The 51,405-nt window shown below is 71.3% G+C and carries 48 protein-coding genes and 2 riboswitches; of the genes, 16 read left to right on the top strand and 32 right to left on the bottom strand.

Annotation, left to right across the window (positions count from 1 at the left end):
- Positions 1-84: 84 nt before the first annotated feature.
- Positions 85-1,311 carry an NAD(P)/FAD-dependent oxidoreductase gene (locus ACZ45T_RS32355; protein WP_468447625.1) on the bottom strand — a complete coding sequence of 409 codons (1,227 nt, stop codon included), beginning with the start codon at positions 1,309-1,311 and terminating at the stop codon, positions 85-87.
- Positions 1,312-1,392: 81 nt separating this feature from the next.
- A riboswitch (TPP riboswitch) is annotated at positions 1,393-1,504 on the top strand.
- On the opposite strand from ACZ45T_RS32355, the gene thiO reads away from it, so the two are divergent.
- From thiO to ACZ45T_RS32325, 6 genes are all read left to right on the top strand, one after another.
- Positions 1,502-2,683: a glycine oxidase ThiO gene (thiO, locus tag ACZ45T_RS32350; protein ID WP_468447623.1), complete on the top strand. Its 1,182-nt coding sequence runs from the start codon at positions 1,502-1,504 to the stop codon at positions 2,681-2,683. (Overlaps the previous riboswitch by 3 nt.)
- A complete protein-coding gene (gene thiS, locus ACZ45T_RS32345; protein WP_360901073.1) occupies positions 2,680-2,880 on the top strand; it encodes a sulfur carrier protein ThiS in 201 nt (66 codons plus the stop codon). The genes thiO and thiS overlap by 4 nt, the downstream gene beginning before the upstream one ends.
- 5 nt (positions 2,881-2,885) lie before the next feature.
- Positions 2,886-3,680 carry a thiazole synthase gene (locus tag ACZ45T_RS32340; RefSeq protein ID WP_468447621.1) on the top strand — a complete coding sequence of 265 codons (795 nt, stop codon included), beginning with the start codon at positions 2,886-2,888 and terminating at the stop codon, positions 3,678-3,680.
- 309 nt (positions 3,681-3,989) lie between these two features.
- The gene (gene pknB, locus ACZ45T_RS32335; RefSeq protein ID WP_468447619.1) at positions 3,990-5,903 is read left to right on the top strand and encodes a Stk1 family PASTA domain-containing Ser/Thr kinase; all 1,914 of its coding nucleotides are present in this window, start codon (positions 3,990-3,992) and stop codon (positions 5,901-5,903) included.
- A gap of 6 nt (positions 5,904-5,909) precedes the next feature.
- Positions 5,910-6,764, top strand: coding sequence for a deoxyribonuclease IV (locus ACZ45T_RS32330; RefSeq protein ID WP_468447617.1), 855 nt, complete (start codon positions 5,910-5,912; stop codon positions 6,762-6,764).
- Between the two features lie 71 nt (positions 6,765-6,835).
- Positions 6,836-7,357: a DUF4396 domain-containing protein gene (locus ACZ45T_RS32325; protein ID WP_468447615.1), complete on the top strand. Its 522-nt coding sequence runs from the start codon at positions 6,836-6,838 to the stop codon at positions 7,355-7,357.
- 16 nt (positions 7,358-7,373) lie between these two features.
- Here the strand turns inward: ACZ45T_RS32325 and ACZ45T_RS32320 are convergent, their stop codons facing one another.
- Complete coding sequence (locus ACZ45T_RS32320) at positions 7,374-8,006, bottom strand: sulfite oxidase-like oxidoreductase (RefSeq protein ID WP_468447613.1); 633 nt, start codon at positions 8,004-8,006, stop codon at positions 7,374-7,376.
- A 198-nt stretch (positions 8,007-8,204) separates the two neighbouring features.
- Here ACZ45T_RS32320 and bfr point away from each other — a divergent pair, with 198 nt between their 5' ends.
- Positions 8,205-8,681, top strand: coding sequence for a bacterioferritin (bfr, locus tag ACZ45T_RS32315; RefSeq protein WP_030707395.1), 477 nt, complete (start codon positions 8,205-8,207; stop codon positions 8,679-8,681).
- A 6-nt stretch (positions 8,682-8,687) separates the two neighbouring features.
- Here bfr and ACZ45T_RS32310 read toward each other — a convergent pair whose 3' ends face one another.
- On the bottom strand, positions 8,688-8,951 hold the full coding sequence (locus tag ACZ45T_RS32310; protein ID WP_468447610.1) for a (2Fe-2S)-binding protein: 264 nt from the start codon (positions 8,949-8,951) through the stop codon (positions 8,688-8,690).
- Positions 8,952-9,116: 165 nt separating this feature from the next.
- The gene (locus ACZ45T_RS32305) at positions 9,117-10,472 is read right to left on the bottom strand and encodes a class II 3-deoxy-7-phosphoheptulonate synthase (protein WP_468447608.1); all 1,356 of its coding nucleotides are present in this window, start codon (positions 10,470-10,472) and stop codon (positions 9,117-9,119) included.
- A gap of 165 nt (positions 10,473-10,637) precedes the next feature.
- Between ACZ45T_RS32305 and ACZ45T_RS32300 the strand changes: the two genes are divergently transcribed.
- Together ACZ45T_RS32300 and ACZ45T_RS32295 are read left to right on the top strand one after the other, a co-directional pair.
- Positions 10,638-10,706 carry a trp operon leader peptide gene (locus ACZ45T_RS32300; RefSeq protein WP_202203957.1) on the top strand — a complete coding sequence of 23 codons (69 nt, stop codon included), beginning with the start codon at positions 10,638-10,640 and terminating at the stop codon, positions 10,704-10,706.
- A gap of 107 nt (positions 10,707-10,813) precedes the next feature.
- Entirely contained in the window at positions 10,814-12,718 is a 1,905-nt protein-coding gene (locus ACZ45T_RS32295) for an anthranilate synthase family protein (RefSeq protein WP_468447606.1), read from the top strand.
- A 156-nt stretch (positions 12,719-12,874) separates the two neighbouring features.
- On the opposite strand, the gene ACZ45T_RS32290 is transcribed toward ACZ45T_RS32295, so the two are convergent.
- From ACZ45T_RS32290 to ACZ45T_RS32270, 5 genes are all read right to left on the bottom strand, one after another.
- A complete protein-coding gene (locus ACZ45T_RS32290; protein WP_468447604.1) occupies positions 12,875-13,885 on the bottom strand; it encodes a 2-hydroxyacid dehydrogenase in 1,011 nt (336 codons plus the stop codon).
- A 102-nt stretch (positions 13,886-13,987) separates the two neighbouring features.
- Positions 13,988-15,016, bottom strand: a complete 1,029-nt coding sequence (locus ACZ45T_RS32285; RefSeq protein WP_468447646.1) for a 6-phosphofructokinase — start codon at positions 15,014-15,016, stop codon at positions 13,988-13,990.
- A 189-nt stretch (positions 15,017-15,205) separates the two neighbouring features.
- Positions 15,206-15,895, bottom strand: a complete 690-nt coding sequence (locus ACZ45T_RS32280; protein ID WP_468447602.1) for a response regulator — start codon at positions 15,893-15,895, stop codon at positions 15,206-15,208.
- Complete coding sequence (gene macS, locus ACZ45T_RS32275; protein ID WP_468447600.1) at positions 15,892-17,109, bottom strand: MacS family sensor histidine kinase; 1,218 nt, start codon at positions 17,107-17,109, stop codon at positions 15,892-15,894. The genes ACZ45T_RS32280 and macS overlap by 4 nt, the downstream gene beginning before the upstream one ends.
- Before the next feature lie 34 nt (positions 17,110-17,143).
- Positions 17,144-17,875, bottom strand: a complete 732-nt coding sequence (locus tag ACZ45T_RS32270; RefSeq protein WP_468447644.1) for a lysophospholipid acyltransferase family protein — start codon at positions 17,873-17,875, stop codon at positions 17,144-17,146.
- 170 nt (positions 17,876-18,045) lie between these two features.
- Here ACZ45T_RS32270 and ACZ45T_RS32265 point away from each other — a divergent pair, with 170 nt between their 5' ends.
- Both ACZ45T_RS32265 and ACZ45T_RS32260 read left to right on the top strand, forming a co-directional pair.
- Positions 18,046-18,825 carry an alpha/beta hydrolase gene (locus ACZ45T_RS32265; protein WP_468447598.1) on the top strand — a complete coding sequence of 260 codons (780 nt, stop codon included), beginning with the start codon at positions 18,046-18,048 and terminating at the stop codon, positions 18,823-18,825.
- The gene (locus tag ACZ45T_RS32260; protein WP_468447596.1) at positions 18,818-19,426 is read left to right on the top strand and encodes a hypothetical protein; all 609 of its coding nucleotides are present in this window, start codon (positions 18,818-18,820) and stop codon (positions 19,424-19,426) included. The genes ACZ45T_RS32265 and ACZ45T_RS32260 overlap by 8 nt, the downstream gene beginning before the upstream one ends.
- 298 nt (positions 19,427-19,724) lie before the next feature.
- On the opposite strand, the gene ACZ45T_RS32255 is transcribed toward ACZ45T_RS32260, so the two are convergent.
- The 6 genes from ACZ45T_RS32255 to ACZ45T_RS32230 all read right to left on the bottom strand — a co-directional run bounded on the left by ACZ45T_RS32255 (position 19,725) and on the right by ACZ45T_RS32230 (position 24,986).
- Positions 19,725-20,486: an endonuclease/exonuclease/phosphatase family protein gene (locus ACZ45T_RS32255; RefSeq protein WP_468447594.1), complete on the bottom strand. Its 762-nt coding sequence runs from the start codon at positions 20,484-20,486 to the stop codon at positions 19,725-19,727.
- A gap of 67 nt (positions 20,487-20,553) precedes the next feature.
- Positions 20,554-21,495, bottom strand: a complete 942-nt coding sequence (locus tag ACZ45T_RS32250) for an ROK family glucokinase (protein ID WP_468447592.1) — start codon at positions 21,493-21,495, stop codon at positions 20,554-20,556.
- A gap of 224 nt (positions 21,496-21,719) precedes the next feature.
- Positions 21,720-22,184: a DUF5304 domain-containing protein gene (locus ACZ45T_RS32245; RefSeq protein ID WP_468447590.1), complete on the bottom strand. Its 465-nt coding sequence runs from the start codon at positions 22,182-22,184 to the stop codon at positions 21,720-21,722.
- 96 nt (positions 22,185-22,280) lie between these two features.
- Complete coding sequence (locus ACZ45T_RS32240; RefSeq protein ID WP_468447588.1) at positions 22,281-23,414, bottom strand: ArsA family ATPase; 1,134 nt, start codon at positions 23,412-23,414, stop codon at positions 22,281-22,283.
- Between the two features lie 239 nt (positions 23,415-23,653).
- Entirely contained in the window at positions 23,654-24,094 is a 441-nt protein-coding gene (locus ACZ45T_RS32235; protein ID WP_468447586.1) for an SRPBCC family protein, read from the bottom strand.
- 106 nt (positions 24,095-24,200) lie between these two features.
- The gene (locus ACZ45T_RS32230; RefSeq protein ID WP_468447584.1) at positions 24,201-24,986 is read right to left on the bottom strand and encodes a metallophosphoesterase family protein; all 786 of its coding nucleotides are present in this window, start codon (positions 24,984-24,986) and stop codon (positions 24,201-24,203) included.
- Between the two features lie 242 nt (positions 24,987-25,228).
- Between ACZ45T_RS32230 and ACZ45T_RS32225 the strand changes: the two genes are divergently transcribed.
- Entirely contained in the window at positions 25,229-27,025 is a 1,797-nt protein-coding gene (locus tag ACZ45T_RS32225) for an AMP-dependent synthetase/ligase (RefSeq protein ID WP_468447582.1), read from the top strand.
- Between the two features lie 57 nt (positions 27,026-27,082).
- On the opposite strand, the gene ACZ45T_RS32220 is transcribed toward ACZ45T_RS32225, so the two are convergent.
- From ACZ45T_RS32220 to ACZ45T_RS32190, 7 genes are all read right to left on the bottom strand, one after another.
- A complete protein-coding gene (locus tag ACZ45T_RS32220; protein ID WP_468447580.1) occupies positions 27,083-28,696 on the bottom strand; it encodes a GMC oxidoreductase in 1,614 nt (537 codons plus the stop codon).
- A 151-nt stretch (positions 28,697-28,847) separates the two neighbouring features.
- Positions 28,848-29,990 carry a glycosyltransferase family 4 protein gene (locus tag ACZ45T_RS32215; protein WP_468447578.1) on the bottom strand — a complete coding sequence of 381 codons (1,143 nt, stop codon included), beginning with the start codon at positions 29,988-29,990 and terminating at the stop codon, positions 28,848-28,850.
- Positions 29,991-30,187: 197 nt separating this feature from the next.
- Entirely contained in the window at positions 30,188-31,324 is a 1,137-nt protein-coding gene (locus ACZ45T_RS32210) for a hypothetical protein (protein WP_468447576.1), read from the bottom strand.
- Between the two features lie 46 nt (positions 31,325-31,370).
- On the bottom strand, positions 31,371-32,414 hold the full coding sequence (locus ACZ45T_RS32205) for a C40 family peptidase (RefSeq protein ID WP_468447574.1): 1,044 nt from the start codon (positions 32,412-32,414) through the stop codon (positions 31,371-31,373).
- Positions 32,415-32,635: 221 nt separating this feature from the next.
- A complete protein-coding gene (locus tag ACZ45T_RS32200) occupies positions 32,636-33,664 on the bottom strand; it encodes a C40 family peptidase (protein WP_468447572.1) in 1,029 nt (342 codons plus the stop codon).
- Between the two features lie 254 nt (positions 33,665-33,918).
- Entirely contained in the window at positions 33,919-35,283 is a 1,365-nt protein-coding gene (locus ACZ45T_RS32195; RefSeq protein WP_468447640.1) for an NYN domain-containing protein, read from the bottom strand.
- A 40-nt stretch (positions 35,284-35,323) separates the two neighbouring features.
- Entirely contained in the window at positions 35,324-35,563 is a 240-nt protein-coding gene (locus ACZ45T_RS32190; RefSeq protein ID WP_030291802.1) for a hypothetical protein, read from the bottom strand.
- A gap of 168 nt (positions 35,564-35,731) precedes the next feature.
- On the opposite strand from ACZ45T_RS32190, the gene ACZ45T_RS32185 reads away from it, so the two are divergent.
- On the top strand, positions 35,732-36,454 hold the full coding sequence (locus ACZ45T_RS32185) for a rhomboid family intramembrane serine protease (RefSeq protein ID WP_468447570.1): 723 nt from the start codon (positions 35,732-35,734) through the stop codon (positions 36,452-36,454).
- A complete protein-coding gene (locus tag ACZ45T_RS32180) occupies positions 36,451-36,732 on the top strand; it encodes an Lrp/AsnC family transcriptional regulator (RefSeq protein WP_008738815.1) in 282 nt (93 codons plus the stop codon). Before ACZ45T_RS32185 ends, ACZ45T_RS32180 begins: the two co-directional genes overlap by 4 nt.
- 436 nt (positions 36,733-37,168) lie before the next feature.
- Here ACZ45T_RS32180 and ACZ45T_RS32175 read toward each other — a convergent pair whose 3' ends face one another.
- The 6 genes from ACZ45T_RS32175 to ctaE form a co-directional block, all read right to left on the bottom strand.
- On the bottom strand, positions 37,169-38,593 hold the full coding sequence (locus ACZ45T_RS32175; protein ID WP_468447567.1) for an aminotransferase class V-fold PLP-dependent enzyme: 1,425 nt from the start codon (positions 38,591-38,593) through the stop codon (positions 37,169-37,171).
- Between the two features lie 220 nt (positions 38,594-38,813).
- A riboswitch (SAM riboswitch) is annotated at positions 38,814-38,930 on the bottom strand.
- Between the two features lie 100 nt (positions 38,931-39,030).
- Complete coding sequence (trpD, locus tag ACZ45T_RS32170) at positions 39,031-40,095, bottom strand: anthranilate phosphoribosyltransferase (RefSeq protein WP_468447565.1); 1,065 nt, start codon at positions 40,093-40,095, stop codon at positions 39,031-39,033.
- Between the two features lie 162 nt (positions 40,096-40,257).
- Complete coding sequence (gene qcrB, locus ACZ45T_RS32165) at positions 40,258-41,889, bottom strand: cytochrome bc1 complex cytochrome b subunit (RefSeq protein WP_468447563.1); 1,632 nt, start codon at positions 41,887-41,889, stop codon at positions 40,258-40,260.
- Entirely contained in the window at positions 41,886-42,944 is a 1,059-nt protein-coding gene (qcrA, locus tag ACZ45T_RS32160) for a cytochrome bc1 complex Rieske iron-sulfur subunit (protein WP_468447561.1), read from the bottom strand. Before qcrA ends, qcrB begins: the two co-directional genes overlap by 4 nt.
- Positions 42,941-43,750, bottom strand: a complete 810-nt coding sequence (gene qcrC, locus ACZ45T_RS32155) for a cytochrome bc1 complex diheme cytochrome c subunit (RefSeq protein WP_468447559.1) — start codon at positions 43,748-43,750, stop codon at positions 42,941-42,943. Before qcrC ends, qcrA begins: the two co-directional genes overlap by 4 nt.
- A 76-nt stretch (positions 43,751-43,826) precedes the next feature.
- A complete protein-coding gene (gene ctaE, locus ACZ45T_RS32150) occupies positions 43,827-44,447 on the bottom strand; it encodes an aa3-type cytochrome oxidase subunit III (RefSeq protein WP_468447557.1) in 621 nt (206 codons plus the stop codon).
- A 200-nt stretch (positions 44,448-44,647) separates the two neighbouring features.
- On the opposite strand from ctaE, the gene ACZ45T_RS32145 reads away from it, so the two are divergent.
- Positions 44,648-45,052, top strand: a complete 405-nt coding sequence (locus ACZ45T_RS32145; RefSeq protein ID WP_468447555.1) for a hypothetical protein — start codon at positions 44,648-44,650, stop codon at positions 45,050-45,052.
- A 69-nt stretch (positions 45,053-45,121) separates the two neighbouring features.
- Here the strand turns inward: ACZ45T_RS32145 and ACZ45T_RS32140 are convergent, their stop codons facing one another.
- The 4 genes from ACZ45T_RS32140 to ctaC all read right to left on the bottom strand — a co-directional run bounded on the left by ACZ45T_RS32140 (position 45,122) and on the right by ctaC (position 49,587).
- Entirely contained in the window at positions 45,122-46,366 is a 1,245-nt protein-coding gene (locus ACZ45T_RS32140; RefSeq protein ID WP_468447553.1) for a L,D-transpeptidase, read from the bottom strand.
- A gap of 124 nt (positions 46,367-46,490) precedes the next feature.
- On the bottom strand, positions 46,491-46,889 hold the full coding sequence (locus tag ACZ45T_RS32135; protein ID WP_468447551.1) for a cytochrome c oxidase subunit 4: 399 nt from the start codon (positions 46,887-46,889) through the stop codon (positions 46,491-46,493).
- Positions 46,886-48,616, bottom strand: coding sequence for an aa3-type cytochrome oxidase subunit I (gene ctaD, locus ACZ45T_RS32130; RefSeq protein WP_468447549.1), 1,731 nt, complete (start codon positions 48,614-48,616; stop codon positions 46,886-46,888). Before ctaD ends, ACZ45T_RS32135 begins: the two co-directional genes overlap by 4 nt.
- A complete protein-coding gene (gene ctaC / locus ACZ45T_RS32125) occupies positions 48,613-49,587 on the bottom strand; it encodes an aa3-type cytochrome oxidase subunit II (RefSeq protein ID WP_468447547.1) in 975 nt (324 codons plus the stop codon). The genes ctaD and ctaC overlap by 4 nt, the downstream gene beginning before the upstream one ends.
- A 283-nt stretch (positions 49,588-49,870) precedes the next feature.
- On the opposite strand from ctaC, the gene ACZ45T_RS32120 reads away from it, so the two are divergent.
- Positions 49,871-51,250, top strand: a complete 1,380-nt coding sequence (locus tag ACZ45T_RS32120) for an aminotransferase class V-fold PLP-dependent enzyme (RefSeq protein WP_468447545.1) — start codon at positions 49,871-49,873, stop codon at positions 51,248-51,250.
- Positions 51,251-51,405 lie beyond the last annotated feature (155 nt).

Raw genomic sequence — 51,405 nt, 5'->3', positions numbered from 1 at the left:
CGCCCCAAACGCCGGCGAGGCTACATCTCAGCCTCGCCGGCGTTTGAGGCGCGGGGGTCCGGGGGCGGAGCCCCCGGCGGCGGGTCAGGCCGAGGCCGACTTCAGGGGGGTCCCGGGGTCGCAGACCTTGGCGGGGTCCAGCGGAACCGCCGCCTCGATCAGGCGGCGGCCCTGCGCCAGGTCGCGCGGCCGCCCCACGGCCAGCACCGCGACCAGCGCGCCGTCCCGCAGCCAGCACACCGACCAGGTCGGCTCGGCCGGATCGCCGCGCCAGAGCAGGGTGTCGGCCCCGCCGTGGTGTCCGGCGTACTGCACGAAGCGCCCGAACTGCTCCGACCAGAAGTACGGGACCGGGTCGTAGACCTGGGAAGGCTCCCCCGCTCCGGCCAGGATGTTCGCCGCGACCGCCCTCGGCCCCTGGAGCGCGTTGTCCCAGTGGTGGACGAGCAGCCGCTTCCCGTACCGCCCGGACGGGAAGGAGGCGCAGTCGCCGACCGCGTACACCCCGGGCAGGGAGGTCCGCAGGTACGCGTCCGCCGTGATCGAGCCGTCGGGGCCCAGTTCCACGCCGCTCCCGGCGAGCCATCCGGTGGCGGGTCGCGCGCCGATGCCCACGACGACCGCGCCGGCGGGCACGGCGCGCCCGTCCGCCAGCAGGACCCGGCCCTCCTCGATCCCCGCGACCTTCGCGCCGGTGATCAGCTCGGCGCCCGCTTCCTCGTACCAGCGCCCCATCGGCGCGGCGACCTCCGCGGGCAGCGCCCCCGCCAGCACCCGGTCGGCCGCCTCGACCACGGTCACCGCGCAGCCCGCCTCCCGGGCCGCGGTGGCGAACTCCGCGCCGATCCAGCCCGCTCCGACGACCACGGTCGAGCCGGCCTGCGCCAGGACCGGACGCAGCCGCTCCGCGTCGTCCAGGGTGCGCAACAGGTGCACGCCCTGGACGCCCTCGGTCCCGGGCAGGGTCAGGGGCTGCGCGCCGGTCGCCAGTACGAGGGTCTCGTACGGGACCGGTCCGGCCTCGGTGTCCAGCTCGTGGTCGGCGGCGCGCAGTCCGGTGACCTCCGTCCCGAGCCTGAGCTCGATGCCGAGCCCGTCGAAGTCCACGTCGAAGGCGGAGTCCTCGGCCTTGCCGAGGAGCACCGCCTTGGACAGCGGGGGCCGGTCGTAGGGCTGGTGGGGTTCGGCTCCCAGCAGGGTCACGGGGCCGGTGAAGCCCTGCTCCCGCAGGGCGACCGCGGTCTGCACCCCGGCCATTCCGGCGCCGACGATCACGACGCCGCGCTGATTCTGTTCCGTCTGCTCGCTCACGCGGCCACCCTAATCATCTGACGCTCCGTCAGGAATAGGTGCCGCCTTACCGGCCATCGGCAGCCGGGTTAGTCTGGCCACCGTACCTATCGCGGGAGTCCGGCGCACCGGGCTGAGAGGGAGGCTGGCCGGCCTCCGACCGTACGAACCTGATCCGGGTCATGCCGGCGAAGGGAGGGGCTGGACGCCCATGCACTCATCTCGAAGGGGATCCGAAAAGGGATCCGACGTCCTCGTCATCGGTGGCGGGATCATCGGCCTGGTCACCGCCTGGCGGGCCGCCGCGCGCGGACTGCGCACCGTACTGGCCGACCCGGCACCCGGCGGCGGCGCCGCCCAGGTCGCCGCCGGCATGCTCGCCCCCGTCACCGAACTGCACTACGGCGAGGAGGCACTGCTGGGCCTGGGCCTCGCCTCCGCCGCCCGCTATCCGGACTTCGCCGCGGAACTCGCCGAAGCCAGCGGCGGCATCGACATCGGCTACCGCGCCTGCGGCACCCTCGCCGTCGCCCTCGACGCCGACGACCGCCTCCACCTGCGCGAACTGCACGCCCTGCAGCGCCGCTGCGGCCTGGAGTCCGAGTGGCTCACCGGCCGCGAGTGCCGCCGCCTGGAGCCCATGCTCGCCCCGGGCGTACGCGGCGGCCTGCGCGTGGACGGCGACCACCAGGTCGACCCGCGCCGGCTCGCGGCCGCGCTGCTGGCCGCCTGCGAGCGGACCGGCGTGATCATCCACCGGGCGGGCGCGGAGCGGCTGCTGGTCACCGCCGACCGTGCCGCGGGCGCCCTGCTCGACGACGGTACGGAGCTGCGCGCACGCCAGGTGGTCCTGGCCGCGGGCTCGCTCAGCTGCAAGCTGCCCGGCGTACCGCCGGAGGCGGCCGTACCGGTGCGGCCGGTGAAGGGCCAGGTGCTGCGGCTGACGGTGCCGCCGGCGTACGCGCCCTTCCTGTCGCGGACCGTGCGGGCGGTCGTGCGCGGCAGCCACGTCTACCTGGTGCCGCGCGAGAACGGCGAACTCGTCGTCGGCGCCACCAGCGAGGAACTCGGCTGGGACACCACGGTCACCGCGGGCGGGGTCTACGAACTCCTGCGCGACGCCCACGAGCTGGTGCCCGGCATCACCGAACTCCCCCTCACCGAGACCCGCGCGGGGCTGCGTCCCGGCTCGCCCGACAACGCCCCGCTGCTGGGCCCGACCGAACTGCCGGGTCTGCACCTGGCCACCGGGCACTACCGCAACGGGGTGCTGCTCACCCCGCTCACCGGCGACGCGCTGGCGGACGTGCTGACCACCGGCGAACTGCCGCCGATCGCCCGCCCCTTCAGCCCCCGCCGGTTCTCCGCCGCACGTCAGGAGTCGTACGCATGACCATCTCCGTCAACGGCGAGCCGCGCGAGGTCGCGGCCGGCACCACGCTCGACACGGTGGTCGCCACCCTGACCGCGGCCCCCTCGGGCGTCGCCGCCGCGCTCAACGAGACCGTGGTCCCGCGCGGACAGTGGCCGGCCACGCCCGTCGGCGAGGGCGACCGGATCGAAATCCTCACCGCGGTCCAGGGGGGCTGAGCATCATGGCGGACGACCTCTTCACCCTCGGCGGCCGGACCTTCTCCTCCCGCCTGATCATGGGCACGGGCGGCGCCCCGAGCCTGGACGTCCTGGAACGCGCCCTGGTCGCGTCCGGCACCGAACTCACGACGGTCGCGATGCGCCGCCTGGACCCGACGGTCCAGGGATCCGTCCTCTCCGTCCTCTCCAAACTCGGCATCGCGGTCCTCCCCAACACGGCGGGCTGCTTCACGGCGGGCGAGGCCGTCCTGACGGCGCGCCTCGCGCGGGAAGCCCTCGGCACGGACTGGATCAAACTGGAGGTGGTCGCGGACGAGCGGACCCTCCTGCCGGACGGAGTGGAACTGCTGGACGCGGCCGAGACCCTCGTGGACGAGGGCTTCACCGTCCTCCCCTACACGAACGACGACCCGGTGCTGGCCCGCAAGCTGGAGGACGTGGGCTGCGCGGCGATCATGCCGCTCGGGTCCCCCATCGGGTCGGGCATGGGCATCCGCAACCCGCACAACTTCGAGCTGATCACGGAGCGGGCGGGGGTCCCGGTCATCCTCGACGCGGGGGCCGGCACGGCCTCGGACGTAGCCCTGGCGATGGAACTCGGCTGCGCGGCGGTGATGCTCGCCTCGGCGGTGACGCGGGCGCAGGAGCCGACGCTGATGGCGGCGGCCATGCGCGACGCCGTGTCGGCGGGCCGCCTCGCCTTCCGCGCGGGGCGCATCCCGCAGCGCCGCTTCGCCCGGGCCTCGTCCCCGACCTCGGGCCTCCCGGCCCTGGACCCGGAACGCCCGGCGTTCTGACCCGCCTGCGGGTCCGCTGCCGGGGGCTCCGCCCCAGACCCTCCCCCAGACTCCGTCCGGGGGTACCCCCACGCCTCAAACGCCGGCGGGGCTACATTTCAGCCCCTGCCGGCGTCTATTTCAGCCCCTCCGGCGTTTGAGGAGCGGGGTTCGGGGCGGAGCCCCGGTCTTTCAGCCCCGCCGGCGTGTGAGGCGCGGGGGCTCGGGCGCCGGCCCCCGGCAACGGTCCGCAGACGGGTGCGTCACAGCTGGGCTGCAAGGCCGACCCGCCCCGGCCGGGGCACGCCGTCGCGCCAATAGAATCGCCGGGTGGATACGACCCTGGATGACCCCCTCGTCGGGCGCGTGCTCGACGGCCGCTACCGCATCGACGCCCGCATCGCGGCCGGCGGCATGGCCACGGTCTACCGCGCCGTCGACACCCGCCTCGACCGCGTCCTCGCGCTGAAGGTCATGCACCCGGCCCTCGCCGCCGACGCGGCCTTCGTCGACCGGTTCATCCGGGAGGCGAAGTCCGTGGCCCGGCTCGCCCACCCCAACGTCGTCGCCGTCTTCGACCAGGGCACGGACGGGCCGTACGTCTACCTCGCCATGGAGTACGTCTCCGGCTGCACCCTGCGCGACGTGCTCCGCGAGCGCGGCGCGCTCCAGCCCCGGGCCGCCCTCGACATCCTCGAACCGGTCCTCGCCGCCCTCGGCGCCGCGCACCGGGCCGGCTTCGTCCACCGCGACATGAAGCCCGAGAACGTCCTGATCGGCGACGACGGCCGGGTCAAGGTCGCCGACTTCGGGCTGGTCCGGTCCGTGGACTCGGTCACCAACACCACCGGCTCGGTCCTCGGCACGGTCTCCTACCTGGCCCCCGAGCAGATCGAGAACGGCGTCACCGACACCCGCGTCGACGTCTACGCCTGCGGTGTCGTCCTCTACGAGATGCTCACCGGCTCCAAGCCCCACCTCGGCGGCACCCCCGCCCAGGTGCTCTACCAGCACCTCCAAGAGGACGTGCCGCCTCCCTCCGCCGCCGTCCCCGGGCTGCCCGTCGCGCTCGACGAGCTCGTCGCGCACGCCACCGCCCGCAACCCGGAGCTGCGCCCCTACGACGCCGCCGCCCTGCTCGGTCTCGCCCGCGAGGGCCGCGCCCTGCTCAGCGACGCCGAGCTGGACGCCGTACCGCCGCAGGCGCGCGCCGAGGAGCGGTCGTCCGCCGAGGACCGCACCGGCGTGATCCCGCGCCCGGTGGAGGCGCGGCAGCCCGTGCACCACACCTCCCGTCTGGAGACCCTGCCCCCGCCGCCCGCGCCTCCGGCGCACCGGCCGGCTCCCGCCGGGCGGCCCCGCCGCGGCGTGCTCCTCGTCATCGCCGGGGTCCTGCTCGCGCTCGGTCTCGGGACCGGTGTCTGGTACGTCAGCTCCGGACAGTTCACCAAGGTCCCCAATCTGCTCGGCAAGACCGAGGCGCAGGCCCGCTCCCAGCTGTCCGAGGCCGGGCTCGGCGTGAAGGGGGTCGACCGGAAGTTCAGCGACGCCTTCGACCGCGGGACGGTGATGAACACCGATCCCCCGGGCGGCAAGCGGATCCGCGGCAACGGCGCGGTGACCATCACCATCTCCCGCGGCCCCCAGGTGGTCTCGGTGCCCGATCTCAAGGGCCGGCCGCTGGAGGCGGCCAAGGCCGAGCTGACGAAGGCCGGGCTGGCGCCCGGAATCGTCACGCAGGCGTTCAGCCAGGACATCGCCCAGGGCTCGGTGATCGGCACCGACCCGGCCGGCGGCCAGAAGCGGGCGCCCGACACGGCCGTCGCGCTGGTCGTCAGCAAGGGCCGCCCGGTGCCGGTGCCGAGCGTGGCCGGGCTCCCCGCCGAACAGGCGAAGGCCGCGCTGGAGGGCCTGGGCCTGAAGGTCGTGACGGCCCCCGAGCAGGTCAACGCCCCCTCCGCGGCCGGTACGGTCGCCAACCAGTCGATCGCCGCCGGCACCCAGGCCGCGGCCGGGGACACGATCACGCTGACCGTGTCCAAGGGCCCCCGCCAGCTCCCGGTCCCGAACGTGACCGGCCAGGACGTGGACGCGGCCCGCAAGGCCCTGGAGGCCGCGGGCTTCAAGGTGAAGGTGGACCGGCCCTTCCTCTCCTTCAGCAACACGGTGGACTCCCAGTCGGTGCCGGCCGGACAGAACGCCCCCGAGGGCAGCACGATCACCATCAAGACCAAGGGGCTTTAGGACGCAGTGACACGCAATCCAGTGGGCGGGCACGTTCCCGTCGCCGGGGGTCTCGCCTCCGTGGGCCTGACCTACGCCCGGGAGCTGGGCGCCGAGGCCGTCCAGGTCTTCGTCGCCAACCCGCGCGGCTGGGCCACCCCGACCGGGAACCCGGCCCAGGACGAACGGTTCCGGGCGCAGTGCGCGGCCGAGTCCGTCCCCGCCTACGTGCACGCGCCGTACCTGATCAACTTCGGCTCGCACACCGAGGCGACCGTGGAGAAGTCGGTGGAGTCCCTGCGCCACTCACTGCGCCGGGGCCGGGAGATCGGCGCCCTCGGGGTGGTCGTGCACACCGGCTCGGCCACCGGAGGCCGCCCGCGCGAGGCGGCGTACGCGCAGGTCAGGGAGCGCATGCTGCCGCTGCTGGACGAGCTGACGCACGAGGACGACCCCTTCCTGCTGCTGGAGTCCACGGCCGGTCAGGGTTCCTCGCTGTGCTCGCGGGCCGAGGACTTCGGGCCGTACTTCGAAGCGCTCGACCACCACCCGATGCTGGGGATCTGCCTGGACACCTGCCACATCTTCGCGGCCGGTCACGACCTGGCGGAGCCGGGCGGGACGAAGCTGACGCTGGACCTGCTGGTGGACACGGTGGGCGAGGGCCGGCTGAAGCTGGTCCACGCGAACGACTCCAAGGAGGGCGTCGGCGCCCACAAGGACCGGCACGCCAACATCGGCCAGGGCCACATCGGCCGGGACGCCTTCGCCGAGCTGATCACGCACCCCGCGATGGACGGCGTACCGCTGATCATCGAGACCCCCGGCGGCAAGGAAGGGCATGCGGCGGACGTGGCGCTGCTGAAGAGCCTGCGTCCTTGAGGAATACCCCATGGGGGTATACGGTTCTGCTCATCGCAGGACCGTTATCCGGCGTTCCCGAGGGGGTCTCGATGGACCACGCACAGCACCATCAGCACCACCAGCAGGACCCGCACGAAGACGGAAACGGCCCCGGCCAGCACCGCCGCCACGGCGGAGCCAGCTGGTCCGCGGCGGCCCGGGCCACCCTCCACTGCCTCACCGGATGCGCCATCGGCGAGGTGCTCGGCATGGTCATCGGGACGGCGCTGGGCTGGGGGAACGTTCCCACGATGATCCTGGCGATCGTCCTGGCGTTCTTCTTCGGCTACGCGTTCACCCTGCGCGGGATCCTCGCGGCGGGCGTTGACTTCCGTACGGCCGTCCGGGTGGCTCTGGCCGCCGACACCCTCTCGATCGCCGTCATGGAGCTGATCGACAACGGCGTGATCGCGCTCTGGCCGGGCGCCATGGACGCGCACCTGTCCGCACCGCTGTTCTGGATCGTGCTGGCGCTCTCACTGGCGCTGGCCTTCGTGGTGACGGTGCCCGTCAACAAGTGGATGATCGGCCGCGGCAAGGGTCACGCGGTGGTCCACCAGTACCACCGTTGAAAAGGCCGAAAAGCGCCTACAGCTCGGGGCCGTCCCCCGGCTCCTCCTGGTACGAGAAGCGCTGCTCTCGCCAGGGGTCGCCGATGTTGTGGTAGCCGCGCTCCTCCCAGAAGCCCCGGCGGTCGGCGGTCATGTACTCGACGCCGCGGACCCACTTGGGGCCCTTCCAGGCGTACAGGTGCGGAACCACCAGCCGCACCGGGAAACCGTGCTCGGCGGTGAGCAGTTCACCGCCCTGGTGGGTGGCGAAAACGGTTCGCTCGGAGGCGAAGTCGGCCAGCCGCAGATTGGAGCTGAAGCCGTACTCGGCCCACACCATCACGTGCGTGACCTGCGGCGCCGGCGGCGCCAGGGCCAGGACGTCCCGGGCGAGTACGCCACCCCATTCGGCGCCCTGCATGCTGAATTTCGTCACGCAGTGCAGGTCCGCCACCACGGAGTTGAAGGGCAGGGCCGTGAACTGCTCGTGGTTCCAGCAGTGCTTGTCACCGTCGGCCGTCGCGCCGAAGACGCGGAACTCCCAGCGGTCCGGCTTGAACTTGGGCACGGGCCCGTAATGGGTGACCGGCCAGCCCCTCTGCAGCCGCTGCCCCGGTGGAAGCTCCAGCTGCTCTGCTCCCGGAGATTCCCGGCTTTCCGGCTGACCCATGACTCCATGGTGACAGACTTGGCGGGGTGGTCATGACCAGGTCTGTGCCGATTCGGGCAAGTCGCTGCAACTCGCACTAAGGAGGCACTTACTGGACGGTCTCCAGCGGCGGTGCAAGGATTCGCGCAATCCCCCAGCCGACGCTGGGAGGTACCCCAGCCCCGTCATTAATGACATTGCCTGGAAGGAGCCTCTGCGATGCAGGGCGACCCCGAGGTCCTTGAATTTCTGAACGAGCAGCTGACCGGTGAGCTGACGGCCATCAACCAGTACTGGCTGCACTACCGCATCCAGGACAACAAGGGCTGGACCAAGCTCGCCAAGTACACGCGTGAAGAATCCATCGACGAGATGAAGCACGCGGACAAGATCACCGAGCGCATCCTGATGCTCGACGGTCTGCCGAACTACCAGCGCCTCTTCCACGTACGCGTCGGGCAGACGATCACCGAGATGTTCCAGGCCGACCGCCAGGTGGAGGTCGAGGCCATCGACCGCCTCAAGCGCGGCATCGAGGTCATGCGCGGCAAGGGCGACATCACCTCCGCCCGGCTCTTCGAGGAGATCCTGGAGGACGAGGAGCACCACATCGACTACCTCGACACCCAGCTGGAGCTCATCGAGTCCCTGGGTGAGCCGCTCTACATCGCGCAGCTCATCGAGCAGCCGAGCTAGCTCCCGCTAGGCCGCTTCCGCCAGCTGGGGCACGGGCGCGAGGGCCGGCTCCGGGGAGGCGGCGAGCACGGCCGCCGTGTCACCCTTCTCCAGCAGCTCACGGCGCGGGCACGCGCCGCGGCCGAGGATGCCCTGGATGGTGCGCACGCACGAGCCGCAGTCGGTTCCGGCCTTGGTGGCCGAGGCGATCTGGCGGGGGGTGCAGGCCCCGGCAGCCGCGTGATCCTTGACCTGCTTGTCGGTGATTCCGAAGCAAGAGCAGACGTACACGCGGTTCACCTCCGGGGCGGAACGGTTCGGCGAGCCATCCCCTATTCGGTGAGGCTTACCTAACCGTACCCAAAGTTAGGGTCGCCTAAAAGACCCGGACACGACGATGGGGCGCGGATCACATCGATCCGCGCCCCATCGTCGTATGAAGGTACTGACTGATCCCTACTGGTCGCGGTACATCTCGGCGACCAGGAACGCCAGGTCCAGGGACTGGCTGCGGTTGAGCCGCGGGTCGCAGGCCGTCTCGTAGCGCTGGTGCAGGTCGTCGACGAAGATCTCGTCGCCGCCGCCCACGCACTCGGTGACGTCGTCACCGGTGAGCTCGACGTGGATGCCGCCCGGGTGGGTGCCCAGCTCCTTGTGGACCTCGAAGAAGCCCTTGACCTCGTCGAGCACGTCGTCGAAACGGCGCGTCTTGTGGCCGGAGGCCGCCTCGAAGGTGTTGCCGTGCATCGGGTCGGTGACCCAGGCGACGGTCGCGCCGGAGGCGGTGACCTTCTCGACGAGCTCGGGGAGCTTGTCGCGGACCTTGTCGGCGCCCATGCGGACGACGAAGGTCAGCCGGCCCGGCTCACGGTCGGGGTCCAGCCGGTCGATGTACGTCAGCGCCTCGTCCACCGTGGTGGTGGGGCCGAGCTTGATGCCGACCGGGTTGGCGATCTGCGAGCAGAACTCGATGTGCGCGTGGTCCAGCTGGCGGGTGCGCTCACCGATCCAGACCATGTGGCCGGAGGTGTCGTACAGCTTGCCGGTGCGCGAGTCGGTGCGGGTCAGCGCGCCCTCGTAGTCGAGCAGCAGCGCCTCGTGGGAGGCGTAGAACTCGACGGCCTTGAACTCGGCCGGGTCGGTGCCGCACGCCTTCATGAAGTTCAGCGCGTTGTCGATCTCCCGCGCGAGCTGCTCGTAGCGCTGACCGGACGGCGAGGACTTCACGAAGTCCTGGTTCCAGGCGTGCACCTGGCGCAGGTCGGCGTAACCACCCGTGGTGAAGGCGCGCACCAGGTTGAGCGTGGAGGCGGACGCGTTGTACATGCGCTTCAGCCGCTCGGGGTCCGGGATCCGGGCCTCTTCGGTGAAGGCGAAGCCGTTGACCGAGTCACCGCGGTAGGTCGGCAGGGTGATGCCGTCGCGGGTCTCGGTGTCCTTGGAGCGCGGCTTGGAGTACTGGCCCGCGATGCGGCCGACCTTGACGACGGGCACGGAGGCCGCGTACGTCAGGACGGCGCTCATCTGGAGCAGCGTCTTCAGCTTGGCGCGGATGTGGTCGGCGGACACGCCGTCGAAGGCCTCGGCGCAGTCGCCGCCCTGAAGGAGGAACGCCTCGCCCTTGGCGACGGCTCCCAGACGGGCACGCAGCTGGTCGCATTCGCCCGCGAAAACGAGCGGAGGATACGACTCGAGGTCCGCGACGACAGCGCGCAGAGCCTCAGCATCGGGGTACGAGGGCTGCTGCGCCGCGGGAAGGTCCCGCCAGGTCGCCTTGGCGGCGGGGGCTTGGGTTTCAGCGTTCACGGTCACCTCGTACACATTACGTCGTCACACGCGGCGTCCAGCCATGCGACCACAACGTGAGACGGGCCGCCTCGAAGGCGCAGGGGGCCACTCGGAACGGAATCCATGGTTCAGCCCACGCCGTGAGACGGATACAGCGCCACGGGGGCGTTCTGGGCTAGGGTGCCCCGCATGTACGCGCACTCGAACCAGAACTGGTGGTGGACCGCTCCCGGCGGCCCACTTCTCGCGCGTACCTGACGACACGCACGACGCGAAGGCCGCCCCGAGGGGCGGCCTTCCGTTTTCGGTGGACAGACACCGTCGGACGCGGGCCGCTCCTCCCACCGGAAGGACGCTCCCGCCCCATGCACTCCAGCCAGCCGAACCGACTGAGCCGACTGCTCGACGACTCCTGCCCGCCCTTCGCCCTGCTGCGGCGGCGGACCCCCGGCCGCGACCACGACACCGTCGAGGTGCTGATCGGCGCGGTCCACGAGGCCGAGCACCTCGCCGACCTGCCCGTCGGGGAGCTGCCCACGCTCGCCCTGGTCCCCTTCCGGCAGATCCGGGAGCGCGGATTCGACGTACGCGACGACGGCACGCCGCTGAGCGTGCTGGTCGCCGAGGAGGCGTACGAGATCCCGCTCGCCGAGGCGCTGGCCGCGCTGCCCGCGCACGAGGTGCGGGTCGAGGGCGGCGGCTTCGACGTCCCCGACGAGCAGTACGCGGCCACCGTGGAGCGGGTCATCGAGGACGAGATCGGCCGCGGCGAGGGTGCGAACTTCGTCATCCGGCGGACCTACGAGGGCCGGATCGAGGGCTTCGGCCGGGCCGACGCCCTCGCCCTGTTCCGGCGGCTGCTGCTGGGCGAGCGCGGCGCGTACTGGACGTACGTCGTCCATACAGGCGGGCCGTCCGGGCGGACCCTGGTCGGGGCCAGCCCCGAGGTCCACGTGCGGATGTCCGGGGGCACGGTCGTGATGAACCCGATCAGCGGGACCTACCGCTACCCGGCCGGGGGCCCCACCGTGGACTCCCTCCTCTCTTTCCTCGGCGACCGCAAGGAGACCGAGGAGCTGTCGATGGTCGTCGACGAGGAACTGAAGATGATGTGCACGGTCGGGGACAGGGGCGGGGTCGTCGTCGGCCCGCGGCTGAAGGAGATGTCCCACCTCGCGCACACCGAGTACGAGCTGCGCGGGCGCTCCTCCCTGGACGTGCGGGAGGTGCTGCGCGAGACGATGTTCGCGGCGACGGTCACCGGCTCGCCGGTGCAGAACGCCTGCCGCGTGATCGAGCGGTACGAGAGCGGCGGCCGCGGCTACTACGCGGGCGCGCTGGCCCTGCTGGGGCTCGATGCCTCCGGGGCCCAGAGCCTCGACTCCCCCATCCTGATCCGCACCGCCGACATCGGCCCGGACGGGGTGCTGCGGGTGCCGGTCGGCGCCACGCTCGTACGGCACTCCGACCCGGCGGGCGAGGTGGCGGAAACGCACGCGAAGGCGGCGGGCGTGCTGGCGGCGCTCGGGGTGCGGCCGGCGGCGCCCCGCCCGGCCTTCGAGGGGGCCCGGCTGGCACAGGACCCCCGGGTGCAGGCGGCCCTCGCCGCCCGGCGGGCGGACCTGGCCCCCTTCTGGCTGCGGATGCAGGAGCAGCCCTCCCCGCTCACCGGCCACGCGCTGGTGGTGGACGGCGAGGACACCTTCACGGCGATGCTGGCGCACGTCTTGCGGGTGGCCGGGCTGGAGGTGACCGTACGCCGCTACGACGATCCGGGGCTGCGGGCGGCGGCCCTGGCCTGGGAGGGCCCGATCGTCCTGGGCCCCGGCCCGGGCAACCCGGCGGATTCCGCGGACCCCAAGATGCGGATGCTGCGCGGGCTGACCGCCGAACTGCTGGCCGCACACCGCCACGGCCTGGTCGGAATCTGCCTGGGCCACGAACTGCTGGCGGCCGAGCTGGGGCTCCCGCTGATCCGCAAGGCGGAACCGGCGCAGGGGGCGCAGACGCGGATCGACCTGTTCGGGGCCGATGAGGTGGTCGGCTTCTACAACACGTACACCGCGCACTGCGACGAGGAGCGGGCCGCCGCCCTTGCCCTGCGGGGCGTCGAGATCTCCCGGGACCCGTCCACGGGCGAGGTCCACGCCCTTCGCTCCGCGGCGGGCTTCGCGGGGGTCCAGTTCCACCCGGAGTCGGTCCTCACCCTGCGCGGCGCGGACCTGCTGCGCGAGCTGCTGGGACGGGTCCAGGCGGCCGCCCCGGCGTAAGGCGGCCGCTGCGCGGAGCCTCTCCCCGCCCCGCCCTTTCTCCGTTTCCCGGGCTCTGCCCGGACCCGGTCCTCAAACGCCGGACGGGCTGAAATACAGCCTCGCCGGCGTTTGAGGCGCGGGGTCTGGGGCGGAGCCCCAGGGAAGGCGCACCGGTCAGGAAGAGCCGGGAACCAGCGTGTTCTCGGAGCGGCGGCCGGCCAGGTAGTCCGCGACGTTGGCGACGGTGGCGGCGATGATCTGGCCCACCGCGTCGGTCGTGTAGTACGCCTGGTGCGAGGTCACCACCACGTTCGGGAAGGTGACCAGCCGGGCCAGGGTGTCGTCCTCGACGGCCACCAGGGACTTGTCCGTGAAGAACACCCCGGCCTCGGCCTCGTACACGTCGAGGCCGACCCCCGCGAAGCGGCCCGCCCGCAGCTCGGAGACCAGCGCGTCCGCGTCGACCAGCCCGCCCCGGCTGGAGTTCACCAGGATCGCGTCGTCCCGCATCAGCCGGAGCGCCGCCGAGTCGATGATGTGGTGGGTGGACTCCATCAGCGGCACGTGCAGGCTGACCAGGTCCGAGGACGCGAGCAGCGTCTCCTTGTCCACGTACTTCATGCCGAGCCCCACGCACGCCGGGTTCTGCGCCACGTCCCAGCCCAGCAGGTTCATACCGAAGCCGTGCGCGATCCGGGTGAACGCCTCCCCGATCTTGCCGGTGCCGAGCACGCCCGCCGTGCGACCGCGCATGTCCCGGCCCATCAGCCCGTTCAGCCGGAAGTCGAAGTCCCGGGTCCGGTTCGAGGCCCGGACGATCCGCCGGTTCACGGCCAGCGCGAGGGCCCACGCGAACTCGGCCACCGAGTACGGCGAGTAGTACGAGACCCGGCCGACCGTCATGCCGAGGCGCCGGGCCGCGTCCAGGTCGATGTTGTTGTAACCGGTGGACCGCTGGGCGATCATCTTCGTCCCGCCGGCCGCCAGGATCCGCAGCACCCGGCCGTTCAGGTCGGCGTTCACGCTGGAGGAGACGATCTCGTACCCGGCCGCGATGGGCGCGGTGTCCTCGCTCAGGAAGACGTCGAGGCAGCGGACCTCGCAGCGGACCTCGTGCTGCCCCGCGAAGGCCTGCTCCAGGAGCGGCTCCTCGTCGGCGGTCACACCGAATGCCAGGATCTCCACAGGTGCTCCTGTATGTCGGACCATGGGTCGTCCGTCACGATACGACCCATGGTTCCGAGGCGCCGCCCGGCCCGGGCGCCGGCGGCCCCTTCGGCCGGACCCTCAGCCGAAGAAGACCCCGACCTCCTTGTAGAGCTCGGGATCCACGGTCTTCAGCCGGGCCGTCGCCTCCGCGATCGGCACCCGGACGATGTCCGTCCCCTTGAGCGCGACCATCTTGCCGAAGTCCCCCTCGCGCACCGCCTCGATCGCGTGCAGCCCGAACCGGGTCGCCAGCCACCGGTCGAAGGCGCTCGGCGTGCCGCCCCGCTGGATGTGCCCGAGCACCGTCGTACGGGCCTCCTTGCCGGTCCGCGCCTCGATCTCCTTGGCCAGCCACTCACCCACGCCGGACAGCCGGACGTGGCCGAAGGAGTCCGTGGTGCCGTCCTTCAGCACCATCTCCCCGTCCTTGGGCATCGCGCCCTCGGCGACCACGACGATCGGCGCGTAGCTCGCCTTGAACCGGGAGGTCACCCACGCGCACACCTGGTCGACGTCGAAGCGCTGCTCCGGGATGAGGATGACGTTGGCGCCGCCCGCGAGCCCCGAGTGCAGGGCGATCCAGCCGGCGTGCCGGCCCATGACCTCGACGACCAGGACCCGCATGTGCGACTCGGCCGTGGTGTGCAGCCGGTCGATGGCCTCGGTCGCGATGCCGACGGCGGTGTCGAAGCCGAAGGTGTAGTCCGTGGCCGACAGGTCGTTGTCGATGGTCTTCGGCACGCCGACGCAGGGGATGCCGTACTCCTCGTACAGCTTGGCGGCGACCCCGAGGGTGTCCTCGCCGCCGATCGCGATGAGCGCGTCGACCTCGTATTTTTCGAGGTTCTCCTTGATCCGCCGGACCCCGTTGTCCGTCTTGAACGGGTTCGTGCGCGAGGAGCCGAGGATGGTGCCGCCCCGGGGCAGGATGCCGCGGACGGCGGGGATGTCGAGCGGGACCGTCCTCCCCTCGATCGCCCCTCGCCAGCCGTCCTTGAATCCGATGAACCGGCAGCCGTACTCCTGCTCGCCCTTGCGGACGACGGCCCTGATCACCGCGTTCAGACCGGGGCAGTCGCCGCCGCCGGTCAGCACTCCGACCTTCATGGAATCTGTCTTCGCCATGACGGTCACGCTAGTGGTGACCCACGTCACAGCAAGAGGGCTGGGGTGGGCAATTCCGGTGGAATTACGGGGCGTTGCGTACGCACGTTCACTCGGACGAGGCGAAAGTACGATCGACGCCGGGCCGGCGCCCGGTCCCACGCCCGGCCCTACGCACGGTCCGGCCCGCCGCTACGCGTCGTCGAGGCCCCGCTCTATCGCGTACCGGACGAGCTCCACCCGGTTGTGCAACTGAAGCTTGCCCAGGGTGTTCTGGACGTGGTTCTGCACGGTGCGGTGGGAGATGACCAGCCGCTCCGCGATCTGCTTGTACGAGAGCCCCTTGGCCACGAGCCGCAGCACCTCGGTCTCCCGGTCGGTCAGTTCCGGTGCCTTGGGCTCGTCGGAGGCGGTCGGCACCGGGTCGGTGGCCAGGCGCCGGTACTCGCCGAGCACCAGCCCGGCCAGCCCGGGGGTGAAGACCGGGTCGCCGGCCGCGGTGCGGCGGACCGCGTCGATCAGCTCCTGGGCGCCGGCGGACTTCAACAGGTAGCCGGTCGCGCCGGACTTCACCGCCTCCAGGACGTCCGCGTGCTCGCCGCTGGCCGACAGGACCAGGACCCGCAGCGCCGGATGGGCGCCGGCCAGCTCCTTGCAGACCTGCACCCCCGGCATGCCGGGCAGGTTGAGGTCGAGGACCAGGACGTCGGGGGTGACGGCGCGGGCCCGGCGTACCGCCTCGGGGCCGTCGCCGGCGGTGGCCACCACGTCGAAGCCCGCGGCGGCCAGGTCGCGGGCGACCGCGTCCCGCCACATCGGGTGGTCGTCGACGACCATCACCCTGATCTCGTGCAGCTCTTTCACGTCGGTGCGCTCACTCATCTCTTGGCCGTCCTCCCCCTCGGTACTTTCAATTCCACTTCGGTGCCCTGTCCGGGGACGGACACCAGATCGGCGCTGCCGCCGAGGTCGCGCAGCCGGCCGCGGATGGACAGGGCCACCCCCATCCGGCCCTCGCCCTCCGCCTGGTCGAGCCGGCCGGCCGGGATGCCGGGGCCGTCGTCGCGGACGGTCACGATCACCTCGTCGCCCCAGTCCTCGACCAGGATCCAGGCCCGGGCCCCTTCCCCCGCGTGCTTGCGCACGTTGTCGAGGGCGGCCCCGACCGCCGCCGCCAGCTCCTTCGCGGCGGGTACCGGCAGCAGCACCGGGGTGCCCGGCTCCGCGAAGCTCACCCTTGACCCGGCGTGCGGGGCGAGGAGGGTCCGCAGATCCAGCTCGCCGTCCTCGGCGCCGGGCTCCTCCACCTCGTACGTGTCCACCAGCGCGCCGCGCGACTCGTCCCGGGAGACCCGCGAGGGGTGCACCAGCCCGCTGGAGACGAGCGTGCGCAGCGCCACCTCCTGCTCCCCCGCCATCCTGCCGAGCTCCTCGGCCTCGCCGCCCAGTTCGGTGCCGCGCCGCTGGACCATGGCGAGGACCTGGAGGACCCCGTCGTGGATGTCGCGGGCGAGGCGCTCGCGCTCACGGGTGGCGGCCTCGATCTCCAGGGCGCGGGCGAGGGTGGCCTCACTGGCCCGGGCGACCTCGACGACGTACCCGATGGCCACGGAGGAGACCCAGACGAGCAGCACGTTGTGCAGGGCGTCCCGGGTGGGCTGGCCGCCGTGGATGAGGATGGTGACCGCGGCCACGAAGGTGGAGGCGAAACAGGCCCAGCGCCAGCCGCCCTTGATGGCGAAGCCGAGGACCGCGCCCCCGGTCCAGATCGTGGGGAGGGTGGGCCCGCCCCCAATGATCCGCTCGTGGGTGTCGGCCAGCGGGGTCAGCCCGATGCCGACGAGGGCGACGGTGAGGTCGGCGACGAGGAAGCCCTTGGTGCAGCTGGCGGCGTTGGCCACCTTCGGGGTGGTGGCCAGGGTCCAGACGGCGAGGAAGGCGAGGTAGCCGGCCGCGATCCAGGGGTGCGGGAACTTCTTGTACGCCGAGGCGAACAGCAGTACCGCGTAGACCATGGTCAGCAGCCGGTACACCGTCAGGGCACGCCAGAGCGGCTGCTCTACCGACATGCGTACGACGCGTTCGCGTTTCGCCATCTCCCCCACCCCTTGCGGGCGGTACCGCCCCGACCTACTCCGCCTTGCCGTCGGCCTTCTCGGCCTTGGCGGCCCTCTCGGCCTTCTCGGCCTTCTCCGCATCGGCGATCTGGCGCTTGGCCGCCGTCGCGTAGATGTCGACGTACTCCTGGCCGGAGAGCTTCATGATCTCGTACATGACCTCGTCGGTCACCGAGCGGAGGATGAAGCGGTCGTTGTCCATGCCGTGGTAGCGGCTGAAGTCCAGCGGCTTGCCGATCCGGATGCCCGGTCGCATCAGCTTGGGGATCACCTTGCCGGGCGGCTGGATCTTCTCCGTGTCGATCATCGCCACGGGGATCACCGGCGCGCCGGTGGCCAGCGCCACACGCGCCAGGCCGCCGGGCTTGCCGCGGTAGAGGCGGCCGTCGGGTGAACGCGTGCCCTCGGGGTAAATACCGAACAGCTCCCCGCGCTCGATGACGTCGATGCCGCTCTTGATGGCGGCCTCGCCGGCCCCGCGGGCGCCGGAGCGGTCCACCGGGAGCTGGCCGACGCCCTTGAAGAACGCGGCGGTCAGCCTGCCCTTGACGCCCGGGGAGGTGAAGTACTCCGACTTGGCGATGAAGGTGACCTTGCGGTCCAGCACGGCCGGAAGGAACAGGGAGTCGGAGAAGGACAGGTGGTTGCTCGCGAGGATCGCCGGCCCCTCCGCGGGAATGTTCTCGAGGCCCTCCACCCACGGCCTGAAAGCGAGCTTCAGTGAACCGCCGATGGAGAACTTCATTGCGCCGTAGATCAACTCGAAAGCCTTCCTGTGTCTGTCGAACAGACCATATCCCGTGGCTCCCCCGGCAGGGGCCCGACGACCCTGGCCGGTGCCACCCTGGTCGCGTACGGTGAAGTCACACAGAGCAACGCACCCACCCGACGTACCTCATGATCAAGGAGACCCCGGTGCCCGTCCTCCCTGGAGCCGAGCCGTTCCGCCACGAGGGCGGAGAGGTCGGCGTCCTTCTCTGCCACGGCTTCACCGGTTCCCCCCAGTCGCTGCGCCCCTGGGCCGAGTATCTCGCCGCGCAGGGCCTGACGGTGTCGCTGCCGCTGCTGCCCGGGCACGGGACGCGCTGGCAGGACATGCAGCTCACGGGCTGGCAGGACTGGTACGCCGAGGTGGACCGCGCCCTGCGGGACCTGCTGGACCGGTGCGAGCAGGTGTTCGTCTTCGGGCTGTCGATGGGTGGTGCGCTGACCCTGCGGCTGGCGGCCAAGCACGGGGACGCCATCAGCGGCATCGTGCTCGTCAACCCGGCCAACAAGGTGCACGACCCGCTGGCCTTCGCCCTCCCGGTGGCCAAGCACTTCATCCGGTCGACGCCGGGCATCGCGAGCGACATCGCGAAGCCGGGCTCGGAAGAGGTCGGCTACGACCGCGTCCCGACGCACGCCGCGCACTCGCTGCGGAAGTTCTTGCAGCTGGTGGACGCCGAACTGCCGCAGGTGACGCAGCCGGTGCTGCTGCTGCACAGCCCGCAGGACCACGTCGTACCGCCGGTCGACTCGGCGCGGGTCCTGGCGCGGATCTCGTCGAGGGACGTCACCGAAACCCTGCTGGAACAGAGCTACCACGTCGCGACGTTGGACCATGACGCGGAGCGGATCTTCGCGGACAGCTATGCGTTCGTCGGCCGACTGGCGGAGAGCGTGGGCAGGGAGGGGGCGCAGGCGGGTGGCTGAGCACGAGGAGCAGTCGGGCGGAGTTCCGCCGCTGGACGAGGAAGCGGCGTGGGCGGCGATCGTCGCCGGGTACGGGCAGGAGCCGCCGGACCCGCCGGGGGCCCGGCCGTTCAAGCCGATCGAGAACCTGCTCCTGCCGGAGGAGGACGTCAAGCCGTTCCCGCCGGAACCGGAACCGGAACCGGAACCCAAGCCGGAACCGAAGCCGAAGGCTGCCCCTGACCCAGAGGCTGAGCCGGAGCCGCCGGCGGCGCTGGGCAGCTCGGTGCTCTTCGCCCCGGGCGTCGGCATGGCGGGCCCGCGCGACCACTCGCTGGCGGAGCCGAAGGACGACGACCTGACCCCGGCGGAGGAGGGCCACTTCGTCCCCCCGGAGCCGGAGCTCCCGGAGGCGGACACCACGTCGAAGTTCGCCTGGCTGGCGGTGGTGGGCGGCCCGGTGCTGCTGCTCCTGGCGGTGCTCCTCCAGTGGGAGATGACCTGGTGGCTGACGACGCTGGGCATCGGCGGCTTCCTGGGCGGCTTCGCGACGCTGGTCGCCCGCATGTCGCAGGGCGACGACGACGATGACGACGACCCGGGCCGCGGCGCGGTGGTCTAGCCCCCGCGCCTCGTAGCCCGGGGCTCCGCCCCGAACCCCGGTCCTCAAACGCCGGACGGGCTGAAAGAACCTGGGGCTCCGCCCCAGACCCTCCCCCAGACTCCGTCCGGGGGTACCCCCACGCCTCAAACGCCGGCGGGGCTGGAATTGCCTTGCGGGCGATCCAGCCCCCAGGCGCAAGGTTGCGCTGCGCGCACTTGCAGGCTGACGCCAGCAAAATCCAGCCCCGCCGGCGTTTGAGGCGCTGGGGGTCCGGGGGCAGCGCCCCCGGCAACGGCGCCGCAGACGGACCGCCGGGCTACGGCGCAGCCGGAAGGCGCAGGGCCGCCAGCACCGGCAGGTGGTCCGTCGCCGACCGCAGATCGGTGGAGGAGACGCCCGGCAGGCCCGCCGGAACGCCACAGGCCAAAACTTCCACCCGCGGCGTAGCGAAAACGGCATCGATGCGCCGCTCCGGCGCCGACGCCGGGAAGGTCGCCCCGCCGCCCCACGGAGCCACCGACCAGCAGTCCTGCAAGGCACCCGCGAGACGGCCGAAGGCCGGGCCCTCCGGGCCCTCGTTCACGTCGCCCGCGGCGATCCCGTGCGGCGTGTCCATCTCCGCCACCCGCTCCAGGAGGATATCCGCCTGGGCCCGGCGTTCGGCCCGGTCCAGGGACAGGTGCGCGCAGGCCAGCCCCACCCGCGCACCGCCGATCCGGACCACCGCCGTGGCGAAGCCCCGCCGGTGCAGGCCGGGCGTGCGCGGCAGCAGCACGTCCTGCGTCCGCTCCACGAAGACCCGTAGCGAGCAGAGCAGCAGCGGCCCGGCCGCGGTGGCGCCACCGCCCAGCACCACCAGGTCGCACTTCGCAGCGAGTCTCGCCGCGTGCTTGCGCCACCGGAAGAACCGCGGCGCCTCCTGTACGAAGACCAGGTCCGGCTCGCAGGCCCGGATGACCCGGGCCAGCGCCTCCTCGTCGTCGCGCAGCGAGCGGATGTTGTAGCTGAGTACCCGGATCACGGCAGAACCGTCGGGCTCCGTACGGGACTTCGGCAGCGATGGCAGCAACTGGTCCATGCCCGCAAGATACGCAGCCGCCCGCCGCTCCCCCAAGGGGCGCGGCGGGCGGTCCATGCGAAAGGGGTCAGCCCTGGCGGGCCAGGTCCGCCGCGCCGACGAGCCCGGCCTTGCCGCCCAGCTGCGCGGCGAGCACCTGCGCGTGCGGGCGCCAGGAGCCGCCGACCAGCCAGCGCTTGAAGGACTTGCGGATCGGGTCGAGGACGAGGTCTCCCTCGTCGGAGACGCCGCCGCCGACGATGAACGCCGACGGGTCGAAGAGCGAGGCGAGGTCGGCCAGGCCGGCTCCGGCCCAGCGGGCCAGCTCGCGGAAGGAGTCGATGGCCACGAGGTCGCCTTGGCGGGCGGCCGCGCTGATGTGCTTGCCCTCGATGCCCTCGGCGGTGCCGTCGCCGAGGCCGAGGAGGATCGTCGCAGCCTCGGGGGTGGCGTTGGCGCGCTGCTTCGCGTACCGGACGAGCGCGCGCCCGGAGGCGTACTGCTCCCAGCAGCCCTGGCTGCCGCAGCCGCACAGCAGGCCGTCCGGGACGACCCGGATGTGCCCGAATTCGGCGGCGACGCCGAAGCGGCCGCGCCGCAGCTTGTTGCCGATGATGATGCCGCCGCCCAGGCCGGTGCCGAGCGTGATGCAGATGACGTCCTCGTGGCCCTGGCCCGCTCCGAAGCGGTATTCGCCCCAGGCGGCGCAGTTCGCGTCGTTCTCGACGACGACGGGCAGGCCGATGCGCTGCTCGACCTTGTCCTTGAGCGGTTCGTGGCGCCAGTTGATGTTGGGCGCGAAGAGTACGGTCGCGCGCTTGTCGTCCACGTAGCCGGCGGCGCCGATGCCGACGGCGTCGATGGTGTGGCTGCTGCTGACCTCGGACACGGCGGCGCAGATCGCGTCCGTCACTCCGTCCGCGGTCGGCGGGGTGGGCACCTTGTACGTCTCAAGGATGGTGCCCTCTTCGTCGACCACGCCGGCCGCGATCTTCGTGCCGCCGATGTCGACGCCGATGGTGAGTCCCATTAGTCCCTCGGTTTCCGGTCAAACCCCGCCACGGTCAACGGTACCCGAGGGTTAGGGGGCGTCCGGCGGATCAGGGCCGGAAAGCCCGGGGGGTCTGGTGCCGTGGATCGCAAGGCGGAGGAGAGAGCCACTGCGGAGCATTGGCGACCGACGACAACGCGGCGAGGCGCGGTGCCAGACCCCCCGGGCCCGGCCATGATCCGCCGGACGCCCCCTGAGGAGCCTCAGTCGAGATCGATCCGCTCGTCGGGGCCCGCGTCGGGGCCTTCGTCGCGGGGGTCGCGGTCCTGCGGCGCCTGCCGGGGGGCCGAGGTTTCGCCCCGCGTCCAGCGGCGCTCGTGGCCCTCGACGGCCGAGCGGTACGCGGCGAGCAGCTCGGAGCCGGCGGCCGCGAGGTGGTCGAAGACCTCGGGATTGCGCTCGATGACGGGCTTGGCGGCGGTCTTGGCCTGGTCGACGATCTGGCGTACCGCGCCTTGTGCGGCCACGCCGAAGAGCGGGTTGTTCAGTCCGGAGACCTTGTCGGCGACGGCCTCGAAGAGCTTGAACAGCTCCTCGGCCGCGCTCCCGGTGGTGCCGGCGCCGGCCCCTTGCTGCCCGCGCAGGCGCTCCTTCTCGGCGGCGAGGTCCTCGGCGCAGGCCTTGGCCCAGGCGTCGTCGTCGGTGGGGCGGTCGGTGGCCTCGCTCATGGCGGACTCTCCTGCGGCGGCTGCTGGGCGTGCGGTACGGGCTACCTTCGACGGTACCCGAACGGGGGTACGGGGTTCAGGCTGCGTCGGGGTGCTTCAGGGCGTACGGGGCCACAGGCCCGGGTCCGGGGTGAAGCGGATGCGGAGCACGCCGTCGGCCAGGGCGGCGCCCGAGACGGTGCAGCGGCGCAGCGCCGCGGGAAGCGGAACGATTCTGCGGTACGGGCCCGCCGTGAGCAGCAGCTCGTCGCCGCGGCGGATCAGGTCGAGCTCGCTCTTGCGGACGCCGGGCAGCGGAACCGCCCAGACGAGCACCCCGTCGTCGGCGCGGCGGTCCTCGACGGCCCAGTCCGGGCGGGGTGCGGGCGGCGCGGGGACGAGCCCGGCCGCCTCCGCGAGGAGGGCCAGGTCCTGCGGGCCGTGCGGGTCCCGGCCGAGGTGGGCGAGGGCGACCACGGGGATCTCCCCGGCCCACTCGGCGGCGTACTTCTCCTGCTGGGCGGCGAGCCCGGCGAGCCAGGGGTCGGCGGAGCCCTGCGGCACCATGCGGTTGGCGACGACGGCGGAGACGGGCAGCCGGTGGAGGGCGAGCCCGAGCCGTCCGAGGCGGAGCGCGTCGGCGGCGGCCGGCCCCGGCTCGGCGACCAGTCGCAGCTCGGTGGTGTCGGCCTCGATGACGGCCTGGACCGCCGCGAGCTCCCCGTCCCAGCGGGCGGCGGCCTCGTAGAGCCACTGCGCGGGCATGGGCACTCCGGCCAGCTGGGCCAGTACGGGCCGCAGGGCGCGGGCGGCCTGGCGCTCCGCGGGGAGCAGCCGGGCGAGGTAGCGGCGCAGCTGCGCGGGGAGGGCGAGGGTGGCCGCGGTCTCGTCGAGCGGGGGCATGTCGACGACGACGAGGTCGGTGTCGGGGGCGGTGGCGGCCCGCCGCAGGGCGCGCAGCAGGGCGAACTGTTCGGAGCCGGGCAGCTCGGTGAGCTCCTCGGCGCCGAGCGGCCGCGCCCCGACCATCCCGAGCAGCGCGGATCCGCGCTCCTGCAGGGCGACGAGCTCGGCTCTGAATGACTCGCCGGAGTCCACCCGGGCCACCCGCAGCCGCTCGCCCTCGACGGTCAGGGGGGCACCGGTCACCAGCAGCACCCGCCGCCCGTCGCGCGCCGCGGCGAGTGCGGTGGCCGCGGCCACGGTGGTCCGCCCTGCCCCTCCGGGGCCGGTGATCAGCAGGATGTGCATGTGCGGGTACTCCGGATCGATGGGGTTCTGCCGCCGCGCTGGGCTCCCGGGCGCTGCCCGGACCCGCGCCTCAAACGCCGGCGGGGCTGGATTCGGCCGGCGTCCGTGCCCGAAGGGCAATTTCAGCCCCGCCGGCGTGTGAGGCGTGGGGGTACCCCCGGACGGAGTCTGGGGGAGGGTCTGGGGCGGAGCCCCGGCAGCGCCGCACCCTGAGCCCGCACAGCAAACCCGCAGAGGGATCAGACGGTCTCGACGCGCTTCTTCAGGCCTGCCAGCGCGCGGTCGATGATGACCTTCTCCGCCTTGCGCTTGATCATGCCGAGCATCGGGATCTTGACATCGACGGTCAGCTGGTAGGTGACCTCGGCGCGCTTGCCGCCGTCCACCGGAACCAGCCGGTAGGAGCCGTCGAGCTGTCGCAGCATCTGCGACTTGTCCAGGGTCCAGCTGACCTCGTCCGTACCCTTCCAGGTGTAGGCGAGGGTGTGGTCGTCCTTGATCGCGCCCGCGTCGAGCAGCAGCCGGACCTTCTCGGCGCGGCCCTCGGCGTCGGTGGCCAGTACCTCGGCCTCCTTCACCTCACCGGTCCACTCGGGGTAACGGGCGAAGTCGGCGATCACGGCCATCACGTCGGCCGGCGCAGCCTCGATCGTGATGCTTGAGCTGGTGTGTTCCGCCATCGCAGTCGAGCCTCCGTGGGGGTACCCCCAGCGGTAGCTGGGGGAGAGTGTTCGAGGAAGTGTGCGGCCTCCGGCCGCCGCTCGAAGGCTACCGTGCGTGCGGAGCTCACCACTCCAGGGCCCAGGGCCTCCCGGTCGCCGCGAAGTGGCCGACGTTCACGCACTCCGTGCTCCCGATCCGCATCCGCTGCGCCAGCGGCTGGTGCACGTGCCCGAAGAGGGCGTACCGGGGCCGGGTCCGCCGGATCGCCTCGAGCAGCGCCTCGCTGCCGCGTTCGAACCGGCGCGCGACGGTGTCGTAGCAGAGCTCCGGCACCTCCGGCGGGATGTGCGAGCAGAGTACGTCGACCTCGCCGAGCGCCTCCACTTTGGCGGCGTACTCCTCCACGTCCACCTCGTACGGGGTCCGCATCGGCGAGGGCAGGCCGCCGCCGACGAAGCCGAAGACGCGGCCGCCGATCTCCGCCCGCTGCCCGTCGAGGACGGTGAGGCCGGGACGGTCGGCGTACTCCGGCCACAGACCCGGGATGTCGACATTGCCGTAGGTGGCGTACGTGGGATCGGGGAAGGCCGCGAACATTTCCGCGTACTGCTTGCGCACCGCGCCCACGATCAGCTGCTCCCGGTCCAGCCCGGCCCACAGCTGCCGTCCGAGGGCGTGGGCCTCGTCGAAGCGGCGCGCGGTGCGCAGCTCGACGATCCGGTGGGCGTTCTCGACGCCGAACAGGTCGGGGAAGATCCCGCGCGAATGGTCGGCGTAGTCGAGGAAGAGGACCAGGTCACCGAGACAGATGAGCGCGTCGGCACCTTCTCCCGCCTTGGCGAGGTCTTCGGAGTTGCCGTGCACGTCGCTGACGACGTGCACCCGTGTGCGGGCTTTTCTGCCACGCATGCTGCCACCCATGCAGCCACCCTAGGGGGGCCTGGCGACCCGGGGGTAGAGGGGGTGGAGGGGGTAGCTGGACCTGCGGTTACTTCCGAGTCGTGCGCGGGGTCGACTAGGGTCGGCGCGTTAGGGCCGTGTCATGTGACGCATGGAACATCTGGCCGGTTCCCTCTATCCGGAACCCACTACTGGTGGGTAACGTCCGGTCGGTCCACATGGTGGCGATGGCGCCCAGAGGAGCAGCAGTCTTGCGCGAGTTCAGCCTTCCGGCCCTGTACGAGGTCCCGTCGGACGGGAACCTCACGGATCTCATCCGCCGCAACGCCGCTCAGCATCCCGACACCGCCGTCATGAGCCGCAAGGTCGACGGCCGGTGGCAGGACGTGACCGCGACCGAGTTCCTGGCCGAGGTCCGGGCCACGGCCAAGGGCCTGATCGCCGCGGGCGTCCGCCCCGGCGACCGGGTCGCCCTGATTTCCCGCACCCGCTACGAGTGGGTGCTGATCGACTTCGCGATCTGGACCGCGGGCGGCGTCACCGTCCCCGTCTACGAGACCAGCTCCCCCGAGCAGGTCCAGTGGATCCTCGGCGACTCCGGCGCCACCGCCGTGGTCGTGGAGAGCCCCGGGCACAGCGCGGCCGTGGCCTCGCTGCGGGACCGGCTGCCGGAGCTGCGCCAGGTCTGGGAGATCGAGCAGGGCGCGCTGGACGCGCTGAAGACCGCCGGCGCGGAGATCACCGACGCCGAGGTCGACGAGCGCAGCAGCCTCGCCAACGCCGACGACCCGGCCACCATCGTCTACACCTCGGGCACCACCGGCCGCCCCAAGGGCTGCGTGCTGACCCACCGCAACTTCTTCGCCGAGTGCGGCAACGTGGTGGAGCGGCTCAGCCCGCTCTTCCGCACCGGCGAGTGCTCCGTGCTGCTCTTCCTTCCGGCCGCGCACGTCTTCGGGCGCCTGGTGGAGGTGGCGGCCGTACTGGCGCCGATCCGGCTGGGCTGCGTACCGGACATCAAGAACCTGACCGACGAGCTCCAGTCCTTCCGGCCCACGCTGATCCTCGGCGTGCCGCGCGTCTTCGAGAAGGTCTACAACTCGGCGCGCGCCAAGGCCCAGGCCGACGGCAAGGGCAAGATCTTCGACGCGGCGGCCGAGACGGCGATCGCCTACAGCCGCGCGCTGGACGCCCCGGGCGGCCCGTCCTTGGGCCTGAAGCTCAAGCACAAGCTGTTCTCGAAGCTGGTCTACAGCAAGCTGCACACGGTCCTCGGCGGGCGCGGCGAGTACGCGATCTCCGGCGGCGCCCCGCTGGGCGAGCGGCTCGGCCACTTCTTCCGCGGCATCGGCTTCACCGTGCTGGAGGGCTACGGCCTGACGGAGTCCTGCGCGGCGACGGCCTTCAACCCGTGGGACAAGACGAAGATCGGTACGGTCGGCCAGCCGCTCCCGGGTTCCGTGGTGCGCATCGCGGACGACGGCGAGGTCTTGCTGCACGGCGAGCACGTCTTCAAGGAGTACTGGAAGAACGAGGCGGCGACCGCCGAGGCGCTGACCGACGGCTGGTTCCACACCGGTGACGTCGGCACCCTCGACGAGGACGGCTACCTCGCGATCACCGGCCGCAAGAAGGAACTCATCGTCACCGCGGGCGGCAAGAACGTCGCGCCGGCCGTGATCGAGGACCGGATCCGCGCGCACGCGCTGGTCGCGGAGTGCATGGTGGTGGGCGACGCGAGGCCGTTCGTGGCCGCGCTGGTCACCATCGACGAGGAGTTCCTCGGCCGCTGGGCCGCGGAGAACGGCAAGCCGGCCGGTGTGACGGCGGCGGAGCTGCGCGAGGACGCGGAGCTGATCGCCGCCGTCCAGAAGGCCGTCGACGACGGCAACGCGGCGGTTTCCAAGGCGGAATCGGTGCGGAAATTCCGCATTCTGCCCTCCCAGTTCACGGAGGAGTCGGGTCACATCACGCCTTCGCTGAAGCTGAAGCGGAATGTGGTGGCGAAGGACTTCGCGGACGAGATCGAGGCGCTCTACCGGGGCTAGTCGCCCCCTATCGCGGCCCGCGGCCCGCGGCCCGCGGCCGGAGGCCGGAGGCCGCTGTCAGCGGGGGTCGGCGAGGATCCGGGCCATGTTCCGCTCGGCGAGAGCGGTGATGGTCACGAACGGGTTCACGCCCAGCGACCCGGGGATCAGGGAGCTGTCGACCACGTACAGCCCCTGGTACCCCTTGACCTGCCCGTACGCGTCGGTGGCCGCTCCCAGGACGCAGCCGCCGAGCGGGTGGTAGGTGAAGTTGTCGGCGAAGGCCCGGTTGTCGCCGAAGAGGTCGTATCGGTACATCGTGAAGTTCCTGTGGTTGATGCGGTCGAAGAGGCGCTTCGCCGCGTTGACCGAGGGCGCGTTCTGGTCCCGCCGCCAGTTGAGCCGGGCCGAGTCGGTGGCGGCGTCGTACGTGAAGTGCCCGCGCTCCGGATTCTTCGTGATGGCCAGGTACATCGAGATCCAGTGCTCCAGTCCCATCGGGAGCGGGGCGATCTCGGCGAAGACCGGGTTCGAGGCGTTGTCCCAGTCGTCGATGCCCAGGGCGGGCATGGTGGCCTGGTTCGCGCCGACCGTGTCCCAGAGGTGGTTGGCGCGGGCGGTCATGATGTTGCCGTTGTGGCCCCAGCCGAGCCCGACGCGGTCGCTGAGCGCGGGCAGCGCCCCGGTCTCGCGGGCGCGCAGCAGGATCTCGGTGGTGCCGAGGCTGCCCGCCCCCAGGAAGAGCTGCTTGCAGCCGAGTTCGCGGACCTGGGTGACCCGGCCGGTCAGGTCGCTCGTCTGCACCGTCAGTACGTAGCCGCCGGCCGGATCGGGCCGTACGCCGACCACGCGCTGCAGGGTCTCGATGGTGACGTTGCCGGTGCCGAGGGCGGCGGCGAGGTAGGTCTTGTCGAGGCTCTTCTTCCCGTGGTTGTTGCCGTAGATGACCTCGCCGGCCAGCGCGGACCTGGTGGCGGTTCCGGCCGCCTCGCGCTTCATGTACGCGAAGTCGTAGACGTTGGGGACGAAGACGGTCTTCAGGCCGGTGTTCTGGGCGTGCTTGCGGGAGATCCGGGCGAAGCGGTACCACTCCGTGGACTCGAACCAGGCGGGGTCGATGTCGTTGACCCCGAGCATGGCGCGGGCCCGGGGGAAGTAGGTCCCGTACATCTCGTCGGCATCGACCTGGGGCAGCACTTCGGAGAAGTACGAGCGCCGGGGCGTGGGCGCCATCCCGCCGTTGACCAGGGATCCGCCGCCGACGCCGCGGCCCACGTAGACGGACATGTCTCCGTGGTTCACGCGGTCCAGGACCCCGGGGTACGGGCTGATGTTGCGGTTGACCACGTCGAGCCAGAGGAACTGGGCGAGCGGGGCCTCGGTGCGGGTGCGGAACCACATGGAGCGGTGGTCGGGCGCGGAGGTGGAGGGGAAGACCTTGCCGTCGGGCCCGGGGGTGTCCCAGAGGCGGCCCATTTCGAGCACGACGGTACGCACGCCCGCCTGCCCGAGCCGCAGGGCGGCGACGGCTGATCCGTAGCCGGATCCGACGACGATGGCGGGCGCGTAGTGGGCTGCGCCCGGCTCGACGGCGGAGGCGGAGGCCAGGCCGATCCGTGTGAAGCCGAGGGCGGAGGCGGTGGAGAGCGCGCCGAGCCCCAGAAGGTGACGGCGCGTCAGGTTGGGTGTCATGGCCGCATCATGGGCGGAATCCAGCCGTCCGGCCAGACGCCGTCTTGACAGGCATCTGAGAGACAGTCAGCCGTGGCTTTCAGCCCCTCCGGCGTTTGAGGAGCGGGGGTCTGGGGGCAGGGCCCCCAGCGGCGGCGGCGAGGCCGCAGGACTACAGCAGCGCGCGCAGGCGGTCGGCCAGCAGGTCCCAGCGCCACTTCTCCTCGACCCACGCCCGCCCGGCGGCGCCCATGCGGGCGCGCAGGTCCGGGTCCAGCAACAGCGTGACGATCCGCTCCGCCGCGTCGTCCGGGGCGCCGCCCCGGACGACCCAGCCCGTCTCGCCGTCCAGGACCGCGTCCGGCGCTCCGCCCGAGTCGCCCGCGACCACCGGCAGGCCCGTCGCGGAGGCTTCGAGGTAGACGATGCCCAGGCCTTCCACGTCCAGCCCGCCCCGCCGGGTCCGGCACGGCATCGCGAAGACGTCCCCCGCGCCGTAGTGGGCGGGCAGTTCGGACCACGGGACCGCTCCCGTGAAGACCACCGAGTCCGCGACGCCGGTCGAGACGGCCAGCGCCCGCAGGTCCGCCTCGTACGGCCCGCCGCCCACGATCAGGAGCACCGCGTCCGGCACCGCCGCCAGGATCCGCGGCATCGCCTCGATCAGCGTGTCCTGCCCCTTGCGGGGGACCAGGCGCGAGACGCAGACCACCACCGGGCGGTCGGTCAGACCGAGCCGGGCCCGGATCTCGGCCCCGCCCGACCCCGGGTGGAAGGTCTTCTCGTCCACCCCCGGCGGGAGTTGCACCATCCGGGCCGCCGCCCGGTCCGTCACCGCCGAGGCGATCCGCGAGCGCGTGTACTCCCCCAGGTAGGTCAGCGTGTCCGTGCCCTCGCCGATCCTCCGCAGCAGCTGCCGCGCGGCCGGCAGCTGGGCCCAGCCCGCCTCGTGCCCGTGGGTGGTCGCGACGAGCCGCCGCGCACCCGCCCGCCGCAGTGCCGGGCCCATCAGCCCGAGGGGGGCCGCCGCCCCGAACCACACCGACTCGCAGCCGTGTTCGCGCAGCAGGCCCACCGCCCGCCGCGTCACCCGCGGGGTCGGCAGCAGCATCGTCGTACGGTCGCGGACCACCTGGAAGGGCTGCTCCGCGTCGAAGGCCGCGGTGGCCTCGTGGCCCTCCGCGCCGTGCTTCCACGTGGAGGCGTAGACGACGACCCGGTCGGGATCCAGCCGCAGCGCCATGTTGTGCAGGAAGGCCTGGATGCCGCCCGGTCGCGGCGGGAAGTCGTTGGTCACGATCAGCGTCTTGTGCATCGCTGCCAACGTACCCGACACCGCCCGCACACTCCCTTGGGGGTGTCTTGCCGATCAGGCCGGGCTCGCGGCGTCTGCCACGCACGCTCGCCGCGTTGTCGTCACTCGCCGACGCTCCGCGTCGACTCCCTCCTCCGCCTTGCGACCGCACGCGTCAGACGCCGCTCCCTGACCCGGCCTGACCGACAAGACACCCCCTAGCGGACCTCCTGGCGGAGCTCCTGCCGCAGCGCCTCCTGCCAGTCCTTCGTCAGCCCGGCCGGGTCCGCTCCCAGGGTCTGTTCGAGCGCCGTCGGCAGCGGCTCCTTCCCCGCCTTCTCGTACAGCGCCACGAGCGCCGCCTCGCCCCACTGGTCCGCGATCAGCCGGCAGGCCAGCCACGCGCCCTCGTACGCCCGGGCCAGCGCGTCCGGGTCGCCGCCGAAGGCGAAGTCCTCCGCCCGGGGCAGCTCGGCCGGCACCTCGCCCCGCCGTACGGCCCGGGCCAGCGCCGGGGCACCCTGCGCCGGGGTGGTGGAGGTGCCGCGGTACGCCGCCCAGTCCGCGAAGCCCTCGGAGAGCCACAGCGGGGTCAGGGCGGAGGTCACGGCCCGCGTGGCCACGTGCGTGACCTCGTGGGTCAGGATGATCCGCCGGCCGGGCCCGCCCAGTTCGGCGTACCCCTCCGGGTTGATCACCACCCGGTCCGCGGGGGCCGGCCCCGCGCCCACCCGGCCGGTGGTGACGGCGCCCATGCCCCGGTACGCGTCGGCCGGCCGGCCCAGCAGCTGCGCCATCCGGTCCAGGGACGCGGGGACCAGTACCACCACCCGCCCGGCCCAGGCGCCGGGCCAGGCGGCGCTCGCCGCGGGCACCGCCCGGTCGGTCTCGGCGGCGATCGCGGCCAGGGCCTCGGGAGACTGCCCGGAGCCGCCCAGGACCAGGGAGTGCGCGCCGCGGACCACCGACACCGGCCCCTGGTCCCACAGCTGCGGCAGCGCGCCCGGCGCGGGCCGGTCGGCGCGCACCCGCCAGGCCCCGCCGTCCTGCGCACGGTCGAGCCCGAGTTCCAGCTCGCGCCCCGAGCCGCCCGGAGCCGTGTCGTAGCCGGCCAGCCGGTAGCGCAGCTCCGCCCGTACCAGGGCCCGTACGCCGTCCCGCCGCACCGAGGTGACCTCGTACGCCCAGTCGTCGAGGGGGATTCCGGAGAGCGCCTCGGGGGGCGTCCGCGACCAGTCGGCCACGGCCCGGCGGATGTCCGGCCCGGCGGTGTCGGCCGGCGGCGCGGCGCACCCGGTGAGCAGCACGCACAGCAGGAGCGGCAGTGCGCGTACGAGACGGTGACCCGGGAGCATCAGCCGATCGTACGCACGGACGGGCCGGACGGCCCCCGGGCCCGGGTCAGGGGCGGGTCACCGACGACACGGGCATCATCCCGACGGGGTCGTAGCGCACCCGGGCACCCGGGTACGGGGCGTGCACCACCTGGCCGTTGCCCACGTACATGCCGACGTGACTGGCGTCCGAGCGGTACGTCACCAGGTCGCCCGGGCGGGCCTGCGACAGCGGGACCTGCCGGCCTGCGTAGCGCTGGGCCTGCGAGGTGCGCGGCAGCGAGACGCCCGCCTGCCGGTACGACCAGACCATCAGCCCGGAGCAGTCGAAGCCGGAGGGGCCGGTGGAGCCCCACACGTAGGGGCGGCCGACCGCTGCCCGGGCCGCCATCACGGCGGTGGCGGCGCGGCCCGAGGAGGGGCCGAGGGAGGACAGGTCGGGCAGCGCGTCGGCGCGGCCGCCGGAGCGCGAGGAGCGCTCGAAGTCGGCCCGTTCCTCGGCGGGCATGGCGTTGAGCAGCCGCCGGGCTGCCGCGAGCTTCGCGGTGACGGAGCGCTTGTGCCGGGCCACGTCGGAGCGCAGGGCGTCGAGTTCGGCGAGCTTGCGGGAGGCCTCCTGGCGCTCCTGGCCGAGCCGGCGCTGTTCCTCGCGGAGTTCGTCCAGCTGCCGGGCCTGGCGGCCGGTCAGCCGGTCCAGGGCCGCGACCTGTTCCAGGTACGCGTCCGGGTCCTCGGCGAGCATCAGACCGACGGCGGGGTCGATGCCGCCGCTGCGGTACTGCGCCCCGGCGAAGGTGCCGAGGACGCCCCGCATGGTGTTGATGCGCTCCTGGCCGCGGGCCACCGCGTCCTGGGCCCGGCTGACCTCGACGCGGAGCTTGCCGGCCTTCTCGCCCGCCTCGTTGAAGCGTTCGGTGGCCTGCTCGGCCTCCTCGAAGAGCCGGTCGACCTGGGCGCGAACACCGCCCGAGGGCTCCTGCGGCAGGCCCGGGGCCGCGCCCGCGGGTGCGCCCGTCATGACGACCGCGGCGCCGGCCGCGGCGGCGGTGAGGACGGTGACCTTGGTGTTCCGGTCGAGGCTGCCGAGCCCGGGCCGGCGATGGGATGCCACGTGAAACCGCTCCCTTCCGCTGTGCGCGGCCCGGGTCCGCCCCCCGTGGGCGGCCGTGTGCCGGGTTCCGCGCTGGCAGACAGTAGCGGCGCGATCGGGCACCGGCCAACGACCGCCGGCGGGCACAGACAGTGACGCCCCGCCGGAGACGCAGGTCACCGGCGGGGCGTGTGGTCAGAGCGTGGTCGCGCAATTCGCCCGGATGGGCGGTGTACGGCGCGTCACCCTATGCGGACGCCGAACTGGAAGGGCATGTTGTCCATCGACTCGTACTTGATGCCGCCGCGCGGGTTGGAGGCGTGCAGCGTCATGTTGTTGCCGGCGTAGAGGCCGACGTGGCGCAGGTCGCCGTAGAAGAAGACCAGGTCACCGGGCTGGAGCTGGCTGCGGCTGATGCGCGTGCCGTCGTTCGCCTGGGTGTAGGTGGTACGGGTGATGGTGACGCCGGCCTGCTTGTACGCCCACTGGGTCAGCCCCGAGCAGTCGAAGGCGCTGGGGCCGGTGGCGCCGGAGACGTACGCGCCGCCCAGCTTGGTCTTGGCGGCCGCCAGGGCGGCGCCGGCGCGGCCCGAGGCGCTCACGTTGCCGAGGTCGACCCGCTGGCCGGCGGCGCGGCTGGCGCGCGACTCCTCGTCCTTGAGCGCCGCGCGCTCCTGCGCGGTCAGGGTGTTGAGCAGGGCCTGGGCCTCGGCGAGCTTGTCCTGCGAGACCTTCTTCTTCTCGCCGAGCTCCTTGCGGGTGGCGTCGAGGTCGGCGAGCTTGCCGGAAGCCTCCTGGCGCTGCTGCGCGAGCGCGCGCTGCTTGGCCTGGATCCGCTGGACCGCCTCGACCTGCTTGCCGCTCAAGTGGTCCAGGGAGGAGGCCTTGTCGAGGTAGCTGTCGGGGTCCTCGGAGAGCAGCAGCGCGAGGGAGGGGTCGATGCCGCCGTTGCGGTACTGGGCGCTGGCCATCGAACCGATGCCGTTGCGCAGCTCGTTGAGGTCCGCCTGGCCGCGTGCGACCTGGTCCTGGATCTGCCCGATTTCCTTTTCGAGCTTCTCCTGGCGCTCCTTGGCCCCGTTGAACTTCTCGGTGGCCTGCTCCGCCTCTTCGTAGAGGGCGTCGACCTGGGTCTTGACCTCTTCCTTGCTGGGCTTCGCCGGAGCGGCGATGGCGCCCTGCGAGGAGAGCGCGACGGCCGCGGCCGCGGTGGCGGTCAGCACGGTCACACGAGCGCGGGTCGGCTGCTTGGGTCGACGGTGGGACGCCACGAAGGCGAGCTCCTTCTTCCTAGAGCCGCCGAAGAACGCAAGCTCGGCAGCACCCTCCGCCGCCACCCCGAATGAGTGATCTACCGCACGAAGGTTTGAGCAGACCCTAGTGACCCTCCTGTGATCAGTTCAAATCCTGTCGGGAAAAAACTTGGCCTCCTACCAGGTTCTTTACCTACAGCGCACGCTCTGTGCAGCGCACTTGACGGTACGTCCTCCACAGGAACCACTAATTCCGGCATTCGGGCCAGCAGTTACGAAACGCGCGAAAGCCGCTTCAGCAACAAGGCGGACGTCACCGGCCGCGCCCCCGCCTTGGCCACCCCGTCGGCGACCTCCCGGTCCGTGGAGACCACGACCACCGGCCGGCCGGGCGGCTCCGCGCGCACCAGCTGGCGGATCAGCTCATCCGCCGTCACCCCGGCCTTGGAGAACAGCACCCGCACCCCGCGCGGCGGCGCGAGCAGCACCGGGGCGGCCAGTTCCGCGCCGTCGAAGACACAGGTCATCTCCGCGCCCGTCTGCGCGGCCAGCATCGACAGCCCGCCCAGCAGCCGCAGCCGCTGCTTCTCCAGCGGCATCGTCGGATAGCCGGTCTTGGTCACGTTGTAGCCGTCGACCACCAGATGGGCCTGCGGCAGCGCCAACAACTGGTCCAGCAGCGCCGGATCGGTCTCCGACAGGGCGCGCGCCGCGATGTCCTTCGGGGTCATCCGGCCCGGCTCCACGGCCTCCACGGTGTCCGCGGGACGGGTGGAGACGGGCGGCAGGGCCAGCTCGCGGCGCAGCCCCTGGGCCGCGTCCAGCACGGTGTCCAGCAGCAGCCGCAGCCGCATGTCCTCGATGCTGCGCCCCTCGCGGGTGGCCCGGCGCGAGGTCTCCAGCGCCGTCTCCACCTCCGCGAGGCGGGACTTGAGCCGCCGCGTCTCGCTCTCGGCGGCGGCCACCCGGGTGGCCGCGTCGCCGCGGATCCCGTCGATCTCGGCGGTCACCTTGCGCAGGGCCGCCTCGCCGCGCTTGACGTCGCTGAGGGCGCTGCGCAGCTTGCGCTGAAGCGATTCCGCTTCCTTGCGGGCGTCCTCCAGCTCGGCGCGTACCTGCTCACCGCCCGTGCGCTGCAGTTCCCGTACGTGGGCCAGTTCCTCGCGCAGGCGCTCCAGCTCGCGCCGGGTCTCCTCGTCGGCCCGCTCGGCGTCGGCGCGCTGCGCCTCCTCGCCCGCGGCGGCCACGAGCTTGACCCAGCCGGCCGGGCGCAGCACGAACGCGGCGGCCGCCACGTCCAGCGGGTCCGCTGCGGCGGGCGGGGCGCCGGACTCCAGCGCCCCGGCCAGGTCCGCCTGCGCCTCGCGCAGCTTCTCGGCGACCCTGCTGCGGAACACGCCGTCGGTCTCGACCGCCGCGGCCATGGCGTTGCCCGCGAACTTGGCGCGCCGGGTCGGGGTGAAGCGGGCGTACTGGCGCAGCTGCGCCGGCAGGTCCGCGACCGTCAGTCCGCCGAAGGCGTCCGAGACGAGCGCGATGACCCGGCGCCGCACGCCTTCCGGCAACGGGCGGTCGAGCGCCTCGGCGGCGTCGCCGGCCGCATCGGCCGGCTCAGCGCCGCTTGCTGGCTCCACAATCCGTCACCCCTACCGTGATCTCCCTGTGGGCCGGGCTCCGTCAGGAGTCCGTGCCCGGCCTGTCCACGAGCTCGATCTGGTCCACCGCGTTGCACCAGCGGCAGCGGACCGACTCGATGGTCTCATTGACCACCTCGCGCTCCTCGACCTTGGGCTCCCCGGCGAGGTCCAGGTGGACGTACTCCACTACCTTCGACGAACGGGTGACGTCGAAGCGCGTGAGGTTGCCGCACAGGGTGCAGCGCCACCGGGTGGTGTCGGTCGGAAGGGGAACCGTCATCAGGCCGCTCTCTCTTCTTCGTAGCTGATTCAATTAAAGCCGTCCGCGAGGCCGTCTGTGGCCGTCTGCGGCCGTCTGCGTCTGGCTGCTTCCGACTGCGGACCGCAGCTCGTAACCCTACGGCCTGCCACCGCCCCAAGCGGGTCCGGTTGCGTCATGCTCTGTCACATGATCGTAAGGTGGCGGGCCGTACGCGAGGCTGCCCGGGGACCGGTGGTCACCCATGCGCTGATCGCCGGCTGCGGTGTGGTGTTCGTCCTGAGCCCGGCCTCCGGCCTGAACCCGGTCTACGGGACGGGCGAGGAGCTGCTGACCGCCGGGACGGCGTACTTCCGGCGCTGGGGCGTGGTCCCGGACGAGCTCTTCACGGGCACCCCGCGCGCCTGGCTGACCCCGCTGACCGCACTGTTCGTCCACGGCAGCTGGCTGCACCTGCTCGGCAACATGCTCTTCCTGCACGTCTTCGGCGCGATGACGGAGGAGCGGATGGGCCGCCCGGCGTTCCTCGTCTTCTACGTCTGCACGGGGTACGTGGCCCTCGCGGCGTACGCGGCGGCCAACGCGGGGTCCTCGCAGACCCTGGTGGGGGCGTCCGGGGCCATCTCGGCCGTCCTGGGCGCCTTCCTGTTCCTGCTCCCGCGGGCGCGGGTGACGAGCCTGTTCCCCTTCTTGTTCTTCCTGCCGCTGCGGTTCCCGGCGTGGCTCGTGCTGCTGTTCTGGTTCGCCCTCCAAGGGGTGGCGGCCCACCGGGCGGGCAGCGGGCCCGGGGTCGCCTACCTGGCCCATCTGGTGGGCTTCTCGCTCGGCTTCGTCTACGCGTGGGCGCGCTATCGGCGTACGACTAGAGTGATGAGACCAGCGACGGCCACCGAGGGAGACAGCCAACCGTGATCACCGCGATCGTGCTCATCAAGACCAGCGTGGACCGCATCCCCGAGATCGCCGAGTCCATCGCCGCGCTGGACAGCGTCAGCGAGGTCTACTCCGTCACCGGTACGTACGACCTGATCGCACTGGTCCGCGTGGCCCGCCACGAGAACCTGGCGGACATCATCCCGGGCCGCATCAGCAAGATCCCGGGCGTCGAGGCGACGGACACGCACGTGGCGTTCCGTACGTACTCCCAGCACGACCTGGAAGCGGCCTTCGCGATCGGCCTGGACGCGTAGCGCTGTGCCGTGCGGTGATCGGGCCGCCGCGTAGCCCGGCTCCGGCTCCGGTCCGCCTCAAACGCCGGCGGGGCTGGGTTGGTGCCCCCGAGCAGTGGCTTGAGCAGTCGGGCCGTCCGCGGGGTCCCTCCGGGACGTCTCCTCGTCGTCGCGCCTGCGGGCCTGTCACGGCCGCTGAGGGTGTTTGCGCGCTCCTCCTGTGGGGACGCCCCTGCGTGCCCCCGCTCCCCTCCGCCCTCTCGCAGCCCGGCCGTGGGGTGGGGACACGGCGGAGTGTCCCCGCAGGAGGAGCGCGCAACCACCCTCACCCTGTCGCAGCGGTGCCCGCAGGCGCGACGACGAGGAGACATTCCGGCGGGGCACCGCCCCACACCACCCAGCCCCGCCGGCGTTTGAGGCGCGGGGTCCGGGGCGGAGCCCCGTGCGGCCGAACCGGTCAGACGGCCGGGACGCAGCGGCCCTCCTCCGTGCGGTACTGCCACTTGGCGCCGTCCGCGACGAGTTCCTTCACCGCGCGGACGAAGCGCTCCACGTGCTCGTCGGGGGTGCCGGCGCCGAAGCTGACGCGGATGGCGTTGAGGGACCGCTCACCCGGTGCGGCCTCCGGGGCTCCGCACTCGCCCTGGGCCTGCGGCTCGCTGCCCAGCAGGGTGCGGACCAGCGGGTGGGCGCAGAACAGGCCGTCGCGCACGCCGATCCCGTACTCGGCGGACAGGGCCGCGGCGAAGTGGGAGCTGTTCCAGCCGTCCACCACGAAGGAGATGACCCCGACGCGCGGGGCGTCGTCGCCGAACAGGGACAGGACGCGGACCGCCGGTACCTCGGCCAGGCCGCTGCGGACCTGGGCGATCAGGTGGCGCTCGCGGGCGACCAGGTTCCCGAAGCCCGCCTCGGTCAGGGCCTTGCAGGCGGAGGCGATGGAGTAGACGCCGATGACGTTCGGGGAGCCGGCCTCGTGGCGGGCGGCCGTGGTGTGCCACTCGACGTCGACGCCGCCGTCCTCGCGCCGGGCGACCGTGCGGGAGGCGCCGCCGCCCGCCAGGTAGGGCTCCGCCTCCTGGAGCCAGTCGGCGCGGCCGGCGAGTACGCCCGAGCCGAAGGGCGCGTAGAGCTTGTGCCCGGAGAAGGCGACCCAGTCCACGTCCAGCTCCCGCACGGAGACGGGGTGGTGCGGGGCCAGTTGGGCGGCGTCCAGGACGATGCGCGCGCCGTGGGCGTGCGCGGCGGCGGCGAGCTCCTTCACGGGCCACAGCTCACCGGTGACGTTGGAAGCGCCGGTGACGCACACGAGCGCGGGGCCGTAGGGCTCCCGGTCGGCCAGGGCCCGCTCCAGGGTGGCGACGGCCTCGTCCGGGGTGCGGGGGGCGTTGAGGTAGGTGACCCGCGCGTCCGCCCACGGCAGGAGCGAGGCGTGGTGCTCGGTCTCGAAGACGAACACCTGGCAGTCGGCGGGGAGTACGGCGGCGAGCAGGTTCAGCGAGTCGGTCGTGGACCGGGTGAAGATCACCTGGTCGGCGGGGCGGCAGTCGAGGAACTGCGCGACCGTGACCCGGCTCTGCTCGAAGAGGTCGGTGGAGAGCTGCGAGAGGTACCCGGCGCCGCGGTGCACGCTGCCGTAGTACGGGGCGTACGCGGCCACGTCGTCCCAGACCCGCTGGAGGGCGGGGGCGCTGGCCGCGTAGTCGAGGGCCGCGTAGGTGACCTCGCCGCCGGTGACGAGCGGGACGGTGACGTCCCGGCCGAGGACGGCGAGCGGCTCGGCACAGGCGGGGTCGACGGTGGCTCCGGCGATGGCATCAGCGGAAGCGGCGGCGGTGGCGGTGGCGGTGGCGGTGGCGGTGGCGTTCAGGGTTGCGGACATGGCGGTATCTCCCGGCAGGCAGGGCTGAATGGCTTCGGCGTGCCCGTACGCGGGTACGGCTCTGCGGCCGTCCGGGGTACGGGGAAGTCCTCGGAGCGTTGCGGGGGTCGCGCGGAAGCGACCCTGATCCGAGGGTTGAAGAAGGGGCGGAGTCGCCCTATCGCATTCGCTTGCTCACGGAAAAAGCTCCTCGAGAAGACCAGGACCCCTGGTGTCGAGGGATCCGCGCTTGCCGTAAGCCTTGCTGCCTACGGCCTGGTCATCACCCGGGGCACCCCGCCACGGAAGGAGGGTTGCCGGACAGCAAGCCGGGGCCTAAACGCTGTCACTCGTGACCTGGTCAGCATCCTGCCACAAGATCCCCCCGGCGCAAGACCCCGGTCCGAATGGCGGACCGGGGCCTTGGCTCGAAACGATCCGTGGCGGTCGGGGCGAGGCTACGCGTTGCTGGCGGCGACCCAGCGGTCCAGCGCGGCCCGCGCCGAACCGGAGTCGATCGACTCCGCCGCACGGGTGATGCCCGCCGCGAGCTGCTCCTCCAGCGTCCCCGTGCCGGGGTCCAGGGCCACCAGGGCCGCGGCCGCGTTGAGCAGCACCGCCTCGCGGACCGGGCCGGGCTCGCCCGCCAGCAGGCGGCGGGCGACGTCCGCGTTGTACGAGGGGTCGCCGCCGGCCAGGGCGGACACGTCGACCAGGGGGATGCCGACGTCGCGCGGGTCGAAGGACTGCTCCGAGACCTTGCCGTCGCGGACCCACCAGACGCGCGAGGTCGACGTCGTGGTCAGCTCGTCCAGGCCGTCGTCGCCGCGGAAGACCAGCGCGGACGAACCCCGCTCGGCGAGCACGCCCGCCACGATGGGGGCCATCCGGGGGTCGGCGACGCCCGTCGCCTGGGCCCGTACCCGTGCCGGGTTGGTGAGCGGGCCGAGGATGTTGAAGGTGGTGCGGATGCCCAGTTCCTTGCGCGCCCCCGCCACGTGCCGCAGCGCCGGGTGGAACTTCACCGCGAAGCAGAAGGTGATGCCGGCTTCCTCGGCCACCTCCACGACCCGCGCCGTGCTGAGGTTGAGGTTGACGCCGAGCTTCTCCAGGACGTCCGAGGAGCCGCTCGCGGAGGACGCGGCCCGGTTCCCGTGCTTGACCACCTTGGCGCCCGTACCGGCCACCACGACCGCCGACATCGTCGAGATGTTCACCGTCTTGGCCCCGTCGCCGCCCGTGCCGACGATGTCCACCGTCCGGCCCGGCACCTCGATCAGGTTGGCGTGGGCGTACATGGCCTGGACGAGGCCGTTGATCTCCGCGACCGTCTCCCCCTTCGCCCGCAGCGCGACCACGAAGCCGGCGATCTGGGCGTCGGTGGCCTCCCCGCGCATGATCCGGTCCATGGCCCAGGCCGTGTCCTCGGCGCGCAGGTCCTGGCCGGTCAGCAGGGCGTCGAGAACGCCCGGCCAGCCACGGGCCGCCACGCTGTCGCCGCCTGCCGGGGTCACAACGTTCATGGTCCGCTCCTGCTGCTAGTAGATCCACGTCGAATGGGAAGGGCTTCAGCCTATCCAGCCCCGGGGAACGGCAAAGAGCCCCGTCCAGACACTGGACGGGGCTCTCACCGTGGCGACACCAGGACTGTCCGAAATCAGTCCCTCAAGCGGTCGTGCAGGGGATCAGTGGTGGCCGTGGCCGCTCTGGATCTCCTTGTACTCCTCCACCGTGGGCTTCGGAATCTGGTTGTTCTCCGCGTAGAAGCCCTTGCTGAGCTTCGCGCGCAGCTTCTCCATGGCCTTCACCTTGCGCTCGACACCGTTCTCGTCGACCGTCGGGCCGATCTCGATCGGCGCGTACTGCTCGTGCGAGGTGAGGGTGTGCAGCTGGCCCTGCGGGAGCGGCTCGTGGACCTCGACGAACTCACCGTGCGGCAGGCGCTTGATGATGCCGGTCTCGCGACCGTGCAGCACCTTGTCCCGGTCCCGGCGCTGGAGGCCGAGGCAGATCCGCTTGGTGGCGATGAAGGCGAGGACCGGTACGACGAAGAAGCCGATCCGGACGAACCAGGTGATCGAGTTGATCGAGAGGTGGAAGTACTGCGCGAACATGTCGTTTCCACCGCCGATCAGGAGCACGATGTACTCCGCGATCCAGGCGACACCGAAGGCCGTACGGGTCGGGACGTTGCGCGGGCGGTCCAGGATGTGGTGCTCGCGCTTGTCCCCGGTGACCCAGGACTCGATGAACGGCCAGACGGCGATGGCGCCGAGGACCAGCGGGAAGAGCACCAGCGGGATGAACACGCCCAGGACGAGCGTGTGGCCCCACAGGTTGATCTCCCAGCCGGGCATGGCTCGGATCAGGCCTTCCGGCATACCCATGTACCAGTCGGGCTGCGCACCGGTGGACACGTGGTCCGGGCGGTACGGGCCGAGCGCCCAGATCGGGTTGATCGAGGCGATCGCCGCGACGGCCGCGATGACACCGAAGACCAGGAAGAAGAAGCCTCCGGCCTTGGCCATGTAGACCGGCAGCAGCGGCATGCCGACGACGTTGTTGTTCGTCTTGCCGGGGCCCGCGAACTGGGTGTGCTTGTGGTAGAAGACCAGGATCAGGTGGGCCACGAGCAGGCCCATCATGATGCCGGGCAGCAGCAGGATGTGCACCGAGTAGAACCGCGCGACGAAGTCGCCGCCCGGGAACTCCCCGCCGAACAGGAACATCGACAGGTACGTGCCGACGACCGGGACGGACAGGATGGCGCCCTGCATGAAGCGGACACCGGTACCCGAGAGCAGGTCGTCCGGCAGCGAGTAACCGGTGAAGCCGGTGAACATGCCGAGGACCAGCAGCAGGAAGCCGAAGATCCAGTTGACCTCACGCGGCTTGCGGAACGCGCCCGTGAAGAAGACGCGCATCATGTGCACGACCATGGCCGCGACGAAGATCAGCGCCGCCCAGTGGTGGATCTGACGGATCAGCAGGCCACCGCGGACGTCGAAGCTGATGTCCAGCGTCGAGGCGAAGGCCTCGGACATCATGACGCCCTGCATCGGCACGTACGAGCCGTGGTACACGACCTCGTTCATGCTCGGGTGGAAGAACAGCGTCAGGTACACACCCGTGAGGATGATGATGATGAAGCTGTAGAGGCAGATCTCACCGAGCATGAAGGACCAGTGGTCCGGGAAGATCTTGCGCATGTTGGCCTTGGCCAGGCCGTAGATGCCCAGGCGGCCGTCCGCCCAGTCGGCTACGCGCTCGCCGGCCGGCGCTTTGCGCGCCTTGGTGTCAGTGGTCGCAGTGCTCATCCGCGCTCCCAGAATGCAGGACCGACGGGCTCTTCGAAGTCGCCGAGCGCTTCGAGGAAGCCTTCGTCATTCACGCCGATCCGCAGCTGCGGAAGCGCGTGACCGGCCGGGCCGAAGATGACACGGGCGCCGTCGGAGAGGTCGAAGGTGGACTGGTGGCACGGGCAGAGCACGTGGTGCGTCTGCTGCTCGTACAGGCTGATCGGGCAGCCGACGTGGGTGCAGATCTTGGAGTAGGCCACGATCCCGTCGTGGGACCACTCCAGCTCCTGCTTGTCCTTGATGTCCTCCGGCTTGATGCGGACGATCATCAGGGCGGCCTTGGCGATCTGGACCTGGAAGTCGTGCTGCTCCTCCTCCAGGCCTTCCGGCATGGCGAAGGTCAGCGAACCGACCAGGACGTCCTCGGGACGCAGCGGCTCCATCGTGTTCTGGTTGATGAGCAGCTTGCCCTTGGCCCACAGGGTCTTGCGCAGCTTGTCCTCGGGCAGCGGGCCCAGGTCGCGCATGATCACGAGGGCGGAGAGCGGCAGCATGGCCAGCGCGCCCAGCATCGTGTTGCGGATCAGCGGGCGGCGGCCGATGCCGGACTCGTCCGCACCGTCGCGGAAGTCCTGCAGGACCTGCGCCTTGACCTCCGGCGGAGCGGCGATCTCGTGGCGCTCGGCGGCGACCTCGACATCGGACATCAGGGTGCGGGCCCAGTGGACCGCGCCCGCGCCGATGCAGAAGAGGGCCGCGCCCAGCGTCATGCCCAGGGCGAAGTTGAGCGCGCTGACCTTCCCGATGGGGAAGATGTAGACGATCTTGTCGACCGGGAGGGTCACGTAGGCGGCGATGAAGCCGACCGTGGCCAGCATCGACAGCGTGAACAGCATCGCGACGGTGCGCTCGGAACGCCTCGCCGCACGCTCGTCGATGTCCTGGATGCGCGGCCGGTGGACCGGCAGGCCCGGGTCGGCGAACGGGTCGTCCGCGACCGCTACGGCACCGTGGTGCGCGTCGCCCTGCTCGCTCGGCAGGTGCTTCTCTTCGGGAATCTCTTGGCTACTCATGACTTCTTGGCCTTAGCGGTGTGGGCCGCGACCCAGACGGCGACAGCGATCAGCGCACCCAGAGCGAAGATCCAGCCGAACAGACCCTCGGAGACGGGGCCGAGGCCACCGAGCTTCAGGCCACCGGGGCTGGTCGACTTCTCGCCGTTCACGTTCTGGAGGTACGCGATGATGTCCTTCTTCTGCTTCTCCGGCATGGTGCTGTCGGGGAAGGAGGGCATGTTCTGCGGGCCGGTCTGCATGGCCTCGTAGATGACCTTCGGGTCGACGCCTTCCAGGTTGGGGGCGTACTTGCCGTTGGTCAGCGCGCCACCCTCGCCGGTGAAGTTGTGACACTGCGCGCAGTTGTTGCGGAACAGCTCACCACCCTTGGCGATGTCGGCGCCCTTCGGGTCGTACTGCTTCTCGGTCGGCGTGATCGGACCGGCACCGAGGGACGCGATGTACGCGGCCAGCTGGTCGATCTGCGCCTGGGTGTAGATGGTGGGCTTCTTCGGCACCTGGGCGCCGGGCTGCTGGGCGGGCATGCGGCCCGTGCTCACCTGGAAGTCGACGGCCGCGGAGCCGACGCCGACCAGGCTCGGGCCGTCAGAGGAACCCTGACCGCCGGTTCCGTGGCAGGTTGCACAGCCAACGGCGTAGAGCTTCTTGCCCTCCTCGATGGCGAGGGACTGGGCGGTTTCATCGGCCTGCGCCTTGCCCGCGGGCGCGAAGGCGGCGTACAGCCCCCCAGTGGCCGCCAGCGCGAGGAGTAGAACGACGACCGCCGCCAGCGGATGGCGTCGTCGTGCGGAGAGCTTTTTCACGGATTACCCCGGTGTCAGGATCTTCTGCGTCGGTGTGTCTGGATGGAGTGCCGGGTCGGGCCCGGTGACGTGTTCGCTACTTGATCAGGTAGATCGTCGCGAAGAGGCCGATCCAGACGACATCGACGAAGTGCCAGTAGTAGGACACGACGATGGCCGACGTGGCCTGTTCGTGGGTGAACCTCTTGGCCGCGTACGTCCGGCCGAGGACCAGCAGGAAGGCGATGAGACCGCCCGTCACGTGCAGACCGTGGAAGCCGGTGGTCAGGTAGAACACCGAGCCGTACGGGTCTGACGAGAGGCTCAGGCCTTCGTGCTTGACCAGCTCGGTGTACTCGAACACCTGGCCGCCAATGAAGATCGCACCCATGACGAACGTGATGATGAACCACGTCCGGAGCTTCTTCACGTCACCGCGCTCGGCGGCGAAGACGCCGAGCTGGCAGGTGAGCGAGGAAAGCACCAGGATCGTCGTGTTCGTCGCCGAGAAGGGCAGATTCAGGAACTCAGCCTGTTCTGCCCAGTGCTCGGCACCCATCACGGATCGCAGGGTGAAGTACATCGCGAAGAGGGCCGCGAAGAACATCAGCTCGGAACTCAACCAGATGATGGTTCCGACGCTGACGAGGTTCGGCCGGTTGACCGTCGGGTGCGCGTGCCCGGTATCTACTGTCGTTGCTGTCGCCACGACCGACATTATGTCGGTCGCTTATCCCGCCCTCACCCCGGGGGGTGCCGTTCGGAGTGTCAGGGGCGTGTGCAAGGCCCGAACGGCCCATCAGATGGCCCCGGCGAGATGTCTCGTGCGACATCTGCGAACCGATGTTGACAGTGCACCGGGAGGAGTAGCATCCCGCGCAACATCAACGTGATTCACGGGACACGTGGAGGAACGAAATGCGGGCGACTGCGCGGGTTCTGGTCTACAGCGACGACGCGGGCACCCGGGAGCAGGTGCGGCTGGCGGCTGGACGCAGGCCGGCCGCGGACCTGCCGCCGGTGGAGTTCGTGGAGTGCGCGACGCTGCCGGCGGTCCTGTCGGAGCTGGACGCGGGCGGGATCGACGTGTGCGTGCTGGACGGCGAGGCCGTTCCGGCCGGGGGCATGGGTGTGTGCCGGCAGATCAAGGACGAGATCTTCCGGTGTCCGCCGGTACTGCTGCTGATGGGGCGCCCGCAGGACGCCTGGCTGGCCACGTGGAGCCGCGCCGACGCCGCCGTGACCCTTCCGGTGGACCCGGTGGAGTTCGCGGACGCCCTGGCGGGTCTGGTGCGCTCCCGGCTGTCCTCCGAGGCCGCCTGACGGAGCGCCTGAGGGGCCTACGGGTTCCCGTAGGCCCCTCAGGGGCTTCGCACCGCGGACGGCGGGCTTTCAGACGGTGGGCCTCAGACGGGCCTGGTCGACCGGACTGCGGCCTTCCTGGGTGCCCTTGAGGAGGGCGCTGCCCTGGCGCCAGTCCTTCCAGTCCATGTTCCAGTCCCCGAAGCCGTTGCCGAAGGTGTCCATGTCGTCGCCGATGCTGTTGATCACCTTGACGATGTCGCCCTCGGTGATGTTCTCGTAGAACCAGGCGGCGTTGCCGGTGCTCATGCCGGTGCAGCCGTGGCTGACGTTCTCGTAGCCCTGGGAGCCGACGGACCACGGCGCGGCGTGGACGTATTCACCACTCCAGGTGACGCGAGTGGCGTAGTAGACGGGCAGGTTGTAGTACTCGCTGCCGCCGATGCCGACGGTGTCGCCGCGCATCTGGACGAAGTACTGCTTGCCCAGCACCACCTTGACCCCGTTGCGGGTGGAGAATCCGGGCTTTCCGGTGGTCACCGGAATGGTGTTGATCACTTCTCCGTTGCGCTTGAACGTCAAGTAGTGGGACGAGGCGTCGGTGGTGACCTCGACCCGGTCCCCGATCTCCAGCTTCAGCGGCTTGGACGCGGCGCCGTGGAGCTCGTCTGTGATCTTGATCCCCTCCAGGTTGCTCCGTACGGAGACGGCGGAGTGGGCGGGCCAGTAGTCCTTGGGCCGGAAGTGCAGCTTCTTGTCGTCGACCCAGTGCCAGGCACCCTCGACGCCGGGCGGGGCGTCGACGATCAGGCCCCGTTCCACGATCGCGCGGGCCGCCTTGTCCTTGACGGGCTCGCTGAGTTCGGCGGTGAGGGGCTGTCCGACGCCGTACTTGCCCTCGTCCGGGCCGAATTCGACCTTCAGGACACCCTTGGCCGGGGTGGTTTCGAACGTCAGCGTGCGCTGCCCCGGAGCGCCCCGTTCGTCCTCGGTGCTCACGGTGACCGTGTAGCGGACGCCTGCGGCCATCGGGACGGTGCTGTGCCAGCGGTCGCCCTTGGCGCTCAGTTCGCCCGCCAGGCGGCGGCCGTGGGTGTCGACGGCCATCACGTCCGTGATGCGGCTGTCGCCGCTCTTCACGGTGACCTCCAGGGGCCGGTCGGGGTCGACGGGACGGCGGCCGGCGGTCTGGTTGAAGGCGACCTGATCGCCCGCGTCGTACGGGCGGGCGGACAGCGGGTTGTCGCCGGACCCGCATGCGGTGGCGCCGGCCCCGAGGGACGCGACCAGCAGGGAGCAGCTGAGTACCGTCCAAAGACGCGGTGAGTGCTTCATGGAGCCAACGCTATGAAGGTATGACAATTACGGCGCGCGGGGTGACTGCAAACGAGGGGCCCGGACTCCTCCGAAAGAGGTGTCCGGGCCCCAAGTGCGGCGCGGCACTGCCGCGCGGGTACTGCTACTGGTTCGCGTTCTCACCGCGGTAGTACTCGTACACCCAGCCCCACAGGCCGATCAGGATGATCGGGGCCGAGAAGTACATGAGCCACCAGCCGAAGACGACGCCCATGAAGGCGAGCGCGCCACCGATCGCCAGCGAGAGCGGCTGCCAGCTGTGCGGGGAGAAGAACCCCAGCTCGCCCGCCTCGTCGGCGACGTCGGCCTCCAGGTTGTCCTGGGCCATCTCGTCGACGCGCTTGGCCGTGAAGGCCAGGTAGTAGCCGATCATGACGCTCAGGCCGAAGGCCAGGAAGAGCGCGGTGGTGCCGACGGGCTCCTTCGACCACACGCCGTACACGACGGCCATGATCAGGATGAAGAAGGAGAGCCAGAGGAACATCTTGCCCTGGATCTTCACTTGCCGGCCTCCTTGCCGCTGGTGACGGCCTGAGCACCGGCGTGGTCCTCGAGGTGGTCGAGGGCCGCGATCTCCGGGTGGTGCAGGTCGAACGCCGGGGATTCGGAACGGATCCGCGGCAGGGTGAGGAAGTTGTGCCGCGGCGGCGGGCAGGACGTCGCCCACTCGAGCGAACGGCCGTAACCCCACGGGTCGTCGACCTCGACCTTCTTGCCGTACTTGGCCGTCTTCCAGACGTTGTACATGAACGGAAGCATCGACAGGCCGAGCAGGAACGAGCTGATCGTCGACACCGTGTTCAGGGCGGTGAAGCCGTCGGCGGCGAGGTAGTCCGCGTAACGGCGCGGCATGCCCTCGGCGCCCAGCCAGTGCTGCACCAGGAAGGTGCCGTGGAAGCCGATGAACAGCGTCCAGAAGGTGATCTTGCCGAGGCGCTCGTCCAGCATCTTGCCCGTGAACTTCGGCCACCAGAAGTGGAAGCCGGCGAACATCGCGAAGACCACGGTGCCGAAGACGACGTAGTGGAAGTGCGCGACGACGAAGTACGAGTCGGAGACGTGGAAGTCCATCGGGGGCGAGGCCAGGATGACGCCGGTCAGACCACCGAAGGTGAAGGTGACCAGGAAGCCGATCGTCCAGAGCATCGGGGTCTCGAAGGACAGTGAGCCCTTCCACATGGTGCCGATCCAGTTGAAGAACTTCACACCGGTCGGTACCGCGATCAGGAAGGTCATGAAGGAGAAGAACGGCAGCAGTACACCGCCGGTGACGTACATGTGGTGGGCCCACACGGTCACCGAGAGGCCGGCGATCGCGATCGTCGCGGCGATCAGACCGATGTAACCGAACATCGGCTTGCGCGAGAAGACCGGAATCACCTCGGAAACGATTCCGAAGAATGGCAGCGCGATGATGTACACCTCTGGGTGTCCGAAGAACCAGAAGAGGTGCTGCCACAGCAATGCGCCGCCATTGGCCGCGTCGAAGATGTGCGAACCGAACTTGCGGTCGGCCTCCAGCGCGAAGAGCGCGGCGGCCAGCACCGGGAAGGCCAGCAGGACCAGAACACCGGTCAGCAGGACGTTCCAGGTGAAGATCGGCATGCGGAACATCGTCATGCCGGGCGCGCGCATGCAGATGATCGTGGTGATGAAGTTGACCGAGCCGAGGATCGTGCCGAAGCCGGAGAAGGCCAGACCCATGATCCACATGTCGGCACCGATGCCCGGCGAGCGGACCGCGTCCGACAGCGGGGAGTAGGCGAACCAGCCGAAGTCGGCGGCACCCTGGGGGGTGACGAAGCCGGCCACCGCGATGGTCGAGCCGAAGAGGTACAGCCAGTACGCGAACATGTTCAGCCGCGGGAACGCCACGTCGGGCGCGCCGATCTGCAGCGGCATGATCCAGTTCGCGAATCCGGCGAACAGCGGCGTCGCGAACATCAGCAGCATGATCGTGCCGTGCATCGTGAACGCCTGGTTGAACTGCTCGTTCGACATGATCTGCGAACCCGGACGGGCCAGCTCGGCGCGCATGAAGAGCGCCAGGAGGCCGCCGATGATGAAGAACACGAACGACGTGACCAGGTACATCGTGCCGATGGTCTTGTGGTCGGTGGTGGTGAGCCACTTCACGACCACGTTGCCCGGCTGCTTGCGCCGCACCGGCAGCTCGTTCTCGTACGAGTCAGCTGCGGCGGCACCCTGGGATTCGTTGAGGATGCTCACAGTTTGTTCGTCTCCGCATTCCGGGCCGGGTCGGTCTGCTTGATGCCGGCCGGGAGGTAGCCGGTCTGCCCCTTCTCCGCCAGCTCCTTCAGGTGCGCCCGGTACTCCTCGGGCGAGACCACCTTGACGTTGAAGAGCATCCGGGAGTGGTCGACACCGCAGAGCTCGGCGCACTTGCCCATGAAGGTGCCCTCTTCGGTCGGGGTGACCTCGAAGACGTTGGTGTGGCCCGGGATGACGTCCTGCTTGAACAGGAAGGGGACCACCCAGAAGGAGTGGATGACGTCGTTCGACGACAGGATGAAGCGGACCTTCTCGCCCTTGGGCAGGACCAGGGTCGGCCCGGGGTTGTTCGTGTCCGGGTTCCGGTCGCCGGGGACGCCCTTCTGGTAGACGCCTTCGGCGCCCGCGGGGAAGTCCTTGGTGAAGCGGTCCGGGATGGCGGAGAGTTCCTTGGGAACCTCGCCGCCCTTCGGGGTCACCGCGTCGCCGTCGACGTTCTCGATGTAGTTGAAGCCCCAGCTCCACTGGTAGCCGATCACGTTGATCGTGTGCGTCGGCTTGGCGGAGAGGGCGAGCAGCTTCGACTCGTCACGCGCGGTGAAGTAGAAGAGCACCGAGACGATGATGAGCGGGACCACGGTGTACAGCGCCTCGATGGGCATGTTGTACCGGGTCTGCGGGGGGACCTCCACCTTCGTCCGGCTGCGCCGGTGGAAGATGACGCTCCACATGATCAGGCCCCACACCAGGATGCCCGTGACGAGCGCGGCCGCCCAGGAGCCCTGCCACAGGGAGAGGATGCGCGGCGCCTCCTCGGTGACCGGAGTGGGCATTCCGAGGCGGGGGAAGCTTTTCCAGTTATACGAGCAACCAGTGGCGGTCGCCAGGACCGCGCCCGCAGTCAGCGCCTGCAGCAGCTTCCGCCGCATCGGGCGCCGCGGCGAGCGGTCGGAGCCGTAGGGACTCACGTAGCGCCTTCCCGAGAGTCTCGGCCCGCGCGGCCGGCCGCGGCCGTGTTCGGGTCGGTCGCCGGCCCTGACGCAGGCAGGGGTTTGGATGTTTATGCGGACCAAACCCTACTGGACGCTATTTGGGGTCGCGCGGGGAGGGTGCCCAACGCGCCGCTACTGCCCCCGAAGGGATGGATCCGCCGTCCGGGGGACGGGGCGAATGGCCCTGAATGGTGGGCTCCGGAACACTTCTGACGCCCCCTGACCTCGAACGCTACCGGCCCCGAGTTAGCGTGACCGGATGCCGTACTTCGACAGCGCGTCCGCCGCCCCCCTGCACCCCGTGGCCCGGCAGGCGTTGCAGGCCTCCCTGGACGAGGGCTGGGCCGATCCGGCCCGGCTGTACCGCGAGGGCAGGCGCGCCCGGCTGCTGCTGGACGCGGCGCGGGAGGCCGCCGCGGAGGCGGTGGGATGTCGCCCGGACGAGCTCGTGTTCACTCCTTCGGGGACGCACGCGGTTCACGTAGGGGTCGCCGGGGTCCTGGCCGGGCGCCGTCGCGTCGGAGGCCATCTGGTCGTGTCCGCGGTCGAACACAGTTCTGTACTGCATTCGGCGGAGGCGCACGAGGCGCACGGCGGAACCGTGACCGAGGTCCCGGTGGACCGGTGGGGCGCGGTGACTCCTGCCGGATACGCGGACGCGCTCGGTCCGTCGACCGCCCTCGCCTGCCTCCAGTCGGCCAACCACGAGGTGGGCACGGTCCAGCCGGTGGCGGACGTGGCAGAGGTCTGCGGGGCGGCCGGGGTGCCGCTGCTGGTGGACGCGGCGCAGTCGCTGGGCTGGGGTCCGGTGGACGGCGCCTGGTCCGTGCTGGCCGCCAGCGCGCACAAATGGGGCGGCCCGCCCGGAGTCGGCCTGCTGGCGGTCCGCAAGGGCGTCCGCTTCTCCTCCCAAGGCCCCGCGGACGAACGGGAGTCGGGGCGCTCCCCCGGCTTCGCGAACCTCCCCGCGATCGTCGCGGCGGCGGCGTCCCTGCGGGTCGTACGGGCCGAGGCCGAGGCGGAGGCCGCCCGCCTGCGGATCCTCGTGGACCGCATCCGGCGGCGGGTGGTGCGGCTGGTCCCGGACGTGGAGGTGGTCGGCGATCCGGAGCGGCGGCTGCCGCACCTGGTCACCTTCTCCTGCCTGTACGTCGACGGGGAGACGCTGCTGCACGAGCTGGACCGGGCCGGCTTCTCGGTCTCCTCGGGCTCCTCGTGCACGAGCTCCACGCTGACCCCCAGTCACGTGCTGCGGGCGATGGGCGTGCTGTCGGAGGGGAACGTACGGGTGTCCCTGCCGCCGGGGACCACGGCGGAGGAGGTCAACGCGTTCCTGGAGGTGCTGCCGGGCGCGGTGGCGGGCGTACGGGAACAGCTCGGCGTGTCGGAACCCCCGGCCGTGGCGCCGGTGGCGGACTCGCTGGAACTCGACGCGCTGGGGCTGCGGTGCCCTCAGCCGGTGATCGAACTGGCCGCCGCCATCCGGCGGGTCCCGGTCGGCGGCACCGTCACGGTCGTCTCCGACGACGAGGTGGCGCGGCTGGACATCCCGGCGTGGTGCGGCATGCGGGGGCACGAGTACGTGGGCGAAACCCCCCGCGAGGTCGGCTCCGCCTACACGGTCCGCCGCCTCCTCTGACCACCGGCTCCGCGCATCCGGCCCCGCCGAGCGAAACCCCGGCCTGCTGGGCCGAACGCAGCCTCGGCCAAACCCAGCCTCGGCGGGGGGTTGGGGGGGGGGGGGGGGGGAGGGGGGGGGGAGGGGGGGGGGGGGGGGGGGGGGGGGGGGGGAGG

The sequence above is a fragment of the Streptomyces sp. NPDC030995 genome, assembly GCF_055571215.1.
The sequence above is the reverse complement of the archived record's forward strand: the minus strand, read 5'-3'. Positions and strand labels throughout refer to the sequence as shown.

Bases quoted from the DNA above. Each gene is read 5' to 3' on its own strand.
- thiO (WP_468447623.1), top strand. From the start codon at position 1,502: ATGCACTCATCTCGAAGGGGATCCGAAAAGGGATCCGACGTCCTCGTC.
- thiS (WP_360901073.1), top strand. From the start codon at position 2,680: ATGACCATCTCCGTCAACGGCGAGCCGCGCGAGGTCGCGGCCGGCACC.
- ACZ45T_RS32340 (WP_468447621.1), top strand. From the start codon at position 2,886: ATGGCGGACGACCTCTTCACCCTCGGCGGCCGGACCTTCTCCTCCCGC.
- ACZ45T_RS32325 (WP_468447615.1), top strand. From the start codon at position 6,836: ATGGACCACGCACAGCACCATCAGCACCACCAGCAGGACCCGCACGAA.
- ACZ45T_RS32320 (WP_468447613.1), bottom strand. From the start codon at position 8,006: ATGGGTCAGCCGGAAAGCCGGGAATCTCCGGGAGCAGAGCAGCTGGAG.
- bfr (WP_030707395.1), top strand. From the start codon at position 8,205: ATGCAGGGCGACCCCGAGGTCCTTGAATTTCTGAACGAGCAGCTGACC.
- ACZ45T_RS32295 (WP_468447606.1), top strand. From the start codon at position 10,814: ATGCACTCCAGCCAGCCGAACCGACTGAGCCGACTGCTCGACGACTCC.
- ACZ45T_RS32285 (WP_468447646.1), bottom strand. From the start codon at position 15,016: ATGAAGGTCGGAGTGCTGACCGGCGGCGGCGACTGCCCCGGTCTGAAC.
- ACZ45T_RS32280 (WP_468447602.1), bottom strand. From the start codon at position 15,895: ATGAGTGAGCGCACCGACGTGAAAGAGCTGCACGAGATCAGGGTGATG.
- macS (WP_468447600.1), bottom strand. From the start codon at position 17,109: ATGGCGAAACGCGAACGCGTCGTACGCATGTCGGTAGAGCAGCCGCTC.
- ACZ45T_RS32270 (WP_468447644.1), bottom strand. From the start codon at position 17,875: ATGAAGTTCTCCATCGGCGGTTCACTGAAGCTCGCTTTCAGGCCGTGG.
- ACZ45T_RS32255 (WP_468447594.1), bottom strand. From the start codon at position 20,486: ATGGACCAGTTGCTGCCATCGCTGCCGAAGTCCCGTACGGAGCCCGAC.
- ACZ45T_RS32250 (WP_468447592.1), bottom strand. From the start codon at position 21,495: ATGGGACTCACCATCGGCGTCGACATCGGCGGCACGAAGATCGCGGCC.
- ACZ45T_RS32245 (WP_468447590.1), bottom strand. From the start codon at position 22,184: ATGAGCGAGGCCACCGACCGCCCCACCGACGACGACGCCTGGGCCAAG.
- ACZ45T_RS32240 (WP_468447588.1), bottom strand. From the start codon at position 23,414: ATGCACATCCTGCTGATCACCGGCCCCGGAGGGGCAGGGCGGACCACC.
- ACZ45T_RS32235 (WP_468447586.1), bottom strand. From the start codon at position 24,094: ATGGCGGAACACACCAGCTCAAGCATCACGATCGAGGCTGCGCCGGCC.
- ACZ45T_RS32230 (WP_468447584.1), bottom strand. From the start codon at position 24,986: ATGCGTGGCAGAAAAGCCCGCACACGGGTGCACGTCGTCAGCGACGTG.
- ACZ45T_RS32220 (WP_468447580.1), bottom strand. From the start codon at position 28,696: ATGACACCCAACCTGACGCGCCGTCACCTTCTGGGGCTCGGCGCGCTC.
- ACZ45T_RS32215 (WP_468447578.1), bottom strand. From the start codon at position 29,990: ATGCACAAGACGCTGATCGTGACCAACGACTTCCCGCCGCGACCGGGC.
- ACZ45T_RS32210 (WP_468447576.1), bottom strand. From the start codon at position 31,324: ATGCTCCCGGGTCACCGTCTCGTACGCGCACTGCCGCTCCTGCTGTGC.
- ACZ45T_RS32190 (WP_030291802.1), bottom strand. From the start codon at position 35,563: ATGACGGTTCCCCTTCCGACCGACACCACCCGGTGGCGCTGCACCCTG.
- ACZ45T_RS32185 (WP_468447570.1), top strand. From the start codon at position 35,732: ATGATCGTAAGGTGGCGGGCCGTACGCGAGGCTGCCCGGGGACCGGTG.
- ACZ45T_RS32175 (WP_468447567.1), bottom strand. From the start codon at position 38,593: ATGTCCGCAACCCTGAACGCCACCGCCACCGCCACCGCCACCGCCACC.
- trpD (WP_468447565.1), bottom strand. From the start codon at position 40,095: ATGAACGTTGTGACCCCGGCAGGCGGCGACAGCGTGGCGGCCCGTGGC.
- qcrB (WP_468447563.1), bottom strand. From the start codon at position 41,889: ATGAGCACTGCGACCACTGACACCAAGGCGCGCAAAGCGCCGGCCGGC.
- qcrA (WP_468447561.1), bottom strand. From the start codon at position 42,944: ATGAGTAGCCAAGAGATTCCCGAAGAGAAGCACCTGCCGAGCGAGCAG.
- ctaE (WP_468447557.1), bottom strand. From the start codon at position 44,447: ATGTCGGTCGTGGCGACAGCAACGACAGTAGATACCGGGCACGCGCAC.
- ACZ45T_RS32145 (WP_468447555.1), top strand. From the start codon at position 44,648: ATGCGGGCGACTGCGCGGGTTCTGGTCTACAGCGACGACGCGGGCACC.
- ACZ45T_RS32140 (WP_468447553.1), bottom strand. From the start codon at position 46,366: ATGAAGCACTCACCGCGTCTTTGGACGGTACTCAGCTGCTCCCTGCTG.
- ACZ45T_RS32120 (WP_468447545.1), top strand. From the start codon at position 49,871: ATGCCGTACTTCGACAGCGCGTCCGCCGCCCCCCTGCACCCCGTGGCC.